This is a genomic window from Streptococcus anginosus (genome assembly GCF_900636475.1).
Classification (GTDB): domain Bacteria; phylum Bacillota; class Bacilli; order Lactobacillales; family Streptococcaceae; genus Streptococcus; species Streptococcus anginosus.
This window is the reverse complement of record NZ_LR134283.1, coordinates 1,499,045-1,556,715: the sequence shown is the minus strand read 5'-3', so window position 1 is coordinate 1,556,715 and position 57,671 is coordinate 1,499,045. Positions and strand designations below refer to the sequence as shown.

The following is a 57,671-nucleotide window of genomic DNA, read 5'->3' as shown; positions in this document are numbered from 1 at the left end:
GTATAGTTTCTATCACCTCGTCTATTGGAAATTTTTTCAAAAAACGCCGACAAGCCAATCGCTAAGGCATCACCCGTATCATGCACCGCATCTGCTAGCACAGCACTAGAATTAAAAAGAACACCAAAGGTAAATTCAATAATTGCAAAAGAAAAATTTAACAGAAATGCAATCCAGACATTTTTACTTGATTTCATTATTGCCTCCTTCTAATCGCACATTGAGATTTGATTTTATTTATTGTATAATGTATTCAAAACAAAACACTTTGTTCAATTATATTATCTACTATTTTAACGGAGGAAACAAGAAACAAATCTAATGCTTCGTTTGATAGTGTACATTTAAGGAGATTTGTTCGGAAACGATGGATAGACGAGTTAAAAAATCACGCGCAGCCATTTATCAGGCTTTTCTCACTCTTTTGAATCAAAAAAGCTATGAGTCCCTCACAGTTCAAGAAATCATTGACCTTGCAGATGTCGGTCGGTCGACTTTCTATGCTCATTTTGAGACAAAAGAAGCACTACTTGAAGAAATGTGCCAAGATTTGTTCCAACATACATTTGTTGAGCGCTACCAAGCAAGCGAACTTTTTGACGCAACAGCTCATATTTTTTACCATTTCAGGAAAAACCAAGATAAAATAGCTACTTTATTATTGTCTAAAAATATTTATTTTATCAATCGTTTAAAATTAGAGCTAGAACACTATCTCTTTCCTCTCATTCGCGAAAAGCTATTGACACAAAAATCTAATTTACCAGAACCATTTTTAAAAAACTATGTCACAACAACTTTTATCGAAACAGTTACTTGGTGGCTAGGACAACGAAATAAAATTGAAGAAGCCACTATTACATCCTACTATCTGGAGCTCATGCACTAATATAGAGATATAATTTCAGCTATTTCTATGGTATAATTTTCTAAGAACCCCTTAGGAGTATTTATGAAAAAACAACATTCTATCTTTTTATTACCAGGAATTATCATGGTGGGTGTCGCTTTGCGGACGCCTTTTACAACGCTTCCAACTGTTTTAACGAACATTGCTAGTGGGCTTCATGTTTCGGTGAGCTCACTTGGTCTTTTGACCAGTCTGCCCTTGATCATGTTCGCTCTCTGTTCTTCATTTTCAGCGCGTTTAGCGAGTAAAATTGGGCTAGAAAAACTGTTTGCTCTTGTCCTTGCTCTGCTTACCATTGGATCCTTCATTCGGATTTTTAATCTACCACTTCTTTACGTGGGGACGATTCTCATTGGAGTTTCCATTGCAGTACTTAATGTTTTACTTCCAAGTGTCATCCAAGCCAATCAACCCCATCGGATTGGGCTCTTGACAACCATGTATGTAACCTCTATGGGGTTATCAACCGCTATTGCTTCTTCTATTGCAGTGCCGATAACAAAAGCAACTTCATGGCAAGGTCTTGTCCTTTTTTTGACAATTGTTTGTCTTTTAGCATTTTTAATTTGGCTACCAAATACATCTTATAACCATTTCTTAGTGAACAAAAATAAAGAGCACCAAGGTAGCTCTATCTGGAAAAATAAAAAAGTTTGGGCTATTATTATTTTTGGTGGCTTGCAATCATTGCTTTTTTATACTTGCCTAACCTGGCTACCAACTATGGCAACGCAAGCTGGCATTTCAAATGCTTCTGCTGGAGTTCTAGCCTCTGTCTTTAACTTGATTAGCCTACCTTTTTCAATGACCATTCCTAGCTTGACAACACGGCTGTCTCCTCGTCATCGTATGATAATGTTAGCAATTATCTCTGCTGCGAGTGTCCTTGGCATTAGCATGCTCTTAATTCGAACGAATAATTTCTTTTATTGGCTTACTACCAATATCCTCATTGGGTCAGCTGTGAGTGCTCTTTTCCCATATCTTATGGTTACTTTTTCAACAAAAACGAGTAGCCCTGAACAAACTGCTCAACTATCTGGCTTAGCACAAACAGGTGGTTATTTACTAGCTGCTTTTGGACCAGCTCTATTTGGTTATAGTGCCGATTTCTTCCATTCTTGGCTACCTGCTGTATGTGTCTTGCTCATTCTTACAATCATTATGATTATTGCCCTCTTTTATGTAGAAAAATCTGATAAAATTTTATAAAAATCAAAAACAGAATGGAGAGTGAACCTTTTTCAGTTGTTGGGTTCTTTTCTCCACTCTGTTTTTTTAATTATCTATTTTCCATGTCTTAGCATCTGGCAATAAACCTACCTTCGAAATTTTAGAAACGTGCCGATTGCCCATAACATAAAAGCCTAGAGGCACAGCTCGCCATTCATCTGTGCAAGTCACGCCAATTCGAGAGCGCGAGCCAATTTGAAACGGGACAGCATTTTCTACCAATTGCAATCTTGAAGTGGTCAAACCTTGACCATCAAATTCCTTGGTAATCCCTGCAAATTTAGTTAATTTTCCTGGGCCGTTGGCAAGCAATGTACCGTCTGGTAATTCCAAGGCTCGAATCAAGACGGCTTCTGCGACATTCTCAGCCCTTGTGACTAAATTCAGCATTTGATGCCCGTAGATTTGATAGACATACCAGTGTCCAGCAGATAAATACATAGACTCGTTTTTCGGTGTTCGTTTACCATGTGCACTATGACAAGCACTATCTTTAGCTCCCAAATAGGCTTCTGTCTCAACAATTCGTCCCAACACTTGTCCGTCTAAGCACAATTGCATACCTAACAAGGACTTAGCCGTTGCGACTGTATCTGTCTGCATGATGTGTTTAAATTCTTTTGATAACATGATTTCATTATAACATGAATTCCATACAAAAAAGCAATCGAGAAAGACTGCTTTTTTGTTTAGGAGATTATGATGAAAAAAGTTTTTTAGGATTAGTTATAATATACCTTGTTTTGCTTAAATTTGTCTTAATAGAAAATAGCTAAACCGCTTTCAAAAATTCTTCTTTGTGTTAAAATAATAACAAAGAAGAAAAATGAACATTCTGATTATCACCCCACAATGATATCATGCTTATAAGGAAGAAATTTTATGAACAAACGACCTATCCGCCTTGTCATAAGCGATATTGACGGTACTATTTTAAATGACCAACACCAAGTTGATTATCAGCTAAAAACACAGCTTCCTCTTTTGCAGGAAAAAGGAATCCCTTTTGTGTTGGCATCTGCGCGTTCACCACTTGGCATGGAGCCAATCGCACAGCAACTTGGTCTCATTGACAATCCATTGGCTTGCTACAATGGCGCTCTTGTCATCAAAGGAAATTCCCAGAATTATGATGTTTTAATGGAACACGGTTTGGATAAAAAAGAAGTTCAGTATTTGCTAGAGCTCGTCCAAGAGAAGTTTCCAGCTGTAGCTATTAATCTCTATTCAGGAAAGGATTGGTTTGCTGAACAGATTGACAAATGGGTTCAGGAGGAAGCAGATATTACCGGTGAAAATCCTATCCTTCAATCTCTAGTCTCTGTTGTAGAAGATCGTGCTTCTATTCACAAACTTCTTCTGATAGGTGAAGCAGCCACCATTCAAAATCTTCACGACTATCTGCAAAACACAAATTTTCCTAAAACAGCCTTTTATCTTTCAAAAGAGAATTATCTAGAAGTTACAGCTAAACAGGTTTCTAAGGAAAATGCTCTTCAAGAGATTGCTCATTTTTATCACATTCCTCTCCAGCAAGTCATGGCAATTGGTGATAATTTCAACGACCTCCCCATGCTGAAATTAGCCGGATTAGGAGTGGCTATGGGAAATGCTCCTAAAGCAGTCAAAGAGCAAGCTGCAGCCGTTACCCACACCAATAATAATCATGGTGTCGCTCAAGCAATAGAGCAATATGTTTTAGATCAACAGCTATCTTTCCAAAATACAATAGAAAAGCTGACAGATTCATAGAATTCTCTAGTTCCCCATATAAAAAAACACGGACAAGCAAACTAGCAACCAACTAGTTAATTTGTGTTCGTGTTTTATTTTTCTTATTTAAAATTCTCAATTGCTCCGTCATAATTTGCCCATTCTTTGCTGAAGAATCGATCATTCATCTGGTAAGTCGGAGCAGCCTTGGGATTGGAAATAAAAGGATTGACAGCCTTATCAAACGCCAACCAGCCAAGCCAGCCCATGTGAATGGTATCTTGCATAAAGTAGGGCATCCCACCATCGTTTGAAAAGTCCGCGATATTGGTAAAACCTTGACTTTCCAACTGATAACGAATTTTCTTCACTGCTTGTTGGTATTTTTCTTGACTCAAACCAGTATAGGCCATCCACTTCGCATTGACAGGAGGAATAACAAAAATTGGATTCGTTTTTGACTTGGCAAATTGCTTCAAAACAAGTTGTAAATCGTTATACTCGGGAGATTTGGTATAAGAAAACTTTGCTTGCTTTCCTTTAAACTTTTTAATACGTTTCCGCAAGCGATGCTTATAAAATTTATTATCAATTCCTAAATCATTATTAGTCGTGTTTCTTTGAGCATCTTTTGTCGCAAATTCTTCCAAATCCTGATAAGAAAATTTATCTGGCAAACGCTTAATTTGAGGCTGTACCAATTTTTCATAATTCTCATTACGTTCGGCAAAAAGAGAATTGAAAAGGGCATCCTCACGTTTATTTAAACGGCTGATAAGACGGACGTACTGTTTGTCAAAGTTTGACAGTTTCTGATGATTAGCTATTTTTTTTACATTGTCTTTCATAGCCACCGTAGGATACAGTTGCAGGAGGCGCTTCGCCGCATATTGAGCATCAATGTCTCCTTCTTGCTGGCGCAAGAAACTAGTCAATTGATCACTATTGAAATATTGTTGAAATGCTGCTGGACTGTAGCCTTTTTTAGTAAACCATTGAGGAGAGACAACATAGACAGCTGGCTTATTTTTTAACTGCGGAAGCATTTGCTGCATGCCAAAATATTGCGTAAGAGATGCGGCTCCTCGTTGTCCTAAAAAATACGGACGATAATTACGCTTATATTTTTCTGACAAAACCGCAGGATGCATGCTGTCAAAGCGCAGCCATTCACTTGAACCAAAGTAAGGAACAAAGCGGTGCTTCTTATCTGTCAAAGCACGTACTTTTTGCGTTCTTCCCTTGAAACTTCCCGCCGTCAAAGTAACAGCCGAGCGCTTTTCAGCTTGGTAATCATGTTGTTGCTTGGTTGGGTAGAAAAATAGTAAAGCCACCACCATCAAAAGGGCGCAGAAAACTGGGCCTAAAATGAGCCACAATCGTTTAAGCATTACGAAGCTCCGTTACGCCTTCAATAATTTTATTAGCAGTATTCCAATCATCACGACCAAATTCTGAGACGGGAACATGAATATCAAAGCGATTTTCTAACTCAACAATCAATTCAACTGTTCCCATACTATCCAGAACGCCTGCATCAAACAAATCTTCGTCCATCATGTCTGATACATCTTCCATAAATAAATCATCAATAATTTCTAATACTTCTGCTTTTACGTCCATTAGAGAACTCCTTTTTTATTTTTTAAACCATAAGTCATTCAAAAATCCTGAGAAGATTAAGAATGAAAACATTACAACATTAAAAGTGATAAACATCCCCACTGCTTGTGTCCATTTGTTATCTGGTAATAGTGGCAAATTCTTCTTTTTCCGCTCTTTATTGATGGTCTTTTTCTTCCGCACCCAAGCGTCATTGATAACGAGTCCTAGACCATGAAAAAGTCCATAAGCAATATAATACCAAGTGACTCCGTGCCAAAAGCCCATGACTAGCATATTGATGATATAAGCGACACTTGAAGTGGTATTCCGATTTTTAAAAACTTTGTTTCGGATAAGTACTGTGACCAACCGCATAAATACAAAGTCACGGAACCAAAAAGACAGGCTCATATGCCAACGATTCCAAAACTCTTTCAAATCATGAGAGATAAATGGTTTGTTAAAGTTAATCGGACTTTTAATTCCCATTAGATTGGAAATGGCAAGGGCAAACATGGAATAACCCGCAAAGTCAAAAAATAAATCCAATCCAAATACATACATCACTCCTAGAGTTGGCAGGTTGAAGATACCACCCATTTGCACTGCATATTGCTTGAGAGGAGGCAAAATCATTGAGCCTAAAATATGTGCAAGAATAAACTTGTATAAGAAACCAAGCATTATGTATTGAACTGATTGCTCCAACATATCTAGCAGTTCATCACGCTCAGGGATATTTTCATAATCTTGATTGAACCGCTTAAAACGATCAATCGGCCCACTTGAAAAAGTTGGCATAAAGAGCATGAAACGTAGAAATTCCCATAAGCTAAAGTCTTTTAGAACACCATCCCGCAGCTCAATAATCATTCCTACTGAACGGAAAGTTAAGTAGGAAATTCCTAAAAAGCCCAAGAGTGATTGATGACCATAAATAGCTGGCGTTACCTTTACAAAGAAAAGCGGTAGGATAGACAAAGCAATGTGCAAATAGAAAATCCATTTGCTATCTCCCGTTTTTCGATAAATTTTATAAGTCCAAACCCAAAGCATTTGCCAAAGAACATAAAACAGTAGAGCATAGATTTGTGTTAATTTAGGTCCAATTAACATAAATATGATGAAAGCAAAGCTGACCAGAGCTTCGTAAATGGGAAATCTTTTTTTGAAGAATAAACCAACAAAGATTGGCAAAACGGCTAAAATGATATAAACAAAATACTGCGGATCCCCGTACGGTTCCAAGTGAGGAAGCTGTCTTATGAAATCCATCATCGGTTGTTGACCTCGCTAATCAAACCTTTAATGTCAATCTTACCATTTGGTGTCAATGGCAAGGAATCCCGATAAAGGAATTTGGAAGGCATCATATAAGACATCATAATATCTTGCAAATCTTCTTTGATAGCTTTGGTAATGTCAATCTCACGCTCAAATTGTTCCTTAACCCCGTCCTTCAGGATGACATAGGCTAGAAGGTTTTGTACTTTATGATCTTTATTGTAACGCGGTACAGCCACAGCTGAGTCCACATATTGAGACTTGTTCAGGTTTTGGGAAACATCTTCTAATTCAATACGAAAACCGTTGAACTTGATTTGGAAATCCATACGACCGCCATAAAGCAGTAAACCTTCATCTGTCATAGTACCAACATCGCCTGTATGATAGGCTGGTAACCCTTCAAACTCAAAAAATGCTTCGGCTGTTTTCTCTGGGTTGTTCATATAGCCTTTTGATACAGCTGGTCCAGATACAATGATTTCTCCTTGCTCACCATTTGGCAATTTGTTTCCGTCTTCATCAATCACAAAAGTTGGAGAATCCGCTTTGGTATAGCCAATCGGCAAGCGTTTCATATTTGTCAGCATATCATCCGTTATAGCAACAGCAGATAGAGCCACAGTTGCTTCTGTCGGACCGTAAGCATTGATAATACGTGCATTTGGAAAACGAGCACGCAATTTTTGAGCTGTTTTAACCGTCAATTCTTCTCCGTCAAAGTAGAAATGCGTAATGCCTGGCATTTTTTCAGCATTGAAATCCTCAGACAGCATCGCCATATCTGCAAAAGACGGTGTTGATGTCCAAATGGCAATCGGCAAATTCAAGATAGTTTCAAATAACTGCTTGAAATCTTGCGTAATGGCAGACGGAACCGCAAAAAGTGTGCCTCCAAGTGCTAAGGTTGGCGCCCAATACATAACCGATAAATCAAAAGAATAAGGTGGCTGCGCCAACATTTGCGGACGAATTGGAGTCGCAAATTCCTTATCTGTAATCATCCAGTTGGTAAAACTGAGCAAATTATCGTGCGAGATTTGTACTCCTTTCGGCTTTCCAGTCGTTCCTGAGGTGAAAATGATATAGTAATTATCATCGCCTTTAACAGGGTGTACAATTTCGTAAGGATGTTTGGCTGCAAAAGCAGTTTGAACTGCTGCCAAGTCAAGAATTGGTATGTTCACATCTTTCAGCGGAAAGTCATTGATTGCAATGATGAGACTAGGCTGTGCCACTTCCACAATTGCTGTCACACGTTCAAGAGCTGAATGACTATCAATCGGAATATAAGCATGCCCTGACTTCGTCAAAGCTACAAAGGTTGCCAGCATGTCGTATTCTTGCCCACCAAAAACTACTACTGGTGATTTCTCAGGAAGCGCAAGGCTGTCAATCTTTGCAGCGAGCGAATCCGAGTTCACTTTCAAATCATGATAAGTATGAACTTCTCCGAGAACATTGTAAACTGGAAAATCTGGTTGAGACTGAGCAAAATACTCAATCGTTTCAATCATGTCGTTAATTACTGAATTGGTCACAGTCTGCTCCTAAAATTCATTATAGATAAAACCACCTTGGCCTTGACCAAGATAATTAAAGAAATAAAGCAACGCTAGAAATATCACAAAATAAAGCAGCGTCTGTCCAAGAAATTTAAAAATTATTTTATGTTTTTTCATCATATTCATCACTTTTGTCTTACTTCTAGATAAGACTTAATATATTTTACCATTTTCTAACGCTATTTTTCAATACAAAACATTCTTTAATTGAGGAATTAAGCTAGAATTAAGGTTTATTTACAACAAACCTAGGGAAATCACAGATGTGCTGTCTCAAAAAACTAGAAAAGAAAATAGTTTTAGACTTACATTTTAAAAATATATAAAAATTTTATATATTTTCTTGACTTTGAAAGTGAAAAGCACTATACTATGTATAGAAAAATTATATATAAAAATATTATACATAGGAGGTGGCTCATGTATTTTCCAACATCTTCTACCCTAATTGAATTTCTCATTCTAGCGATTTTGGAAAGTGAAGATTCCTATGGCTATGAGATTAGCCAAACGATTAAATTGATTGCCAATATCAAGGAATCAACCTTATATCCTATTTTAAAAAAGTTAGAAAAGAATCGTTACTTAACAACTTACTCGCAAGAATATCAAGGTCGAAAACGGAAGTATTACTCCCTTACTCCAGAGGGACGAAAGCAGTTAAACACCCTTAAAAGAGAGTGGAAGTTATATACAGCGACAGTCAACGGTATCATAGAAGGGAGCATTCGCCATGACAAAAACTAACTATTTAGCCGCACTAGAGAAATACTTGAAAACATTGCCAGAAGCAGATTATAAAGAAGCAATGGATTATTTTACGGAATACTTTGAAGAAGCCGGACCTGAAAATGAAGCACAAGTCATTGAGGAGTTGGGAGATCCCAAAGACGCAGCAGAAGAGATTATTCGCTCACTTTCATCAAATCAAGCAGAAGAAACGTCAACTCGTCCTCAACACCAGTCATCTGCACACAATCAACAATCATATACCGACAATGCTTATATCTTTGAAGACTATGCAACAATCTCTGAATTGCATATTGATGTCACCACGCAAGATATTCTGATTGAGCCTTCACCTGATGATTTTTTCCACATCAAATACTATAATGGAAAAGGCAATAATCAAATCATTTCTACTGTTCAAAACGAGAAGTGGCACATTACAGAAAAAGGCAACACGCATTACAGCGGTTTGGACTGGATTATTAACGTCATGAAAAACGGTTTTGATAATCATCCCATTTGCATTCAAATCCCGAATGGCAAGATTCTTCAATCATTCTCACTTCAAGCAACTTCTGGCGATGTAGCTGTCTCTCATCTTCAAACACAAAAAGGAACGATTGAGCTTTCAAGTGGCGATCTGACTATGCGGCATTGCCATTTGCAACAAACCAATGTTCCCCTTATCAGTGGTGATATTCATCTAGCGCATGTCAAGTTGACAGATTGTAAGCTGTCTCTTGTGTCAGGGGATTTCGATACGCATTCTTTAGAAATTGCTGGTAAGACTTTCATTCAAACAACTAGCGGAGATATTTCACTTCATCTGCTGCACCATGATTTCAGCTATGATCTCGAAACGGTGCACGGAGACATTTCTATTTCTGACCAGCTCCAGCCGAGCCACCAAATCATTGGCAACACAATCCACCACCAAGCAACGGCTTCTACAGATTCTCTTACTATCCAAGCTGTCAGCGGAGACATCAATCTTTATTAGAGGTTTCACATGAAACAGATTCATTGGTTATTCTTTGATATTGGCTCAACTTTGGTAAACGAAGAAAAAGCCTACCAAGATCGGATTGAGCAGGCTATTGCGGATACTCACATTTCTTATGCAGCATTTTATCAAACTATGAACCACTATTTTAAGGAGAATAAAAAAGGCGATGTGGAGGCTCTGAACGATTATGGTCTGAAGCGTCCGTCTTGGAGGTCTGATTTAGAGGTGCTGTATCCTGACTGCAAGCAAGTGCTGAAAACTCTCCACCAGCATTACAATATTGCTATCATTGCTAATCAACTGCCGAATTTGCAGGCAAGATTGAGAAGATTTGGTATTGATTCTTGGATTGATCTGGTGATTTCCTCTGCCGATGTTGGCTTGGCAAAACCCGATCTCGCTATTTTTGAGCTGGCTCTTCAACAAGCGAACTGCTCGGCTGAACATGCTGTGATGATTGGCGACCGTTTGGACAATGATATCCTTCCGGCTAAACAACTTGGAATGCAAACCATTTGGATCCGACAGGGATTTAGCCACTTGAACCACATAACGAATCCAGCAGAAGCACCAGATTGGACTGTTGATAATTTGACAGAGATTCTAGAGATTTTCGGATGAGTATGCAAAAAAACTAGAGTTGTTTCGCTCTAGTTTTTTAACGTTATCAACTTTATTATATCATAAAGTTTCCTTCAAAAATAGACTTGTTTTTTCTTATTTTTGTGATATATTTAGGTTGAAAAAGGAAAAAGTGAGGTTACTAAACATGAAAAAAAGAATCATCACTATTCAAGTTATTTGGTTTGTTTGTTCCCCTTTCATTTCTTTATTTATTTGTAGAAATATGCCAATTATACGTGATTTATTATTTCATATATTTTTCTTAGTTTTAATCCTATCACAATGGTTAGCGATTAAAACACTATCACACCTTGACGACTAAGCAAAGGTCAAACGAAAGAGGTTGGGTTTCCCCAGCCTCTTTTGTCTATCATCACCGTCCGCCAGGGCCTCCGCCCATGCCGTTTCCATTTTGGGTGGTCAGGCTAGCTGTTGCGGTCGTGCTTTGTCCATTGACTGTAATGGTGTAGCTTCCGCCGTCTTTGATAGCAGCTGAGCTGGCAAGAACGGATTGGAAATTTTTAGCAGCGGTATAGCTGAGGATTTCTTTACCTGACGAATTGGTAATCGTCACTTTGTCTCCAGCACTACCAGATACATTCGCAAGGATGGAGGCTTGTTTGGAATTTGAGCCAAAGCCCATCGCCATGCCATTACTGCCGACCATTACAACGGTCCCGCCAGTAATCGTGCCATTGCCGTCATAGTCAAGAGCACCATTGCCACCATTTGTCGGTCCGTCCACATAGACTTCACCACCTGAAATGGTCAAATCTCCATTAGAATCCAAGCCGTCTCCTTGGGCATTAATCTTTATCTTACCACCTGTGATGGTCAGACTGACACCAGCGGTCGCTTGTCCTGGAGCGCTCTCGCTGCTGCTACCGTCTGCGGCATTGATACCATCGTCATTTGCTGTCAGGTCTAAATCTCCACCGTTAATGGTTACGGTCTTGCCTTCTAGTGCTTCTTCGCTCTTTTCAACCTTAATCGTACCGCCGTCAATAAGAGCCGTATTAGAAGCGTGAATACCGTCATCTCCAGCGTTAATGGTAATCTTTCCAGACTGGATATAGAAATTGCCTAGCGATGTGTCTTCATCATTGTCCGCGTGAATGGCGTCTTCCGTTGCGGTCAAATTCATTGTCACGTCTTTGATATTGATTGCGTCATTCGCTGAAAGGGCGTTTTTATAGCCTTTGATTGTGTAGGTTCCGCCTGTAATGCGCAAATCATCATTGGACTCAATAGCATTGCCATAATTGCCTTCGACCGTCAGACTACCAGAGCCGTTGAAAGTGAGGTCGTCCTTACTGTAAATCGCAGCGTCATAGTCTGTATTCTTGTGATTAGCAGAATCCGAAATCGTGTTCTTGCTGCCCTTTGCAAGCGTGATAAAAGTCTTATCTGCATTTTCTACGACAATAGCAGCATCTGTTCCAGTCATCGTGACCCCATTCAGCACGAGTTGAACCTTGTCTTTATTGCCAACTTTAACGACAATTTGGACATTTTCACTTGAACCAGACAAGACATAAGTCCCAGCCTTGGTAATCGTCACCGTAGAGCCGGACACTTCCGCACCAGAGCCAGAAGTCTTGGCAGATGAGCCACTCAGGCTAATCTTAGTTGCTTTTGATTCATCATAAGAAGCATCTTGGTCACGCTTAGTAAAATAATTGGACGTCTTGGTGGTTGTTTTTTTACTTGTGCTAGAGGAGCTGGCGTTGGTTGAGCTGGTATTTGTCGCACTGCACGCCCCTAAAGCAACTGTCAATAGGACGAGTGGAATCAGTCGTTTCCATTTTTTTCGTTTTGAGGCTGTTTTTTTCATGGCGGTCCTCCTTATAGTTCATTTTCTTTTGTGACATAGCGGCTAATGGCAATCTCTAAATTCCCATTTCGCGTCCGCAGAGCGTCCATTAACTCTTTCTCTGTCATTGTACCATTTAATTGGACAATATACTTAATCTTGAACAAACTTCCCATATCAGAGGTTTTGACATTTGCTAGTTCAACATAGTTGGTCGCCTTTTGAAAGATGTCATCAAAGACCATCTCATAATCCAAACTTTCTGGAATGACAACAGTCACTTGACGCATAGAATGCTTCATCTGCCCAAAATTCACCGTTTCCAGCAACAACATAACCACCGACATAATCATTGTAAAGACGCTAGCAAAAATAAGATAGCCCATGCCGACAGCAATCCCAATCGTCATCGCAAGGAAAATCGCCAGCAATTCCTTAGCACCACCTGGTGCTGAACGAAAGCGAATCAAGCTGAAAGCTCCCATTACCGCAACCCCTGCTCCCAGACTACCATTAACTAAGAAAATGACAATGGCAATCAAAGTCGGCAGCATAACCAAAGTCATCATAAAGGACTTGCTGTAAATGGTTTTGTACTGATAGACCTTGGCTAATATCAGCCCCAGCACTAAGGCAACACCAATCGCACCAAACATACTGGCTGGATTGATTGTTGTTCCTGTAAAAACGTCATTAAATAACTGATCGAACATGTCTGATTACTCCTTTATAGTCTGTTGTTTTCTTGTAGGCAACCCCGTATTTTGAGAAAGACTTTGGAAAAACGTGGTGGCGGTCCAGAATCTCTACCAACCAGAGCGGATACGCCCCAGGTACCTTAATTTCCATGATGACATGGTTGTCAGGAAGAAGGTTCTTGCCGTCTTTTCCTGCCAGTAAACTCAAATTTTTCGTCCGATAAGCCACATCATAGTCAATGGTAATCCGCACATTGGAGTTTTCTAAGCCTTTTAGAGAGTAGCGGTTGTAGTAGATATACATCATGGGCTGCACGCCACCGTAACGCTCACAAATCCATTCGATTTCCTGTTTAATCTGCGAATCCTCAAGCTGGCATTTCCCCGCGAGGTATTGCTCTGCTGTCAACAACTCAGTCGCAATCCGACGTTTATACACAACCTTGCGCACTTTTTTCTTGATTTCCAAAAAAACTTGACTATCCGCTTGTGGCGTGGCATCATAAGTGCGCACGCGCAATTTTTCCTTGAAATAAGGCTTCTCCAAAGACTCCCGAATCATCTGATAGGTCGGCGTGTCATAGTAAAGATTGCCAATCGTAGAATAGGCATGCTCATCTTCTACCATATACGCTTCAAACTCCTTTAGCAAATCTGCCAACGTTTCCTTTGAGATGACATACTTGGTTTCTATCCGTTGAAATTTATCTTTAAATGTTTTTTTAGCCATGAGATTGCTCTCCTTTGTCGTTCTTTATCTACGTAGTTTACGGGCAAATCCTTAAAAGAAAGCTAAAGAAAACTTAAAGAAAACAAAACACCCCCATTTTCTGGAGGTGTTTAATAGATGTCTGTAGAATGAAATAGAAAATAGAGGCTGCCGCATCTTATTCCTCGCTCTTCTCTGCTTTTTCTCTTTTGATTAGAAATGAAAGAAGAGCAATAAGTGCCCAAACTAGCAAAATCCAGTACCACACATCATGGCTATTTCTTGGACCAGAAGAGAAGAAGTGTAAAAAATACATTATCAAATACAAAGAAATATCATTATAAAATTCCCAGTTAAAATGATAACTGCCTACTGGATAGGAGCGCTTATGCGAGCGCTCTGGAACAAAGATTTGCAAAAGCAAAAATATTCCCAGCACAGTAAAATAAATCACATTGAACACATCCAATTTCACGTAAGGATCAACCAATCCAAAGAATATCAGCATGCTCAACAGATAAAACCGCCACCGAAACCAAAATTCGTTATTAAAATGAAATTTTATCATTACATCACGCTTTCTAATCTGCTGCTCGTTCCTCTTCTTCACCTTTATCTTACCACTCTGACAGACAAACTTCAAGCAAGATGAAGGAGAAATTTTAGTTGATTTCTGCTACTTTTCCTGCTTCCACTTTAGGCTCTTTCCCCTTGCGGCGAGCAAGGATATCCGCATAATATTTGCGGCTATTATTGAGCACGGAAAGTACGTTCTGGTAAAACTCATCTGATTTGACCTGACTTAAAATTTCGACATAGTCTGCCAATTGTTGGTAAGGCGTCGCTACTTCTTTGCGCAATTGCTTGACATCATAGCTCACTTTTTGCAACTTCTCTTGTGAGCGTGAAGCAAAGAGTTGCTCAAAGGCAGTGTGGCTTTCCGTCAGATTGTCAACAAATTTCCCAATCGCTAACGTATCCAACTGATCTTTGTAAGGGGCTGTTTTTAGCTTGTCCAGCAAGCTAACAATCAAGGCTGTTTCTTCCTCGTAATGCTTGCTATGTGCACCCTTGTACTGCTCAAACAGGCGTTTCAAACTTTCATAAGCGGCTTTTTCTTCCTCACGCTTGGCTGCCCGATAAGGCTTAATTGCATCGCGAAGAGCTTGCAAATCAGTGTCACGTAATTCATCAGCCGCACTAATCGAAGCTGACTTTTCACTCGCCCGAATCTGACCGAGAGAGGCTTGATAAGCCGGCAAGGCTGCCTTTATTTTTTTCATCAAAACGGTCAACACTTCTTCATTTTTGAAGTCTAACCCTTCTTTCTCCACATCATCTAAAAATCGAGTGATAAACTGCGTGAATTCCGCATGACGGAGGTGTCCAGTTCTTAATCCAATGAGCTTTTCTTGCTTCATACATTCCTTCTTTCCTTTTTTACTTGTCACTTAAAGCGACAGTCTCAATGATTTCTCTTTTTTCTATTAACTGGGTCGACAGCTTAAACTAGTTTTCGTTTATTCTTTCGACCCGGTCGACAGTCTAAACTACTTTTCATTCACTCTTTCGACCCGGTCGACAGTCTAAACTACTTTTCATTCATTCTTTCGACCCGGTCGACAGTCTAAACTACTTTTCATTCATTCTTTCGACCCAGTCGACGGTCTGAACTACAAGCAGTTTACCTTGTCAGCCGCGCGGACGAAGTGAAATTGTCTCGTTTCACCTCATCAATCAACGAAATCCAGAAAAATCATCTCATTTAGTATAACATGAATGGGAAATTATAGGAAATTTTCTGGAAAAGAGGAGTGTTTTTTGAAAAAGTTCAATATTTCATTATTATATTAAACCATTCTGGTAAAGTCGTCTGCTCTTCATTCAAGACTTCAAAACCATTGTCTTTTTTTAAATAAATCAGCGTAGGTACACCAGTCACATTATATTTTTCCATAGCTTTCTTTATTTGAGAATTCTTATGAGAATCTTCTGTATTTAAGTAATAAATTTTAAAAGGCGTATGATACAAGTCTGATGTTTCTTTCAAGACCGGAAGAAATTCTCTACAAAACGGGCACGTCTCACGACCAAAATAGAGCAAATTTCCCTTTGCTAATTTATTGTTTAAAACATTTTCTGCATTCGTCTCTTGAAAGCTCTTTACAATTTCTTTGTATAATTTTGTCAATTTTAAATCGTGTTCTACCTCATTTTCACTTGTTGAAACCTGAGAAACACTTGAAACTGTAGAGCTTTCAGAAGCTTGTGATGAAGAGGTGCATGCAGAGAGGAAAATAGCAGAGATAAAAATAACTAGTAAATTTAAACTTATATGCACTTTTTTCACAAATATCTCCTAACTTATTTTAATCTACCTTTGCAAACAAAAGAGGGAAACTATATATCACTTGACACTATTAACAATAGCACTTTGAAGTAGAGACATTATAAGTTTAATGGTTATACTTTCCTACTTGTGCAAACAATTATATAATTCCCCTAAGTTATTTTATACGTTTTGACATTGAGTTACGACTTCTCCAAATCGAGATGCCACATTGAACCAGCTAGTTCCAAGAGCCACTATAAAGCCAAAAATTTTTCGTATACAAGCTGCCTGTGCTTTTGTAACAGTAGAAGGAGTTCCTTGCTTCAAACAATATCTCTTATAAGTATAGCTATTTTTGTTCATATCTCCACATACACCCCGATCACGGAAAGGAATTACTTCTTCGTATTTCATACTATTCGCATAAACAACAGACGTCGAGGACGGAATAACTGTTGCACCAATCATAAAAGCTACTGTAATCGCAAGGAAAATCTTATATAATTTTTTCATAATATATACCTTCTTTCTTGATAAAGACAAATATTTTTTAAAAAACAATACTAATTACATTAACACTTATAGTACATTGGATTCACCTCTATTCGTCAGTTTAAATGCATTTAATTCTAATATTGTCCCAATCCAATTGGTATCCACGGCATTAAAGATACAGCAACAATAGCAATAAATATCAGATTCAAAAATAGTTTTTTCTTCATCGCTTTCTCTCCTTCTACTTATATGGTACAATATTATGGACAGACATTCACAAAACGTCTACTATTTTCACAAAAAATAAAGGAAGAACATTATGCGTTGGGATATTGGCACAGTTTATAAAAATATCAGAAAATCAAAAGGCATTACTCAGCAAGAAGTCTGTGGAGATTAGATTTCACGTTCCAATCTTTCCAAATTTGAAAGCAACCAATCCGTTCCCAGCTATGAAACCATGGAATTTCTGCTCCACCAGATTGACATGAGCTTTGGGGAATTTGAATATATTTGTAATTACTATAAACCGCGGACAAGACAAGTGATTATCAATCAAATGTCCAATCATTTATCTACTTCGGATAGTACAGAATTGATTAAAATTGCTCAGCTTTGTAAAGAACACTTAAAAAAAGTTGAACATGATCTTCCTATCCAGCATATACTAGAGACCTTAAATATTATCATAGAAATCCGAAAAAATAGTTTTAGTGACCACTCTAGAAAATTGGCTGAAGCCATGTGGTCTGATCTTAAAAGGCGTGATATTTGGTACAAAAATGACTTTAATATGCTAGGTGTGATTCTCTTTATTTTTCCTATTGAGACTCTTCAGGATATTACAGAAAAAATCTTAATTAACCTTGAAAAATACAAGGATTACAAAAGCATCAAAAATGCCCAAGTTTCCTTGCTGCTCAACCTTTCTACTATCTATCTCTGTAATCAATTATTAGATGACTGCGAACACATCTCTGCTATCGCCTTAGACTTAGCCAAACAACTCAAGCGCTATGATTTTCTCGGCTTTGCTCAAGTCCGTCTTGGAATCTGTCAAGCAAATGATGAACTAATACGGAAAGGGCTTAGTCTGTTGGAATTAACCGAAGAAACAAAATTGTTAGAAGATTTACAAGAAGAAGTCAAACAATATCGTACTTCCCATTTCTCTCATGTTTCACGTGGAACTTCAGCACCTTAAAGGAGACAGAGAAGCAAATGACTTACAACGGATTTGTATTTTTTGATATTGACGGTACCTTGGTTGATAGCCAAGGACAAGTCCCAACAGACAACAAAACAGCCATTGCTCAACTACGAGCCAATGGCTTTCTGCCTATTATCTGTACGGGACGCGGTCGCGGAGAAATGGGGACAGTTCTGGAAGACGCTGGGATTCATTCCGCTATCTTGCTAAATGGCATGGAAATCCTCCATGAAAAGCAATTCCTGTTTGAAGGACGAGTTGCACAAAACAGCATTCTCAAGCTCCTGCAACTGGCAAAAGAAAATGAGCATGACCTCGGTTTTTATTCGCAAGGAGAAATGCGTGTGACGGCGCTCAGTCTGACCGTTCAGCGAAATTTCCGCTATTTTCATCAAGACCTGCCCCAAGTCGGTCCGACCATTTATCAAAATCAGCCTTGTCAGATGTTGCTCATTTTTAGTGAGGAGCCCGAAAAAGACACCCAGTATCAGACAGAAATCCCTGAACTGCACTTTTTCCGTAACAGCCCCTACTCGATAGACATCACGCCGCACGGCTGTAACAAAGGCTCTGGGATTCAGCACCTGCTGACCTTGCTGGCAGACGAAGCACCGACTTACGCATTCGGAGACGGACTCAATGACCTGACCATGTTTGAAACAGTAGATTATCCCATTGCAATGGGCAATAGCCAAGCCACCGTCAAAGAAGCAGCCACTTTCATCACGCGCTCCAACGATGACAAGGGCATTCCACATGCCCTCACCCATTTCGGCTTGATTTAAAAAGGGTGGGACAAACATCAGCATTTCGCAAGAAATCGATGTTGTCATCCACCCTGTAAGGTTGAATTTTATTCTAGAAATAAACGAGTCTGGAACACTTTTTATACGTCATCTTCTCACATTTCATTTTCCTGTGGGTGATTGCGCTAGTGTTCCAGCCTCTTTTTGATTAAACTAATTCTTTTTTATTTGGATTGTAAACCAAGAAACCAAGACCAACAAAGAGCAGCAGAACGATTGTCATGAAGGCAACTTGTCCGCCGACTTGCCCCGTCATCGAAATCGTTTGACGCAAAGCCGAAACAGAATAGCTCATCGGCAACCAAGGATTGACATCTTGGAAAATCTTATCCGTCAACGGAAGTGGGTAAGTCCCTGCACTAGAGGCTAGTTGCAGCAATAGCAAAATCAAAGAAGTGAAAGCACCAAGCTTAGTGTCCCACGTTACCAGAGCCGTCACCACAGCCATGAAGCACATGCTGGTCAAAAGAATGATACCAAGCGTTGCCCATTCGTGGTTGGCAGTCAAGCCAATCATGTGCACTGCACCATACACCAATAAACCTGCCAAGAGAGAAATAACGCCATTGACCTGAATACGTGCTTTCAGCCATTCCATACGTGTCTGTGGCTTCTTACCAGAAGGTAGCGTGCTAAAGATGATATTGGTTGAAATCGCTGCTACAAAAAGTGCCACAGAAATCATATATGGAGCCATACCGATACCATTTTTACCAACATGGTCTTTATCTATTTTCTTCGTTGTCAATGGATTTGCAAGCGCCTTGGCGTTGGCTTTATTGGTTGTCACCGTGGATAATTGATCTTTGGCGTCTGTCAAACCGGCTGTTAAGCTGTCCGCACCCGACACAAGTGCTCCCAGATTAGACGTGATAGTTGAGCTGCCGTCTGCCAGCTTCGTAGAACCATTCGCAATTTGACCAGCACCATCAGATAGTTTGCCTGCCCCTGACACAAGAGCTGCAGAGTTGTTCACTAATTGACTAGCTCCGTCTGCCAATTTTGCTAAACCAGCGTCAATTTGACCATTATTAGCCGCCAATTGATTAGCTCCAGAATTGATTTTTGCCATACCAGATGTCAATTGACTATTCTTACCAGTCAAGGTCTTAGAACCTGAACTGATTTTCGCCATACCAGACGTCAACTGACTATTCTTACTAGCCAAGGTCTTAGAACCTGAACTGATTTTCGCCATACCAGATGTCAATTGGTCGCCATTGCCAGATAAGGTATTAGCCCCTGCCGTAATCTGCGCAACCCCATTGGTGTAGTCGGTTACACCTTTTGCTAATCGACCAGCACCCGTTGCTAAGCTCGTTTGCAATTGATCAATACCTGCTGCTACTTGATTAGCACCCGCAGTTGATTGTTGCAAAGCTACAAGGATTTTTGCTTGGGATTGTTGTGCGCTCGTTTGAAGCTCTGAAAGCGCACCTTTTGCTTGTTCGATAACAGCGATGTTTTGTTGATTAGAAGATTGCTCTGGCAAGTTCGCCACTTGCGTCTTGAGCGCTTGAATATTTGTCAATAGACTTGCCGCAGTCGTAGCAGTTTGACTTGGAGTTTGCGAAATCGCAGCATTGATTTCTGATTGCTCACTAGCACTTAACTTTTGATAAGCAGCTGTAGCAGCCACGTTAGTTGCAATCGTGGTCTTGTCTGTCGTCGCACTATTGGCAAGTGTGTTCGCAGCCGTTTCCATATCGCTTAAAGCAGTCGTCATGCTTGCTTTAGCGGCTGACAAGTCTGATCCAGTTGAAAGAGCGGTTTGCACAGCAGTTAAACCTGCTTGCAAATCCTGTAGCTTTTGAACTTGTTCAGCAGTCATGCCAGATTGTTGAACAGTTGTCATTAACGTATTCAGACCCGTAGCTAATTGATGCGCGCCGCTTGATAATTTTTGAATTTCTCCATTAGAAGCGGTCAATTGATTGACTCCAGCCAATAAATTTTGCGATTGAGCATTTAACTGATTCGCACCGCCTGCAAGATTTGCTACACCATTGGCATACGCATTTAAACCATCTGATAATTCTCCTGAACCGTCAGCCAATTGACCAACAGCACTTGTATACCCCATCAGACCTTTTGACAACGTATCTGAACCAGAAGCCAATTGACCGACAGCATTTGTATAGTCCGTCAGACCTTTTGAAAGCGTATCTGTCCCAGAAGCCAATTGACCGACACCTGACGTATAAGCTGAAAGGCGTGTCGATAGCGTACCAATTCCGTCTGACAGCTGATGCACCCCAAGCGTATAGGTTCCCAAACCTGTCGTTAATGTATTAGCACCATCCGCAAACGTCATACTAGAACTAGATAAAGTCTGTAAATTATCTGTCAAGGTTTGACTACCCTCTTTCAATTGTTGACCGCCAGAAGCGAGTTGCCTACTACCAGAAGCAGCTGTTATCATGCCTTTCTTCAAGCTATTCATACTCTTGAAGAGCGATGTCGTGTATGTATTGGTCACATTGTTTGCGACAGTTTGTTGAAGTCGCGTCATAGCCGAATCACTCATCTTACTAGCAATAAAGCTATGTCCACTAGACGTTTGATAATCAATCTGCATTTTTTGTGGCTTATTATCCAGAATACTAGCTGCCTTTTGGGATAAATCACTTGGAAGCGTGATAATCATATAATAATCACCCTTCTCCAAACCTTTCTTTGCCTTTGCTTCAGATACAAAATGAAAATCTAAAGCATCATTCTTTTTAAGACTTTTCACCATATCATCACCAGCAGATAAGGTGTTGTTGTTAAATGTCGCATGTTGGTCTTTATTCACAACCGCTACTGGCAATTCTGAAACTTTACCATAAGGATTCCACATGGAGCTCAAAAAGATCACATTATAAAGAGCAGGAATCAAGGAAACACCAATCATGACAATCACAAAAATTGGTTTTTTGAAAATTGCTTTCCATTCTTTGAACATTTTTTCTCCTCTATCTTAGACACTCTGTATAAAAATTTTAATTTTTGAAATATTTTTATACAGAGTGTCTAAATATTTGATATAATAGATTATACAGTTTCTGAAATTTTTCACAAGAAAAAAATTCGATTTTTAGACATGTTGTATAAAATTGTTCAAAAGAGGAAGGTAAAATGGTAGAAAGTAACAAACGTCAAAAAACAAAAATGATTATTGAAAACGCTATGGTAGAGCTACTGGAACACGAATCATTCGACCAGATTAGCACTGTCAAGTTGACCAAGACTGCCGGCATTAGTCGCAGTAGTTTTTATACACACTACAAAGATAAATATGATATGATTGAGCATTATCAACAGAAACTTTTCCATAAGTTAGAATACATTTTTGAGAAGTATGCTCAAGACAAGCGTAGCGCGATTATAGAAGTTTTTGATTTTCTCACACGCGAATCCCTCCTTTCTGTTTTGTTAACAGAAAACGGAACAAAAGAAATTCAAACATTTTTACGCCATAAATTCCAAATCATGCTGGCTGAAGACCTACAAGAGCGCTTTAGTAGTAAACTACTAAGTCAAGTGGAGAAAGAATACAGCTATGTTTATCTCACAAATGCCTTTTTCGGTGTCTGTCAAATGTGGATTTCCAGAGGAAAAAAAGAAAGCCCCGAACAAATGGCAGATTTCCTTTTAAAAATGCTATATTAGAATATTTCTTATACCTTGCCCTAGTAGCACCCACAAGCTCTCTAGGGCTTTTCTTCGTAATCTTTACAACAAAAAAGAAGCTGGGGAAATCCCAACTTCTGATAATCCATCGATTAAAGTTGTTTGTTATAGTATTCAACGACAAGCGCTTCGTTGATTTCTGGGTTGATTTCATCGCGTTCTGGAAGGCGAGTCAATGAACCTTCTAATTTTTCAGCATCAAATGATACAAATGCTGGACGTCCAAGAGTTGCTTCAACCGCTTCAAGAATTGCAGGTACTTTAAGTGATTTTTCACGAACTGAAATCACTTGACCAACAGATACACGGTAGCTAGGAATATCTACACGTTTTCCGTCAACAAGGATATGACCGTGGTTTACGAATTGACGAGCTTGACGACGAGTAGTTGCAAGTCCAAGACGATAAACAACGTTATCCAAACGACGTTCCAAAAGAAGCATGAAGTTAAAACCAAGGATTCCGCCTTTGATTTTAGTTGCTTGTACGAACAAGTTACGGAATTGTTTTTCACCTACACCGTAAGTAAAACGAAGTTTTTGTTTTTCAGCCAATTGCAAACCGTATTCTGACAATTTGCTACGGTTGTTTGGTCCATGTTGACCTGGTACGTAGTTACGACGTGCCAATTCTTTACCTGTACCTGTAAGTGAAAGACCCAAACGACGAGCTTGTTTCCAAGATGGTCCTGTATAACGTGACATAAACATGTCCTCCTGTAAAAATAATAATTTGAGGAAATAGTCACTTAGAAAGCCCTGATTCGTGCAGAACATTTTCGCCTAAACAGCCAAGGCTACTTTTATAGCTAATATTCTGTTGACGAGCTTCATGCTCTCCTGCTGCTATTTCACACAAAAGCCATTATATCAAAAAAAAACCTATCTGTAAAGACGGATTTTTACCAGATTATTTCTTTCTATGAAAATAACCTTTCTTCTTCAACAATTCCTCTATCGCAATTATATTTTGCTGTTCAGATGTTGCTAAAATAGTTTCAAATCCTAGACTTTTAGCAGCATCTAAATTTATCTGTAAATCATCTATAAATACACATTGATTAGCATGCAATGCATATTGAGTTAGTAACTTTTGATAGATGCTTTTATCTGGCTTTGCACACCCTACTTCGTAAGAAAGGATTTTCCCAGTCAAAACTTTCGTCATCGGTAATAAACCTGCATTTTCAACTGCATAAAATATCTCACTTGTAGTAGACAAAATATAAATGCCATATCCCATCTGAGCCCATTCAAAAATTTTCTCTTGTAGCTGATGATAAACATCCACTGTCTCATACCAATGAGTAAAAATGGCTTCAACAGTAGCAGAGTAAGAACTATCTAGCAATGTTTGAGCCGCCTGAATGGCTGATTTCAAAGTTAATTGTCCAGTATCTGTCTGAGCCCAAAGTCCCGAATCAAAAATAGCAGCCTCGACGCGCTTACGGTCTTCTTCTTTTACAAAAGCAGCTAAAATCTTAGCAGGGTTCCATTCAATTAAAACATTGCCAAAATCAAAAACTAGATTTTTAATCATTTTTCACTCCAGCCACATCAATCAAAGCAGTTTTTCGCCATTAAAACCTATTTATTCTTAATCCAAATAACGAATGAGATTTTTCTCTGTTAAAATATCTGAATAAGTATAAGATTCGACATAAGTGTTTTCAATCTCACCTGGTTGACCTCCATTACTTGTATATTCAACGATAAACAAAGAAGGATAAACTTCAATCAAGCGCCCTTGCTTATTTTTTTGACGTTTACGGCCATTTTCAAGAGTCATTTCTACCATTTTGCCCTCATGGGCTTTGATTTCTTCTTTAATTTTTCTCATTTTTGCAACATCTGTAAATGCATCACTCATTATCTATTCCTCTCTCTTAGAAATACTTGAAAACTTATTGTATTCTTTTTGAAAAATCAATTCTACCGTACCACGCGCACCGCTACGGTTCTTTTCGATAATCACTTCAACCTTGTTGTTTGGAAGCCCTTCAGGTTCTTCACCACCGCGTTCATAATAATCATCACGGTAAAGAAAAGCTACAATATCTGCATCCTGCTCAATTGAACCAGACTCACGAATATCTGATAAAACAGGCCGTTTGTCTTGGCGTTGCTCCACGCTCCGTGATAATTGGCTCAATGCAATAACTGGCACTTTCAGCTCTTTTGCTAAAATCTTTAATTGACGAGAAATTTCCGAAACCTCCTGCTGACGATTCTCTCGACCAGTCCCTGTAATCAACTGCAAGTAGTCAATCAAGATCAATCCAAGATTTCCTGTTTCTTGCGCTAATTTTCGAGCACGTGAACGAATCTCTGTAATCCGAATTCCTGGTGTATCGTCAATATAAATACTAGCTTCTGCTAGATTTCCTTGTGCAATTGCATACTTCCTCCATTCCTCCTCCGTCAATTGCCCTGTACGGATTGAATGCGATTCAATTAACCCCTCTGCTGCCAGCATTCGGTCTACTAGGCTTTCTGCCCCCATTTCTAAAGAAAAGATAGCGACTGTTTTATCTAGCTTTGTTCCAATATTTTGAGCAATATTGAGAGCAAAAGCTGTTTTACCAACCGCTGGACGAGCTGCCACGATGATTAACTCTTCTTCATGCAAACCCGTAGTCATGTGATCTAAGTCTTGATAACCTGTCGCAATCCCTGTAATATCAGAAGTTTGCTGAGACCGCGTTTCCAAGCTACCAAAGTTAAGATTCAAAATCTCTTTAATATTTTTAAAGCCGCTTCGACTAGCATTTTCACTAACATCGATCAGCGCTTTTTCAGCCCCAGCAATGATTTCATCTGCAGGACTGGCACCATCATAAGCTAGATTGATAGAGTCTGTCAGCCGCGCAATCAACCGGCGCAAAACAGCTTTTTCTGCTACAATCTTAGCATAATATTCAGCATTAGCAGAAGTCGGTACTGAGTTGACCACTTCAACCAAGTAAGACAAGCCACCAATATTTTGCAAATCACCCTGACTGTCTAAAATATTACGAACAGTTGTCGCATCAATGGCATCGCCTCGATCTGCCAAGTCAATCATCGCTTTAAAAATTAACCGATTGGCATATTTAAAGAAGTCAGTTGGCTCGATATATTCACGAACAAACACCAGCTTACTTTCATCAATAAAAATCGCACCTAAAACAGATTGCTCTGCTAAAATATCCTGCGGTTGTGCTCGCAATTCATCAATATCTGCCATAAGACCTCCTCTCTCAAAAAATATTCTTCAATTAACCTTCTTTTACATGTAAGTTAATCACACTCGTCACATCTTGATAAATTTTCACTGGCACATCAATCAAACCAACAGAGCGAATAGGACTCTTGACTTGAATCAATCGTTTATCAAGCTTAATTCCAAATTGCTTTTGTAATTCTTCAGCAATTTTTTTACTGGTAATAGAACCAAAAGTCCGTCCATCTGGTCCCACTTTTTCAGTAAATTCGACAATTGTACTTTCTGCTTCCAACTTTTCCTTAATGGCTTGCGCTTCAGCTAGCATTTCAGCGTGTGCTTTTTCTTCCGATTTTTGTTTTCCGCGAAGCTCGCCGATAGCTGCTGCAGTCGCCTCTTTTGCAAGATTTTTCTTAATCAGAAAATTCTGTGCATAGCCAGTAGGCACTTCTTTAATTTCACCTTTTTTTCCTTTACCTTTTACATCTGCTAAAAAGATTACTTTCATTCTTCTAACTCCTTATCTTTTAGTACTTCACGAACAATAATTTCATTCAGGCTATGAACCACCTGAGCAATTGTCTGGTCAGGAATTTGCGCTGCCGCCAAATTAAAATGACCGCCGCCGCCCAGTTCTTCCATGATACGTTGGACATTGATTTTACTACGACTACGAGCAGATATCGATATACTATTTTGTTTGTTTTTGCTGACAACAAAACTAGCTTCAATCCCTGACATAGCTAACATAGCATCTGCTGCTTTACTGATAACAACTGTATCATAGCATTTTTCTTCTGCTCCGGTAGCAACGAGTACATTTGGCAAGATTTTCTTACCATTTAAAATTAGCTCATTCACTTCACGGTACTCATCAAAATCCGTTGCTGAAATATCTTGAATAGCCACACTATCACTTCCGCGCGTGCGTAAATAGCTCGCCACATCAAACGTCCGACTGGTTACACGAGAAGAAAACTTCTTCGTATCCAGCATAATCCCAGCCATCAACACACTAGCCTGCATTTTACTCAAGCGTTTTGTCTTAGAATTTTGGAATTGAATCAACTCTGTTACCAATTCACAGGCACTGCTTGCTCCACTTTCGATATAAGTGATAACAGCATTTTCCGGAAAATCTTGATCTCTTCTGTGGTGATCAATGACAATAATTTGGTTAAACAAATCATAAAATTCTTTTGATAAAGTCAGAGCTGTTTTTGAATGATCCACCATAATCAACAGAGAACGATTGGTCACCATTGTCATCGCATCAGCGACCGAAAGAAGATTAGTCTCCCCTTCATCCTGCAGTCTGCGAACTGCTCGATCAATATCCGCAGCCATTTGATGTGGATCATAAACAGCATAAGTCTGATCAATAATATTACTAGCAAATACTTGCATTCCCACAGCAGAACCAAGCGCATCCATATCCAAATTTTTGTGCCCAACTACAAAAACTTGGTCCACACTTTTAATCTTATCCGAAATAGCAGTCATCATAGCTCGCGTGCGAGTACGTGTCCGTTTCACCGATGCAGCTGAGCCACCACCAAAGTAAACAGGATTCTTTGACTCATCATTTTCTTTGACAACAGCCTGATCACCACCACGAACTTCAGCAAGATTCAAGTTTAAGAGAGCCACTTTACCAATTTGCTCATGATTACTATCACCATAAGAGAAGCCCATACTCAATGTGAGAGGAATTTCCCGCTTTTTAGCTTCTTCTCTAAACTGATCAATAACTGCAAACTTATTTTGCATTAACCGATCTAACACCGTGTAGTCCGTAAAAATATAGAAACGATCCATTCCCACACGACGAGAAAACATAGCATATTTTTCTGCAAATTCAGAGACAAAATTTGCGATAAAACTATTAATGTGGCTAATGTCTGAATCTGAGACAACATCCTCTAAATCATCATAATTATCGACTGAAATAATACCAATAACTGGTCTCGTCGTTACTAATTCTGAAGTTGCCTCATACTCACTTGAAGCATCAAAAAAGTAAAATACACTTGAAGCATGATCTAAGTAGACCGAATATTTTGTATCCCCAATTGTTGCATACGACCCAGCACCCTCAGATGGTGTTTTGGTAATTTTTTGCAGTAAATCCACATCAAATTCACCGTCTTCATTGGTAAGAATCAACTCTGCGTAAGGATTAAACCATTCTACATTTCCAGATGTTTGATCAACTTTTACAACACCAACCGGCATTCTTTCAAGCAATGACGCCAAACTATTTTCTGCTTGGTCATTCACATACTGGATTTGTTCCACTTCATCAATTTCATAACTTTTTTGTTGGTAAATTAATAGAAAAATCAAAAGAGCAAGCACCAAAAAAAGTGCAGATAACATCAGAATGCTGCTACCAAAAACTCGTAATAAAATAGCTAAAATTCCAAAGGAAATAACGCCCATGATTACAAAATGAATTGGAGTAAAACGAAATTTTTTCATCACAAACCTCTTAACCGCCATTTTACCACAAAAGCTCTAAAAAAGCGAGTTTTCCCTTATTAAAACAAGCCAAATAATACTGTCAAACATTAGAAAAAATTAAATCTTCCTGCATCCCTTTGATTACTTTACAAAACAGAATACCTGATTTTCCCATTAAATTAGCTTTATTTCTCTGGTAGTTTACAGCTTTGTCAAGTATTATTGACGAAAAAACACTTGCTCAGAAATGTGAACAATCATCTTCATCATTTATTTTTTTGCTTTTTCTTGATTTTTTGAGATACTTCGTGATTTACCTTCCAAATAAACCATCAAAATCGAAATATCCGCTGGATTGACACCTGAAATCCGACTAGCTTGACCAATTGTTTCTGGGTTTATTTTCTTAAATTTCTGACGAGCTTCTGTCGCAATGGAATCAATATCATCCCAGTCAATGTTTGCTGGTATCCGTTTTTCTTCCATTCGTTTCATCTTCTCAACCTGATCCAACGCCTTAGAAATATAGCCTTCATATTTGACTTCAGTCTCAATCAATTCGATTATCTTTTCATCTAAATCTTCAGCTGCTGAACCGACAAACTTGACAACATCTTGATATGAAACTTCTGGTCGACGCAAAAATTCTTTCGCTGTAACTGCGTCTGTCAATGGTTTAAAGCCTAATTTTTCAACCATTTCATTCGTTTCTTTAATTGGCTTTAATTTAATAGTGCTCAAGCGCTTCATTTCAGTTTCATATTGATTCTTCTTAATTTCAAAACGCAGCCAGCGCTCATCATCAACCAATCCTACCCTGCGTCCAATTTCAGTCAATCGCATATCCGCATTATCGTGTCGTAAAATGAGACGATATTCAGCACGGCTTGTCAAAAGACGATACGGCTCCACCGTTCCCTTGGTGACCAAGTCATCAATCATGACCCCAATATAACCATCACTGCGTTTCAAAATCAGTTCTGGCTTTCCTTGAACTTTCAGAGCTGCATTGATTCCTGCGATAATGCCCTGTCCCGCTGCTTCTTCATAACCAGATGTCCCATTCGTTTGCCCAGCTGTAAACAAACCTGAGATTTTCTTAGTTTCTAGAGTAGCGCGAAGCTGATGTGGCATAATCATATCATATTCAATCGCATAGCCAGTTCGCATCAATTCAGCATTTTCAAGGCCCTTAATAGAATGCACTAAGTCTTTTTGAACATCTTCTGGCAAACTCGTTGACAACCCCTGAATATAAACTTCTTCCGTATCTCGACCTTCTGGCTCCAAGAAAAGTTGGTGGCGCTCTTTATCTGCAAAACGAACAATTTTGTCTTCAATTGACGGGCAGTAACGTGGTCCTACACCTTTCACCATTCCTGAAAACATTGGTGCACGGTAAAGGTTGTTTTGAATAATTTCATGACTTCTTCCATTAGTATAAGTCAACCAACAAGGAATCTGATCTTTAAGATAATCCTCATCGTGAGAAGTATAGGAAAAGTGGTTCGCTTTTTCGTCTCCAGGCTGAATATCCGTTTCTTCATAATTGATAGAAGAGGCTTTCACACGTGGTGGAGTCCCTGTTTTAAAACGCCCAATTTCAAACCCTAAATCACGTAAATTGTCTGCTAAGTTAATTGCAGCTAAACTATGATTAGGACCAGAAGAATACTTCAAATCTCCAATAATAATTTCTCCACGCAGAGCTGTACCGGTTGTTACGACAACTACCTGTGCAGCAAACTCTTGATGTGTAGCTGTTTTCACACCAACAACTTTCCCGTTCTCAACTAGAATCTCATCTATAATAGTTTGACGCAAAGTGAGATTTTCTTGATGTTGAACCGTCTTGCGCATTTCTTTAGAATAAAGTTCCTTATCTGCTTGGGCACGAAGAGCACGAACCGCTGGACCTTTCCCAGTATTGAGCATCTTCATTTGAATATAAGTTTTATCTATATTCTTAGCCATCTCTCCACCTAGAGCATCCACTTCGCGGACAACGATCCCCTTAGCAGATCCTCCAATAGACGGATTACAAGGCATAAAAGCTAGCATTTCAATATTGATTGTCGCAAGCAAAACTTTACAGCCCATCCGGCTTGCTGCTAACGAAGCCTCAACACCCGCATGCCCTGCACCAATTACGACAATATCATAACTTTCAGTAAAATTGTGTGTCATCTTTTCTTTCCTTATTTTTTCACCAAAAAAGTCAAACCTCTAGAAGTGCAGGACAAAAAGCCTGCAACATCCATGAGCTTTGACCATCATAGTTATTGCTATATCCATTTTAGCAGATTGCTAAAAAATGTCAATCTAAATATACTGTTGAAGTTTACCATCTTTATAGGCATTGTCAATCAAGCCACCACCAAGACACTCTTCTTCATCATAAAATACAACGGCTTGTCCAGGTGTAATAGCACGTTGAGGTTCTGCAAAGTTGACAATTGCCTTGTCACCCTTTACAGTTACTGTAACCTTAGAATCTGGCTGACGATAACGGAACTTAGCTGTACATTCCATAGTAAATTCAGCTGGCATTTTTCTTGTAAAATGTACTTGACTAGCGTCAAGGCTCGTTGACATCAAGTTGCCATGGTAAAAACCTTGACCAACATAAAGAATATTTTGACTAAGATCCTTACCCACTACAAACCAAGGTTCATTATCCCCGCCATGCTGACCACCAATGCCAAGGCCACCACGCTGACCAATTGTATAATACATCAAACCAGCATGCTCACCCATATCTCGACCATCAACTGTCATCATGCGACCAGGTTGAGCTGGTAAATAATTTCCCAGAAATTCTTTAAAGTTTTTCTCACCAATAAAGCAGATGCCGGTTGAATCTTTTTTCTTAGCAGTAGCCAATCCTGCTTTCTCTGCAATAGCTCGAACTTCAGACTTTTCTAAATGTCCCAACGGAAACATCGTTTTTTGCAGCTGCTCTTGTGATAACTGACTAAGGAAATAAGTCTGATCTTTGCCATTATCCACTCCTCGCAGCATATGAACAATTCCGTCTTCATCGCGCTTTACACGCGCATAGTGACCTGTTGCCACATAGTCCGCTCCCAATGTCATAGCATAGTCCAAAAAAGCTTTAAACTTAATTTCTTTGTTACACATGACATCTGGATTCGGGGTTCTACCAGCTCGATATTCAGCTAAGAAATATTCAAAAACGCGATCCCAATACTCTTTTTCAAAGTTGACAGAGTAGTAAGGAATTCCAATCTGATCGGCCACAGCTGCTACGTCTTTATAGTCCTCTGTAGCTGTACAGACCCCATTTTCGTCTGTGTCGTCCCAATTTTTCATGAAAATACCGATCACGTCATAGCCCTGCTCCTTTAACAAAAGAGCCGTAACTGACGAATCCACACCGCCACTCATTCCGACAACGACACGTGTTTTAGAATGATCACTCATCGTGTTCTCCCATCTTTTCGTTATTTCACGATTGAAGGTCGTGTTTTGCTTTCAACGATTGAAGGTCGCTTAGAGCAAGGTTTATTATAACACGAAATAACCTTAAGAACAAATTTCAATAACCAGATAGCAATAACTTTACACTGCTGTAAACTAAAAATTCAGTGGATGAACTATTAAATCAGTGAATGAAACAATAGAGATCCTATCAAAAGGCCGAATCTAGTGAGCGACTTTGTAGCTTCTATCTATAATCTGAAAATGGTACTTTTAGCCGTAAACTACTATATTAAAGCCTTACTCTCATCACAAAAGAGGCTGGGACATTTTGTCCCAACCTCAATCATTTTTTGTATTCATCAATACCAGCCATTTGCTAACCAGAAAGTCTTTGCAGCTGACCAAGAACCATAACGACCTGCTACATAAGCGTCTGCTACTTTTTCTTGATTTTCTGCTGATAAGTCACCATTTAAGTAAGATAAACTCAATTGGTAACGACCATAATATTGTCCATTTTGTGCTGTGTAACTACCACTTGATTCTTTTTGTGCAATCCATTCTTTTGCTGCTGCATCTTCAGCACTCAGACCAGATGTAGTAGTTGTAGAATTGCTTGATGCCGTAGTAGTTGTAGCGGTGTCACCTAACTCCAATACCTGCCCAACACTAATCAGATGAATATTGCTAATTTTATTCTTCTGAGCAATTTTATCAACTGTTGTATTATGTGATGCAGCAATAGCTGAAAGTGTATCTCCAGATTTCACTGTATAACTATCCGCGTTTGCAAGTATAGGAAGAAAGAACAGCGCTGTTGCTGCTAAGCTCATTAAACCTACTTTCATTTTTTTATTTGTATTCTTTAAATTCAAAATCATTTAAATTCTCCTTTTCTGTGATAGAACTATCATATACCTTAATTATTACTATTGTTTTTACCTTTCATTAAAAATATTACAGGCAAATTGAAGAGAGACTAAAATTCACCCTATATTTCTTTGCTTTAAGGTTACTATAAGAAAAGTGACCTTAAAGATGGTCTAGAATTTATATCACATCTATTTTATCAAACAAAAAATACTGAATTTTGATATAATGAAGCTAATGAACTTATAAGGAATTACAATGAACTCACTAAAATTTCAATCTGTTTTTGATATTATTGGTCCTGTTATGATTGGTCCATCTAGTAGTCATACAGCAGGTGCTGTTCGTATTGGAAAAATTGTTTCATCAATTTTTGATGACGAGCCAACAGAAGTTGAATTCCAACTATTTAATTCTTTTGCGAAAACTTATCGTGGACATGGTACGGACTTGGCTCTTGTAGCTGGGATTCTCGGAATGGATACAGATGATCCTGGTATTCCAAATAGTCTAGAAATTGCTCATAAAAGAGGGATTAAAATTGTCTGGACGATTCAAAAAGATAGCAATGCTCCACATCCAAACACAGCTAAAATTACCATTAAAAATGAGCAAAAAGCGATTAGTGTTACTGGTATTTCCATTGGTGGTGGAAATATTCAAGTGACTGAATTAAATGGTTTTTCTGTTTCGCTCAGCATGAATACCCCGACAATTATTATCGTCCATCAGGATGTTCCTGGAATGATTGCTCATGTTACTGAAGCACTTTCTCGTTATAACATCAATATCGCACAGATGAATGTCACAAGAGAAAAAGCAGGTGAAAAAGCTATTATGATCATTGAAATTGACAGTCGCAGCTGTGAAGGAGCTATTGAGGAAATCAGGAAAATTCCTAAACTTCATAATGTCAATTTCTTTAAATAGGAGAGTTTATGTTTTATTCAATCAAAGAATTAGTGGAGCAAGCAGATTTAGACTTTCAGGGTAGTGTTGCCGAACTGATGATTGCTACTGAATACGAACTGACAGGTCGTGAACGAGATGAAGTCTTACGCTTGATGACTAGAAATCTAGAAGTTATGAAAGCTTCTGTCGTTATGGGATTAGATGAAAGTAAATCTCGGAGTGGTTTAACAGGTGGCGATGCAGCCAAACTCCACAAATATATTCAATCAGGAAAAGCTCTTTCGGACTATACTGTCTTAACGGCAGCAAAAAATGCTATTGCTGTCAATGAATACAATGCTAAAATGGGGTTGGTCTGTGCAACACCAACAGCAGGAAGTGCTGGTTGTTTACCCGCTGTCCTTACATCTGCTATCGAAAAATTAAATCTTACTGAAAAACAACAACTAGACTTTTTATTAACAGCTGGAGCTTTCGGTCTAGTCATCGCTAATAATGCTTCTATTTCAGGAGCTGAAGGTGGTTGTCAAGCAGAAGTTGGATCAGCGTCAGCCATGAGTGCAGCAGCTCTTGTTTTAGCAGCAGGTGGTACCCCATTTCAAGCCAGCCAAGCAATTTGTTTTGTGATTAAGAATATGCTTGGATTAATCTGTGACCCCGTTGCAGGTCTAGTAGAAGTTCCCTGTGTCAAACGAAATGCCATGGGAGCTAGCTACGCTTTCATTGCCGCTGATATAGCTTTAGCAGGTATTGAATCAAAAATTCCCGTTGACGAAGTAGTTGACGCTATGTATCAAGTTGGAGCAAGTATGCCGACTGCCTTTCGTGAGACTGCTGAAGGTGGATTGGCAGCTACACCTACTGGTCGTAGATTATCCAAAGAAATTTTTGGAGAATAACTTTCTACGCAAAAGGAAAAAGTTTACAGCCCTGTAAACATGAATTTAGACTATGCAAAATTTTAAATATATTTTTTTCGACTTAGATGGAACACTTGTTGACAGTTCTGTAGGAATCAAGAATGCTTTCCAATACGCATTCACTTCACTAAATATCAAAGCCCCTGATAGCAAAGAGCTGGATACTTTCATTGGACCACCTTTAGAAGTTAGTTTCGCTTCTGTAGTGCCAGAGACCAATGTCAATCAAGCTATTGCTTTCTTTAGAGAATACTATAAAAATAACGGTGTTTTTGAAGCTCAACTTTACAAGGGTATAAAAGAACTGTTGTTAGAATTAGAACATTCGGATTACCATGTCTATATTACCACTAGTAAAAATGAACCAATGGCCCATAAAATAGCACAATACCTAGAAATTGATAAACATTTCAATGGTATCTTCGGCTCTCTTCCAAATTCTTATCATAAAGCAGATGTTATAACTCGTGCTTTAAATAATTCTCATGCTAATCTTGAACAATCTATCATTGTTGGGGATACAAAATTTGATATAATTGGTGGAAAATCAGTCGGAATTGCTACTTTAGGAGTTCTGTGGGGATTTGGAAACAAGAAAGAATTAACTGACAATGAGGCAGATTTTATCTCAGATTCGCCTCAGAAAATTTTAACAGCTTTGGTAAATAATACTTTACATGAATTGTAAACCATATTTACAATATACAATCAAAGATTCTAAAACAAACAACTATGTTTGCTAAGTCAATCACCCATAGCAAAAGACGAATCATTTTTTACTCAATGGTTCGTCTTTTTGTTTACTCATTTATCATAAAATTTTGCTTAATAGTTCCAAGCTGAAAGACCTTGAGCATTATAAGCACGGTAAGCAGCTTGAATCTGATCATCTACTGTTGCTGTTGAACCCCAACCTGGCATAGTTTGGAAAAGACCACTAGCCCCCGATGGGTTATAAGCATTTACTTGTCCGTTTGACTCGCGAGCAATAATATGCTCCCAAGTTGATGCTGGGACACCTGTCAATTCTGCCATACGAGCAGCCGCATAAGATCCCGTAGCACCAGCAGTATTTCCATTAGGAAGAACAACATTTGAAGAAGTGCTTGCTGTAGCTGGTTGCGAATAAGTAGTAGAAGCAGCAGGTGCGTTATATGTCACATCTTCATAAGTTACAGCTTCTTCTGTTGTAGTTTCTGTTGAAACTTCTGAATTTTTCTCTTCATCAAGTTCTAAAATTTGCCCAACTTTAATCAAGTCAGGATTTTCAATTCTATTGAGCTCAACAATTTTTTCAACTGATGTATTTTTTTCTTTAGCGATTTCTGATAAAGTATCACCTGATTTAACAGTATAAGATTCAGCACTTGCAATAGCTCCTGTTGCAAAAAAAGCAACTGCCGTAAAAAGTCCTGATAAAGTCCATTTCATTGATTTTGTATTCATGTATATATCAATTTCTCCTTTTTTCGTATAATACTATATTACACATAAAATATTACTATAATCTTATAATTGTATTACAAAGATTACAGAAATATTGATTTTATACGCAAAAAACGCCCTTCAAGACGTTTTTTAGCTAACAATAATATAAGTTTTTTAACTTTTTAAGAAAGATAACATCAAACCTAAGGCAAACATAATAAAAATAGAAAGGGTATCTGCTTTTTTCCATCTCAATTGACGATAACGACTTCTTCCTACACCACCTTGATAGCCTCTCGCTTCCATAGCAGTCGCCAAAGCATCTGCACGTTTAAAGCTAGAAGCAAATAACGGAATTAAAATAGGGATAATTGATTTTACTTTTTGAACAATATTTCCTTCACCAAAATCAACCCCACGCGCCCTTTGAGCATTCATAATCCGTGTCGTATCATCCATCAAAGTAGGAACGAAACGTAAACTCATTGATAACATCAACCCTATTTCATGAACGGGCACTTTTAATGCTGCTAAAGGCTGCAATAATGATTCAACTGCGTCTGCCAAACTAAGTGGCATTGTTGTTAAAGTTAATAGGGTAGAAAAAATAATAATCAAAAGAAAACGACTAAAAATGATACCCGCCTGAACCAGACCTACTTCAGTAATTCTAATAAAGCCAAATTGAAATAAAGTCGTGCCACCAGATGTAAAAAGTAGTTGAAACAAAGTAGTAAAAGCAATCAAAAAGACCATAGATCTTAATCCTTTAAGGAAAAAGCCTAAAGGAATTTTGGAAAGTCCAACTAATAACATTGTAAAAACGAATAATAGTCCATTGGTTACAATATTATTTGCCAAAAAAATAATTAAAATAAAGAAAAACATTGACAAAAGTTTGCTGCGAGGATCTAGTCGATGAATGATTGAATTTCCTGAAACATATCGCCCCAAAATCATACTATCCATGTAGTAACTCCTTAAATTCTTCTATGGTGATAGGTAAATATGGAAGAGTTAGCCCTCTATTTTTTAATTCTTGTGCAAATTTTGTAATTTTAGGAACTCCTAGTTGAATACTTTCCATAAATGCTACAGCTTGAAAAACTTGCCGAGGCTTTCCGCTTTTGACTAATCTTCCTTTTTCCATCACATAGACGGTGTCTGCAAAATTAGCGACATCATCCATCAAATGCGTTACCAAAACAATGGTCATTCCTGCTTCATGTAATCGCTTAAATAAACTCATCAACTCTTTTCGTCCAGCAGGATCTAAACCTGCCGTTGGCTCATCCAATACAAGAATATCTGGTTCCATGGCTAGAATACCAGCTATGGCTACTCGACGCATTTGTCCCCCAGACAGTTCAAATGGGCTATGTTCAAATAATTCTTCTGAAATTCCAACAAGAGTTAATTTTTCACGTGCTACACGTTCAGCGTCTTCCTTTGATACTCCAAAATTTTGTGGACCGAAAGCAACATCTTTTAAAACGGTCTCATCAAAAATCTGACTTTCAGCAAATTGAAAAACCAATCCTACCTTTTTACGTACTTGTTTAATATCTTTATTTACAGATGTGGAAGTAATTTTGACATCATCAATTACGACACTTCCTTCAGTTGGCACTAAAAGCCCATTCAGCAATTGTAAAATAGTTGATTTTCCACTACCTGTATGACCAACCAAAGCAGTATATGAGCCATCTTTTATTTCTAAATTGACTTCAAAAAGGGCAGGACTCTCAAAAGGAGTGCCTGCTTGATAAGTATAACTTACATTTTCTAAAGTGATTCCCATAAATAATCCTGCAATTCTTTTTCTGTTAAATAGCGATCTGGCAATTGAAAGCCTGAGTCCAGCAAAGTTGCTTTTACTTGATTTGTAAAAGGTTCATCTAAACCTAAATCTTCTAAATCCACTCGTGAGAAAAGCTCACTTGGTGTACTAGTTGACTCTACTTGTCCTTCTTTCATCACCAAAACTCGGTCACTAAGAGCCACCTCATCCAAATCATGCGTGATAGAAATAACAGTCATTCCATGTCGATCTTTAATCTTTTTAACTGTCTGGATCAACTCTAAACGCCCTTCCGGATCCAACATACTAGTTGCTTCATCTAAAATAATGATGTCAGGACGCAAAGCAACCACACCAGCAATAGCCACGCGCTGCTTTTGCCCACCTGAAAGTCTTGCAGGTTCACGCTCTTTAAAATCTTGCATTCCAACAATGTCTAATGCTTCTTGAACTCTGTCAAACATCGTTTGGTAATCCATCCCTTGATTTTCCAAACCAAAGGCAACATCATCCTCAACAGTCGCCCCTACAAATTGATTATCTGGATTTTGAAAAACCATCCCAATATGCTGGCGCTTTTCCCATACATTTTCAAGAGTTAATTTATCCCCATCAATGATAATCTCGCCACTTTCTGCTTCCAACAAGCCATCTATTAAACGAATCATCGTAGACTTACCACTGCCATTGTGACCTACAATAGACAGCCACTCTCCTTGTTTCACGTGAAACGTCACATCCTTGAGAATATAATCATCTACATGATTATCGTATTTATACTTTAAATGCTGAACTTCAATGATATTTTTCATATTATTTAAATGTATCTTTAAAGAGATAGGCACTTCCTTTGAAGTAGTCATAACCCGAATAAATCGTAAAAATCAATGCAATATATAACAAAATTTGTCCTAGCAATGTCCAGTGTAATAGTAGAAAAATAATAGAAAACATCTGCGTAAATGTTTTTATTTTCCCTGGCATAGCAGCAGCTAAGACTGTCCCTCCAGTTTCAACCAACAATAGCCGCAAACCTGTCACAGCTAACTCACGGCAGATGATAACTGCAACAACCCAAGCAGGTGCTATATTCATTTCAATCAACATAATAAAAGCTGACATGACCAATAACTTATCTGCCATTGGATCAGCAAATTTCCCAAAATTTGTTACAACTTTCCATTTACGAGCTAAATAGCCGTCCAAGTAATCTGTAATACTAGCTACTGCAAAAATAATCGCTGCAAAGACGTGCATTCCAACAGAGTGACCCAAGGATAGTATTAAAATAAAAATTGGAATTAAAGCAATCCGTAAAAGAGTTAAAGCATTGGGAATATTTTCTTTTTTCATTTTCTTTTCCTTAATCGTTTATTATAAGTGTAATTGTACCTGTCAAACTTGTCAAGCCTGACGTATCAATCTGTTGATTATCAATTGTAATGGTCACACCTTGAACCACACCAAGAGTAATTGTTGAAGCGGTCCCTGGAGAGATTGTAGTTGACACACTTTGATTCTCAGGACTTAATGTTGCACCACCTTCTAAGTCTGTACCTGTAACGCTTACCCAACTAGTTGCATCAGTAACTGATAGTTTTAAATTGACAGAGCTTGTTGCACCTGTCAAGGTTGCTGTCAAGTTGTTGCTATTTCCTGATACAGTCAAATTTGTATTTGGACTTCTAGAAGATTCACTAGAAGTTGCCTCACTAGTCGAATTAGAAGAAGTGGTTGTCTGTTTGTTTACAACACTATAACTTGATGAAGGAGTGGTTGTTAATGAGTTATGGTGAACGTATGTCCAAACATAATAACTAACAAAAGATAAAATAGCTAATGCAAGAATCGTCAGATAAAATAATGGTAAAAAAGAAGTTCGTTGTTTTTTTGTTCTTCGACTTCTAAAATTCTCTTCCTCATCAACATCCACTTCATCATAAGTAATCATGCTTCCTTCTTCATAAGCATCAAGAATAATTCGCTCATCTAAATCAACAGCCCAAGCATATTTTCTTAGAAAAGAACGAGCATAGAAGGGACTGGGAAGACGATCAAAATCATCAGCCTCCATAGCTTCCAGTAGCTCTAACTGAATATCTGTTTTCTTTTGTAAATCTTCCAAGCTCATTCCTTGATTAATACGAGCTAACCTCAGGACTTCACCGATTGTTTTCTTTCTCATGCACACTAGCCTTCTTTCTATTAAACACTATTTTACCAAATTTCACCAAAACATGAAATCATTTTGGAAAAATAGTGAAATCAATCATTTCACAAGAATCAATAAAATAATGTCCTATTTCAATCACATCAACTAAACTGATTGTCTGTAATATTTTTGGTAAATCAAATAGATTATCCCCTTCTGAAAAGGTTTCGTATTGAGTGGCAATATATTCTAATGAGTTCAGTCCATGTAAAAAATTGCCAAACATTTCACTTTTTATAATATCAAGATGCTCTTCTGTTACATCAGGGTCTTTTTCAAAACCACGAATCGCAGAACGAAATTGGTGAGACAGAGCAACTGGCTCACTAGTATCCATTGTTAACATCACAAAGTGAAAATCTTTTTCTACTTCAACTTCTAACGATAATGAGTTGTCTATTTTTCCAGCCTCATAAAGCGTTTGAAATCTTTTAGATGTCCAACCAAACATCATTGCAAATAGCAGTTTTAAAGCAGTCTTATAACGAAATAAATCAGCTCCCACTAGTGATTGACTCCCACGTAATCCGATTGCAAGTTTAGAACTTGCCACTTCCATTCGAACACTCCCAGTAGAAATAACAGGATTTAACGCAAGGGGAAAATGTCTAATCAAACTTTCTTCATCAATCCCCTTCAAAGATTCGTGTTGTTCCTGAATAACAGCAATGGTCTTTTCTAAGTCAAAATTACCAATCAGCAGTAAACTCATATTAGATGGATGGTAAAAGGTTTCAAAGTTTTCATCCAAATCCTCAACGGTTATTTCTGTAACTGATTCAATGCTTCCTGCAATATCTTCTGCCAATGGAGTGTCTGGATAAAGATTTGCTAAAGTGTGAAAAAACAGGCAATAATCTGGATTGTCTTTGTACATATCAATTTCTTGCTGGATAATTCCCTGTTCACGTTGAACGGATTCTTCTGTGAAATAAGCATTTTCTAGTAAACTTTGCAACAATCTCACATTTTCTAAAACATTGCCCGTCGCCGAAAAAAGATAACTGGTCTTAGTAAAACTTGTAAAGGCATTGCTCTCAGCACTTAATTCAACAAATTGTTGTAAAAGATCTTGACCATTTTCATCCTCAAATAATTTATGTTCCAAAAAATGTGCAACTCCTGCAGGATATTGAACAGCTTGATTAGAACCACGTGGAATAAAATAAGTATCAATTGAGCCAAACTTTGCTGTCATAATCCCATAAGTTTCATTGAAATCTCGTTTGGGTAAAAGAAATACTTTTAGACCATTTCGTAAAGTAGTCTGATAGACTGCTTCTCCAACTGCTGGATAATCCTTCCTCTCCATTTTTAAAGTTTGCATTATTTTCCTTCCATAAAATAAATTGCTTGTAGCCTGAGTTGTGTTGCAGCAACAATGATATCTTCTCGGCTGACTGCTTCTAAAGCATTTAGCCAAACAGCAATTGGCATAAATGTTTTCTGCAAAACAGATGCCATATAAGCTTGTTCTATCAACGTATTTTGCCTATCTAAAGAAAGGAGCATCGCATTTCGTAGCATTTTTTTGGTCTGATTTAACGCCTCATCAGTAAAATGTCCTTTTTTTAAATCTGCAATTTGTCGATAAATTAAACTCACTGTTTTTGTTCGATTTTTCCTATCAATTCCAGCATAAATACGCATCATACCCGAAAAAATATCAATACTACTTGAAATTGTATAAGCTAGACCCTCTTTTTCCCGAACATTAACAAATAATTTTGAATGAGCAAAGCCACCTAAAAGTCCGTTTAATACAATAAGAGGAATATGAGTCTTATCACCATATTGAGTAGAAAAATGATATCCTAATTCAACAATAGATTGATGAGCATCTTTTCGCTCCAATGATTCTTTTAAAATATTCGAAAATTCTTGATGATAATGCAATTGTAAACTAAGTTGACGAGGCTGTAAACCAAAGGTTTTCATATGTTCACAGACTTCAAGCTCATTAAAATCACCCATAAAAAAGATATCAATTTTATCATTTTGAAGCATTTTTTGAAAAATAGCAAAACTACTTTCTGGTGTTTCCTTGTCAACTAAGTCTGGCGTAGCTAAACGAGACGTTTGCATTTCCTTTTCTGTATAAAATAATTTATTCAGCTCTTGATGTGCGTGATAAAAATGATCTTCAATTTCAGTTTTTAAATCATTGAGTACATTCTTTTTTTCAATTTCAAAAACAGCCTGATTAAAAGCCCCTCCATTCGCTAAAGGTTTTAACAAGCTATCCTTTAAAAAATCAAGTATCTCTCCTGTCAGTGTATTTTTTCGACTTAAAAACGCATCGCTAACAAAAGAGATATTTAAATCCACGTAATGTATTAGTCCTCTGCGTGATAATCCCGTTGAAAAGTTGGTACCATAAAGAGTTGCTAATCGTTCACGAAAAATCTGCGAAGTTGGATATACTTCATTAGCTGTTTCAAGCATACTTGCAACCAGCACGCGCCCCGCTATCGTATCCGTAGACATCGGAGCTGAAAACCTCATTTTTATTCGATTCGTTTTAAATTTTTTTGATGTTATAAAATGGAGATCTACTCCAGAAACCAGCTCCATAGTGGCCCTCATGTTCTTTTAATATTGACTTCTATTATATCACGAAACGACTCCTAATTTCTCCTTCAAGCTTTATTCTTTCAACTTAAAACGTTTTCTTAATGGTGTGATTGTGATAATTCTAATATCATCTTTTCATCTAATTATGATATAATGACAAAGATCGAGGTGAATTATGAAATATAAATTATTTGATGACTACATCACCCTACAAGCTTTATTAAAAGAAGTCGGAATCATTCAAAGTGGTGGTGCTATTAAAAGTTTTCTTCAAGAAAATCAAGTTTATTTTAATGGAGAGCTCGAAACTCGCCGCGGAAAGAAAATTCGCATTGGCGATACTATTACTCTCCCAAATCAAAAATTAGAAATACTGCTGACTGCACCAAATGAAGAGGAAAGGGGGGAGCATGAAAAAGAGCTTTTAGAAAAAAGACGAGTTGCCACCCTTGTAAAAGAAATGAACAAAAATATCAAAAAAAGTAAATCGACAACAAGTCTGAGAACCAATAAATCGGATAAAAAGGCTCCTATCCGCTTCCCAGGTATTTAATATGTGGTTAAAAAAGTTACAAATTCAACATTTTCGTAATTATGAAGCAACTGAAATAGATTTTCATTCTGGTCTCAATATTTTTCTAGGCCAAAATGCTCAAGGAAAAACAAATATCTTGGAAGCCATCTATTTTCTTGCATTGACACGAAGTCATCGAACTCGTTCAGACAAAGATTTAATTTATTTCTCCAAAGATACCCTGAAAATATCTGGACAACTTGTCAAGCAAACTGGAAATATTTCTTTGGAAATCGACTTGACACCTAAAGGAAGAATTACAAAAGTTAATCATCTAAAACAAAGCAAACTATCTGATTATGTTGGAAATATGAATGTTGTTTTATTTGCTCCAGAAGATTTACAGTTGATTAAAGGAGCTCCAGCCCTTAGACGAAAATTTATTGATATAGAATTGGGGCAAATTAAACCAATCTATTTATCTGATTTATCACATTACCACCATGTCTTAAAACAAAGAAATACTTATTTAAAAACAGCAAAAACAATGGATGAGACTTTTTTAGCAGTTTTAGATGATCAACTAGTAGAGTTTGGTTGTCGTGTTATGCAGCATAGGATAGAATTTCTCAAAAAATTAGAGCACTTTGGTCAACAAAAGCATTTGGAACTCTCAAGTCATTTAGAAAACTTAACCATTAAGTACTGCTCTTCTGTTCCACTTTCAGATTCCAATAAGTTAAAAGAATCTTTCCAAATTGCATTAAAGCAAAGCCGTAGTAGAGATTTATTTAAAAAAAATACTGGAGTTGGTCCCCATCGAGATGATATTGCTTTTTATATCAATGACATGAATGCCAATTTTGGTAGTCAAGGACAACATCGAAGCGTGGTTTTATCTCTCAAACTGGCAGAAATTGAGCTCATGGAAACTATTACTAAAGAAAAACCAATTCTTCTACTTGACGATGTTATGAGTGAACTTGACAATAGTCGTCAACTTAATTTACTTGAAACTATTTCTCAAAATATCCAAACATTTATGACAACAACAACTCTAGAACATCTACAAAATATGCCTTCTAATATTAAAATTTTCTCAATTCATGAAGGACATCTAACTGAAGACAAGGTGTAAATTAGATATTAACACGCTTTACACGTTTGTAAAGTGTGTTAATTATAAAAGCTCTGCATTATCTGCTGCAGAGCTTTTATAATAGATCTTATTGTACAGAATAGTTTGGAGCTTCATTCGTAATTTGAACATCATGAGGGTGGCTTTCTTTCAAACCAGCTCCACTCATTTCAATAAATTGAGCTTTGTCATGTAGCTCTTGGAGATTGGCTGCTCCACAATATCCCATACCAGAACGAACTCCTCCAATCATTTGGAAAACAATATCTGCTGCTGCACCTTTATAAGCTACACGACCTTCAATTCCTTCCGGTACCAATTTATTTGCTTCATTAACAGAACCTTGGAAATAACGATCGCTTGACCCTTTCTTCATAGCTGCAATCGAACCCATTCCGCGATAAGTTTTAAACTTACGACCCTGGAAAATTTCCGTTTCACCTGGCGCCTCATCTGTACCAGCAAACATTGAACCGAGCATGACCGCATTTCCTCCCGCAGCCAGTGCCTTCACAATATCTCCTGAATACTGAATACCTCCGTCTGCAATAATTGTTTTCCCGTATTCACGCGCAACTTGTGCAGCATCATAAATTGCCGTCACTTGAGGTACACCAACTCCAGCAATGACACGAGTGGTACAAATTGAACCTGGACCGATTCCGACTTTCACAACATCAACTCCAGCATCGTATAACGCACGTGCACCTTCTGCAGTAGCAATATTTCCTGCAATCAACGTTCGTTCTGGAAAATGTTCACGAATCTCAGCAATCTTCCGAAGTACTCCCGCTGAATGTCCATGTGCTGTATCAATGACAATAGCATCTGCACCTGCTTCAAATAAAGCTTCTGCACGCTCAAATGTATCAGAAGTAACTCCTACTGCACCAGCAACCAAAAGACGACCATATTCATCTTTAGCTGCATTTGGAAATTCAATTACTTTTTCAATATCTTTAATTGTAATCAGACCAGATAAACGACCGTAGTCATCAACCAATGGTAATTTTTCAATGCGATGCTCATGAAGTATCCGCTCTGCCGTTTCAAGATCTGTCCCAACAGGAGCAGTTACTAGATTTTTACTCGTCATATGCGCTGAGATAGGTTGATTATAATCCGTAATAAATCGCATATCACGATTTGTAATAATCCCAACTAATTTGCGATTTTCAAGCGTTTCAACAACAGGAACACCACTGATACGATAACGTTCCATCAACTCTTCTGCATCTGATACCGTATGAGTTGGAGTCAAGAAGAATGGATCAATGATAACTCCATTTTCTGATCGTTTAACTTTCCGAATTTCATCCGCTTGTTGCTCAATAGACATATTTTTGTGAATAACACCAAGACCTCCAGCACGAGCAATAGCAATGGCCATTTTACTTTCTGTAACAGTATCCATTGCTGCGGTGATAATTGGAATATTGAGTGTCAAATTTTCAGCCAATTTTGTTTGTAAATTCGCATCATTTGGCAAAACATGACTCTCTGCAGGAATGAGTAATACATCATCAAAAGTAAAACCTTTTTTCAAAAATTTAGTGTCCCAGTTAGACATCCACAAATTCCTCTTTTCTTTATTGATTGAGCACAGCTCGTATTTATTGTTAATATGATACCATTCTATCTGTATTTGTCAATCACTATTATCTAAAAAACCATCACTTTTAGTGACAGCCTTTCTTAATTTATTTGAAATAATTAATTCCCATAGCAGATTTTACATCAGAAAGGGTCTGACTAGCTACTTGACGTGCTTTTTCGCTACCTTTTTGTAGCATAGTGTAGACTGCTCCCATATCTTTTGAAAATTCAACACGACGTTCACGAATAGGACCTAATTCGCGCTCTAAAATTTCTAATAAATAGCGTTTTGTTTTCACATCTCCCAGTCCACCTCGTTGATAGTGTTCCTTCATGGCTGTAATTTTTCGCGCATCTTCTGGACGACCAAACACATCTAAATAATGGAAAACCATATTGCCTTCTATTTTACCAGGATCTTCAATCTTGATATGGTCAGGATCAGTATACATGCTCATCACTTTCTTTTGTAAAGTATCCATATCATCAGATAAATAGATGCCATTATTTAAAGATTTAGACATTTTTGCATTCCCGTCAAGCCCCGGCAAACGTCCTGCTGCTTCATTTTGAGGATAAATGCCCTCAGGCTCTACCAAGACATCACAATTATAGGTATGGTTAAAAGAACGTACAATTTCACGAGTTTGTTCAATCATTGGTTTCTGATCATTTCCTACTGGAACATAATTCGCTTTAAAAGCAGTAATATCTGCTGCTTGTGCAATTGGATAAACTAAAAAACCAGTTGGAATACTTTCACCGAATCCTTTTTGGGCAATTTCTGACTTGACAGTTGGGTTACGTTCCAAACGCGCTAATGACACCAAATTCATATAATACATTGACAACTCCGACAACTCAGGAATTTGACTTTGAATAAAAATGGTTGTCTTTTCAGGATCTAATCCAGCAGCTAAATAGTCTAATGCCACATTCCCGATTGACTCCACAATTGTCTTAGGATCCTTAGCGTGATCCGTCAAAGCTTGTTGATCAGCTAAAAATACAAATAATTCATATTTCCCTTCATCTTGCAATAAAACACGATTTCGCAAACTTCCTACATAATGACCAATATGTAACTTCCCTGTTGGACGATCTCCTGTTAAAATAATAGGTTTTGACATCACATTCTCCTTGAATTTTCTTGATAATATTATACCATTTTCAAGAAAAAAGTGTAGAAACTATTTCTACACTTCTAAAAATTATTCGACAATGGAATTGCCAGCTTTCACACGCCAATTATAATCAGATAATATAATATCTTTCAAAGAATAATATGCTTGCCAATTTAAAAATTCTCTTACTTTAGCAGTATCTGCTAACACACTTGCTGGATCACCGACACGACGTGCGACAATTTCATGAGGAATTTTTTTCTGTAAAATTTGCTCTGCAGTATTGTATATCTCCTTGACAGTGTAACCATGTTCAGTTCCTAGATTGAAAATCTGTGACGTTGACGAATCTGTAAACAAATAGTCAAATCCCTTTACATGTGCCTGAGCTAAATCTAAAACATGAATATAATCACGGATGCATGAACCATCTCTCGTTTCATAATCATCGCCAAAAATTTTTAAAGCATCATTTTGTCCTAGAGCCGTTTTATTAATATTAGGGATGATATGTGTCGGATTTTTAACTCTCAAACCATTTGAAGCATCCATAGCAGCACCAGCAACATTAAAATAACGAAAAATAACATATTTCCAATTATAACGATTGGCCATCCAATAAATCATACGTTCTCCCATCAGTTTTGTCTCTGCATAAGGATTTACTGGATTTAATAGCGTATCCTCATTTGCTGGTTTATCCATACAATTATTTCCATAAACTGAAGCTGTAGAAGAAAATATAATTTTATCAATTCCTACTTCTGATAATACTTTTAACACCTGATTCATACCTGCTACATTTGCCGAAAAATATTTACTGGGATTTTCAATACTTTCACTAACGACTATTTCACCCGCACAATGTAGTACAGCATCAATTTTATAAGATTGTAAATAAGCTTTTAATGCAGACTCATCATAAACATCCAGTTCTTTAAAGCGTGCTCTTACATCCACCGCATCCCTGACACCTGATGCTAGATTATCCAAAACATGCACATCATAATCAGCATCTAAAAGTGCCTTTACAGTATGAGAGCCAATATATCCAGCTCCACCTGTTACTAAAATTGATTTCATTTTTTCTCCCTCTTATCTTTTTACATCAATACAAGAGTATCTTTTAGTAAGTATTGGTGTGTTTCAACCAAGCTTTCAATTCTATCTCCAATAAGAATCCCATCAAATCCAATAGTTAAAATCTGTTCAATATCTTCACGGTTTACACCACCACCAAAAATCAACTGATATGTAAACCCAAACTTTACACTTAAATTATCCAAATAATCTTTTAAATCTTGAAAACTTTCTTCAACATCTATAAAGGAATAATCTTTTTTTCCTTTTAATGTTGCACTCAATATTTCGTAAGCTACAATAATATGTTTATCCTGAAGATCTAGATCATCTAAATATGTTGCGCATTCAAAAATAGGATTTTCATGATTTCCTACACAAATAATAGGAATAATATCTTTCTGTAAAGCATTGTCAATCTTTGAGCGAATCATTCTTGTTGTTTCATTTAAATACTTTTGCCTTTCTAAATGACCTACAAAAGCATAATTTATATTGTAATGTTTTAAATGTTGAGGCGATAAATCACCTACATTTCTTCCTTTAATTGACAAATTTTGAACTGCAATGTCAAAATGATATACATTATAATCCGGTATGATAGGAGCAATAATCAATTGATGTTGTTTGCTCATTGGTTGATTGAACTTCTCTAACAATTCTAATTGTTGCTTGATTGACATCTGATTTTTAAAATTAAAAACAACTAACACTTTACGCCCCCTTTACACTATTTACAACTCTTTTAAAAAATAATCTTCTATTGTCTGTTTATAAAATTTAAATTGAGGATTTTTCACAACATTATGAAAAGATAGTGTTTTTCTTTTCTTTAAACCACAAAATTCCATGGTTTTATGGAATGAAATCAAAACATCATCTACATTTTTTCCATCAAAAAATGCAGCCGGATTATTAAAAACTTCTTCTGGGGCATTCCAAGTTGTGGATAAGATATATTCTTTATTTTTCATTAAACCACCTTGTCCATAAGTATCTGCAAATGAATAAAATTGACCATATTCAAAGACTTCATCCATATATAATTTCAACTTCCCAGGTACATTAAACCAATAAATAGGAAATTGAAAAATAATCAAATCTGCCCACAAAAACTTATTTCTCTCGTCTATTACATTATAGTCCTCAACTGACGATAATTGCACATCATGATTGTGACGTAATTTATCCAACATAATATTATACAAACTAAAATTTAATTCTCCTTTACAAAACTCATGTTTTTGATAACCATTTACCAACAAAATTTTCATTTTCTCCTCCTAAAAATATTCTAAATTCATTATAAATTTTTGAAATTTCTCTTACTTATCAATATTCTAAAATGTCATATTTTATCCCCGAATCATTTGAAAAAAGTCAAATTTTCTAGTAAAATGAAACTAATTACAGAATTAGGAGAAAAATATTGCTTACAGTATCAGATGTATCACTACGCTTTAGTGATCGAAAATTATTTGATGATGTGAATATCAAATTTACAAAAGGAAATACTTATGGTTTAATTGGTGCTAATGGTGCAGGAAAATCAACGTTTTTAAAAATCCTAGCTGGAGATATCGAACCAACTACTGGAAATATTTCACTCGGACCAGACGAACGTCTCTCAGTCCTTCGTCAAAATCACTTTGATTATGAAGAAGAACGAGTGATTGATGTAGTTATCATGGGAAATGAGCATCTTTATAACATTATGAAAGAAAAAGATGCCATTTACATGAAACCTGATTTTTCTGATGAAGACGGTGTCCGAGCAGCTGAGTTAGAAGGTGAATTTGCTGAGTTAGGTGGTTGGGAGGCTGAAAGTGAAGCCTCTCAACTCCTCCAGAACTTGAATATCCCAGAAAATCTTCACTATCAAAATATGAGTGAATTATCTAATGGAGATAAAGTAAAAGTTCTCCTTGCTAAAGCTCTATTTGGTCAACCAGATGTTCTGCTGCTAGACGAACCGACCAACGGTCTTGACATTCAATCCATCTCTTGGTTAGAAGATTTTTTGATTGATTTTGAAAATACCGTTATCGTTGTATCCCACGACCGTCACTTCCTCAACAAAGTGTGTACACACATGGCTGATTTAGACTTTGGCAAAATCAAACTCTATGTTGGTAACTATGATTTTTGGAAAGAATCTAGTGAATTAGCTGCTAAACTCTTAGCAGACCGTAATGCTAAAGCAGAAGAAAAAATCAAACAACTGCAAGAATTTGTTGCTCGCTTCTCTGCTAATGCTTCAAAATCTAAGCAAGCAACTTCTCGTAAAAAAATGCTTGACAAAATTGAACTGGAAGAAATTGTCCCATCAAGCCGTAAATATCCATTTATTAACTTCAAAGCCGAACGCGAAATCGGAAATGACCTCTTGACAGTCGAAAACCTTTCTGTCAAGATTGACGGCGAAGTCATCCTTGACAACATCAGCTTTATCTTGCGTCCGGGTGACAAGACAGCCTTGATTGGACAAAATGACATTCAAACAACTGCTTTGATTCGAGCTATTATGGGAGATATTGACTATGAAGGAACTGTCAAGTGGGGTATTACAACTAGTCAATCTTATTTACCAAAAGACAATAGCAAAGATTTTTCCAGCGGTGAATCTATTCTTGACTGGCTCCGTCAATTTGCAAGTAAAGAAGAAGATGACAACACCTTCCTTCGAGGATTTCTAGGTCGTATGCTTTTCTCTGGTGATGAGGTTAACAAGTCTGTCAACGTCTTGTCAGGTGGTGAAAAGGTTCGTGTCATGCTGTCAAAACTTATGCTTCTCAAATCAAACGTTTTAGTACTAGATGATCCAACCAACCACTTAGACTTAGAATCTATTTCTAGCCTAAATGACGGTCTGAAAAACTTTAAAGAATCTATTATTTTTGCTAGCCACGATCATGAATTTATCCAGACACTTGCTAATCATATTATTGTTCTTTCTAAAAATGGTGTCATTAATCGTATTGACGAAACCTATGATGAATTTTTAGAAAATCAAGAAGTACAAGAAAAAGTCAATAGTCTTTGGAAAGGTTAAACTTTTCAAAAAATAGGAGCTGATGAAAGATTCAGTTCCTTAAATTTTAGTATTTTACGATAGCTTATGAAAAAAATCAAAAAACTCTTCAAAAATTATTATTTGGTAGCCTTTTTTATTCCATTTTTGATTCTGTTTATAACTTACCTTATAAATGGAATCTATTGGAAAAGTGACACTTCTCCACTTTTGGGAGATGGTTTTCATCAGTATGTCATTTTCGATGTTACTTTAAGAAATATTTTGCATGGTACAGACAGTATTTTTTACACGTTTACAAGTGGACTTGGATTAAATTTTTATGCTTTATCTAGCTATTATCTTGGAAGTTTCTTATCACCTTTAGTTTACTTTTTCAATTTAAAAAATATGCCAGATGAAGTATACTTATTTACTTTGATAAAGTTTGGTTTGATGGGATTAACTTGTTTCATCAGTATTAAAGGTATCTTTAAAAAAATTTCTCCTTATCTTATATTAATACTGTCAACTTCCTACGCTCTAATGAGTTTTGCAGTTAGTCAACTTGAAATAAAAACTTGGCTAGATGTCTTCATTATTATTCCACTTATTTTACTTGGTTTACATCAGTTGATTACTCAAAAAAGACGTGTTCTTTACTTTACAGCTTTGTCAATTCTTTTCATTCAAAATTATTATTTTGGATACATGATGGTTCTCTTTCTTATTCTATGGTATATTGTTCAAATTTCATGGGATTTTAAAACTAGGATTAAATCTTTCCTGGACTTTACAATTGTATCAATTTTAGCTGGGATAATGAGTCTCATCATGATTCTACCAACCTTTCTAGATTTAAAAACTCATGGTGAGAAATTAACAAAAGTGACAACCTTACTGACTGAAAAAAGCTGGTATTTAGATATTTTTGCCAAAAACTTTGTTGGATCTTTTGACACAACTAAATATGGCTCTATTCCGATGATTTATGTTGGGCTTGTTCCATTATTACTAGCGATTCTCTTCTTCACTTTAAAGTCTATTAAGTTTCACGTGAAACTTTCCTATGTTATTTTAATTATATTCTTAGTAGCTAGTTTTTACTTACAGCCTTTGGATCTGCTCTGGCAAGGTATGCACGCGCCAAATATGTTCCTACATCGTTACTCTTGGACTTTTTCTACTGTCATTATTTTCTTAGCGGCTGAAAGTTTGGAGCGTCTAAAAGAAATTAAATTCACAAACATTCTAGCCAGTTTTTCTATCTTAGGACTTGGTTTTATTGCTACTTTTATTTTTAAGAAGCATTATAAATTTTTAGGTTCTGTTAATTTCATCTTAACATTAGAATTTTTAGTCGCTTATCTTTTAATTTCTTGGGCTTATGCAAAAAAATATATTTCTGTTAAAATATTTACTGTTTCTACTTTATTATTTGTTTGCTTCGAACTAAGTTTAAATAGTTTTTATCAAATGGAAGGAATTGCAAAAGAATGGGTCTTTGCAAGTAGAAATGCTTATGAACAAGATTTAACAGCTATTGATTCGCTCGTTAAATATAGTAAAAAGAAAAACTCAAATTTCTTTAGAACTGAAAAATTAGCTATTCAAACCGGAAATGACAGTATGAAATACAATTATAATGGTATCTCACAATTTTCTTCTGTCCGCAATACTGCAGCTAGTTCTATTCTTGATAAATTAGGTTTTAAGTCATCTGGAACTAATTTAAATTTACGTTACCAAAACAATAGTATCCTTATGGATAGCTTATTGGGTGTAAAATATAATATTTCAACAAACAATCCTCAAAAATATGGTTTTACTTCCATTAAAACGAAAGATAATTTAACACTTTATGAAAATAAAAATGCTAATTCACTAGCATTTTTAACAAATTCAATTTACAGAGATGTAAAGTTTAATCACTTAACATTAGATAATCAAACTCGTTTTCTCAATCAGCTTTCTGGATTAAATTTAAAATACTATCACAGATTATCTCCTACAAGTAATCATAATGTTAAGCAAGTTGGAAATAGAATAGCTGCAGAAGTAGATAAAGAAAGTTATGACTCTTTTGCCAGCATCACTTACACTTTAGAAGTTCCAGCAAATAGTCAAGTTTATTTAACTTTGCCAAACTTAACTTTCTCAAATGATAACCAAAAATCAGTTGACATAACTGTAAATAACAATCAAAAAATGCATTATGGTACCAACAATGTTTTTCCATTTTTTAATCTTGGTTATTTTAAGCAAAAACAAATCATAACCGTTAAAATATCTTTCCCAGATAATTCAAAAGTTTCATTTGATAGTCCTGAATTTTATAAGCTTGACACCAGTCATTTTCAACAAGCGATAAACAAGATTCAACGACAAAAAGTATCTGTGACAACAAAACATAATACAATAACAGCACATTATCAAGCTCAACGAGATAGTTCTTTATTCTTCACAATTCCTTATGATAAAGGTTGGACTGCCACACAAAACGGAAAATCAATTAAAATTTCAAGAGCACAAAATGGCTTTATGAAAATTGATGTCAAAAAAGGCGCAGGAAAAATAAAACTGACATTTATCCCAAATGGTCTTAAAGAAGGTAGTACAGCATTTTTATCTGGAATCGCGTTATTTATAATTTACAATAAGATACGTAAGAAAAAATCGTTATAATTGAAAAACCAAACTGCACAAGAAAACAGTTTGGTTTTTATTATATTTTTACAATGTAAAAAAAGCATTCCTAAAGAATGCTTAGTAGCTCCGGCAGTAGGACTCGAACCTACGACATCATGATTAACAGTCATGCGCTACTACCAACTGAGCTATGCCGGATGATATAGTCCGTACGGGATTCGAACCCGTGTTACCGCCGTGAAAAGGCGGTGTCTTAACCCCTTGACCAACGGACCATATATGTTCTTTCACAGAACATATACTATTATACCAGTTTGGAGAACTTTGTCAATAGTTTTTATTTAAAAATTTAACTATATTTGCTATTTCATTATCTATTCTATTTATCCTTTTAATTCCTCTAAAATAGCTTTTAATTTTCCAATTTTCATTCGAGTAATCGGACAACGATGATCTTCATAAAAAATTATTTCTCGCATTTTTTTGTCATAACCTTTGATGTTTCCAATATTGACTAGGTAGGATTTATGAGGTGAAAAGAAACGTCTTGTTTCTTTATCTTTTTCTTGAATATCTGCAATAGTGCCATAGAATTCTTTAAAAAAGTTTTTACCGACAATTCTTAATTTATGAGAAGAGCCTGTCGTTTCAATATATAAAATGTCATTAAAAGGCATTCTAACCTCTCCGCCACGAAAGCTATATTCAAAATAATCCACCATATCTTTATTTTCAATCAATGTTGCTTTTGTATACTCAATGCTGTCTTTTATACGTTTTTTAAAAGCAACATCACTCAAATTTTTATCAACAAAATCCAGTGCAGATACCTTATATTTGAAGGTCATCGTAGCAAATTCTGATTTTGTTGTAACAAAAACAATAATGGCATACGGATTGTGATGACGTATAAATTTTGCTATTTCTAAACCTTTTGTTTCCTCTCCTTTGATATCAATATCTAAAAAATATAATTGATTCACCTCATCATTTTCAATATATTCTTTAAATTCTCTTACTTTACCAGTTACTTTAACCTTTATTGTAATTCCCATTTCTTTCGCAATTTCTGCCAAAGTTGTTTCCATTCTTACTTGATGTGAAATTTCATCTTCTAATACTAATACTTTCATTATAACCCTTCTTTCCGCACTCTCATTACTTGTGTAAAATATTCATCCTCAATTTTAGTATCGAGGATAATTCCTTCATAGTTGTTAATAATTTCTTTGATATTGCTTAAGCCTAAACCGCGTCCTTCACCCTTTGTTGAAAAATCAGTTTGGTAAATCTCTTCTAAATCTAGCGGTCGTTTCTTACGTGAATTTTGAATAACTAAGATTGTTTCTGTATCCAGATCTACTAAAGAAACATTCATCGTTTTTTGATAACTTTCTGCCGCTCCCTCTATTGCATTATTTAAAAGGACACTTGTCATTCTAACCAAATCTAACAATTTAATCGGCAAGGGGTTGACAAAATCTTTTACTTCAAATGTTAATTCTATATTATAGTCACGCGTCTTAAATAAGGTTTGTGTCATAACACTTCTAAGTGCTGAATCTCCAACATTATTTAAATCAAAATACGTATATTTATCTGAACGAAGTTGTAAATTAGCATTTACTAGTACTTCCTGATAAATTCGCTCTACTTCTTTTATATCACCTGTATGAATGGCCGATTGGAAGCTTGCCAACATTCCTCCATAATCATGGCGAAAGCCTCGAATTTCATTATACAGACTCACAATTTCATCTGTATATTTTTGTAATTGTAATTGTTCTCGTTCTTTTTGTTTAATTTGTTCTTCTTTTTCATACTTTTCGCGAATAGATTGTAAGTAGAACAAAATTGACATAAACATTAAAAAGCAAATTGTAGCAATCATACTAGAAAAACTATTTAAATTTTTCATGTTACTAAGCCAATGCGATACATTTAATAAAAGATGAATAAATAATAGATAAAAATTTAATTGTACAATATTTTCTTTAAAATCTATCTTTTTAAAATATTTAAAATTAAACTTAAAATAATCAATTGCTTTTAAAATGAAAACTAAAGAAATAATATTAATAAAAATATAGAACAATCCCCAATATCTATCAACAAACTTATCACCTGTAACAGAAGAAATAATGACTGAAAAGAAGGTTTCAGAACTTGACACAGCTAAAGATAAAAATAATGCTAAAAATACAGAAAGGTGTTTTTTAACTTTTTTTACTTTAAAAAAATATAAATAAAAAAATAATGGTTGAATAAAAAACATCATATATCTAATGGAATAATGTATTAAAGTAGTGAAATCAGTTGAAAATACAATTCCTAAACACAACAAAGTAAAGTGAATATTCACTTTATTCACTCTACTTATTTTCTTATAGCAATATACAACAGAAACAGCTTCTATAATTGAGAAAATAATCCAATGTATAAATTCTATTTTCACAATATTATTCTCCTAAATAATTATTTACCAAAAAGTTTTGAAAAATCAAATCCCATTCTGATTCGACTATCCCCACCAATGATTTTATCTAACTGCTCATCATTCAGTTCTTTAAATTCTACAACTTCCTTTTTTACTACCTCTTTTTTAGCAAACAACTTTTTCATAATTTCTCCTTAATGTTTGTTTTTTGTAAGAAATCTTACAAGGTAATTATACAAAGTCTTCATAAATAAATTGAAAAAAACTCTAAACGACACATTTTTACATCTCAAAAGACTTCTTTATCCAGTTATAGAAAAAGGCACGCTTTCCCGTGCCCTTTTCTTATATGATCCCAGCAGGATTCGAACCTGCGACCGTTCGCTTAGAAGGCGAATGCTCTATCCAGCTGAGCTATGAGACCAATGCTCTATCATTTTAACAAAAAAAGCCTATGACGTCAAGATTACTTATGATAGGGACTTCCTTGTTGAATCATAAATGCTCGATAAATTTGTTCTACTAAAACTAATCGCATTAACTGATGAGGAAGTGTCAATTTTCCAAAACTCATCATCAAATTAGCTCTTTTTTTGACAGCAGTAGACAGACCAAGACTCCCACCAATCACAAAAGTAATATCCGAAAATCCACGAACAGTCACATTGCTTAATCTCTTACTGAATTCTTCTGACGGAAATTGTTGCCCTTCAATAGCTAAAACAATCACAAATTCTTTATCATTAATTTTCGATAAAATACGAGTCCCTTCTTTGTCAAGAATTTGTTGATTTTCTAAGTGACTTGCCTTATCAGGTGTTTTTTCATCTGGAAGTTCAATCATCTCAAATTTAGTAAAGCGTCCTAAACGTTTTATATATTCTGCTATTCCATCTTTAAGGTATTTTTCTTTTAATTTTCCAACAGTTACAAGTTTTATTTTCATATTTCTATTCTACCATATCCACAATTATTTCACACCTTATTCACAGTATAAAAAATTAAATTACCTTATAAATGACTTAGAAAATCACAGATTTTAAAAGTTATCCACAATTTGTGGAAAAGATAAAACATTTAAGCTATAATTAAGTTAAATTCTTTATACTTTCAGTAATTGAAATAACTAGGAGGAAGATATGAAAAACTCTTCAAATTTCACAAAAAAATTGTTATTGCTTTTCATGGTCTTAGCTATAGGTTTTATCGGTGGTTTACTTGGAAACTTAACTTCATCTAAATTATCAACAAATAGCTCTACAACGACTAAAGTTAATCAAGTTACTACTGCTTATAAAAATACAAATTCCACAACACAAGCTGTGAGTAAAGTGAAAGATGCTGTGGTATCCGTTATTACCTATGCTAATAATAATTCACAAAACAGCGTGTTTGGAAATGATGATTCAAATAATAACAATGATAATTCTCAACAAGTAGCTAGCGAAGGATCTGGGGTTATTTATAAAAAAGATGGAAAATACGCTTACTTAGTAACCAATACTCACGTTATCAGTGGTGCTAAAAAAGTTGACATTCGTTTAGCAGATGGTAATAAAGTTCCTGGAGAAATTGTAGGGTCAGATACTTATTCTGATATCTCCGTTGTTCGAATTAGTGCTGATAAAGTAAAATCAGTTGCTGAATTTGGAGATTCTAGTAAATTGACGGTTGGTGAGACAGCTATTGCGATTGGAAGTCCGCTCGGATCAAATTACGCTAACACTGTGACGCAAGGAATTATTTCTAGTTTAAATCGTAATGTTTCTTTAAAATCTGAAGACGGACAAACGATTTCAACACAAGCTATTCAAACAGACACAGCTATTAACCCAGGGAACTCTGGTGGACCACTTGTGAATATCCAAGGACAAGTAATTGGTATTACTTC

General features: G+C 36.7%; 57 protein-coding genes, 3 tRNA genes and 1 pseudogene (2 of these 61 running past the window's edge). 17 read left to right on the top strand and 44 right to left on the bottom strand.

Annotated features, from left to right (window positions below; genetic code table 11):
• Window positions 1–197 carry the 5' end (the start) of a cation diffusion facilitator family transporter gene (locus tag EL079_RS07695; protein WP_003030936.1) on the bottom strand. 667 nt of this gene lie to the left of the window's left edge, so the window shows 197 of its 864 coding nt (coding positions 1–197); its start codon is at window positions 195–197; its stop codon lies beyond the left edge, outside the window.
• A 170-nt stretch (window positions 198–367) separates the two neighbouring features.
• On the opposite strand from EL079_RS07695, the gene EL079_RS07690 reads away from it, so the two are divergent.
• Together EL079_RS07690 and EL079_RS07685 are read left to right on the top strand one after the other, a co-directional pair.
• Window positions 368–889 carry a TetR/AcrR family transcriptional regulator gene (locus EL079_RS07690; RefSeq protein ID WP_003030940.1) on the top strand — a complete coding sequence of 174 codons (522 nt, stop codon included), beginning with the start codon at window positions 368–370 and terminating at the stop codon, window positions 887–889.
• A 63-nt stretch (window positions 890–952) separates the two neighbouring features.
• Window positions 953–2,122 carry a CynX/NimT family MFS transporter gene (locus EL079_RS07685; protein ID WP_003030949.1) on the top strand — a complete coding sequence of 390 codons (1,170 nt, stop codon included), beginning with the start codon at window positions 953–955 and terminating at the stop codon, window positions 2,120–2,122.
• Window positions 2,123–2,188: 66 nt separating this feature from the next.
• Here the strand turns inward: EL079_RS07685 and EL079_RS07680 are convergent, their stop codons facing one another.
• On the bottom strand, window positions 2,189–2,773 hold the full coding sequence (locus EL079_RS07680) for a DNA-3-methyladenine glycosylase (protein WP_003030953.1): 585 nt from the start codon (window positions 2,771–2,773) through the stop codon (window positions 2,189–2,191).
• Window positions 2,774–3,025: 252 nt separating this feature from the next.
• On the opposite strand from EL079_RS07680, the gene EL079_RS07675 reads away from it, so the two are divergent.
• Window positions 3,026–3,895: a Cof-type HAD-IIB family hydrolase gene (locus tag EL079_RS07675; protein ID WP_003030945.1), complete on the top strand. Its 870-nt coding sequence runs from the start codon at window positions 3,026–3,028 to the stop codon at window positions 3,893–3,895.
• Between the two features lie 83 nt (window positions 3,896–3,978).
• Here EL079_RS07675 and dltD read toward each other — a convergent pair whose 3' ends face one another.
• Genes dltD through EL079_RS07650 form a run of 5 tightly spaced genes read right to left on the bottom strand, consistent with a single transcriptional unit; the run spans window position 3,979 to window position 8,427 of the window.
• Window positions 3,979–5,247 (bottom strand): D-alanyl-lipoteichoic acid biosynthesis protein DltD, encoded by a 1,269-nt coding sequence (dltD, locus tag EL079_RS07670; protein WP_003030937.1) that lies wholly within the window; start codon window positions 5,245–5,247, stop codon window positions 3,979–3,981.
• Window positions 5,240–5,479 (bottom strand): D-alanine--poly(phosphoribitol) ligase subunit DltC, encoded by a 240-nt coding sequence (dltC, locus tag EL079_RS07665; protein ID WP_003026725.1) that lies wholly within the window; start codon window positions 5,477–5,479, stop codon window positions 5,240–5,242. Before dltC ends, dltD begins: the two co-directional genes overlap by 8 nt.
• Before the next feature lie 15 nt (window positions 5,480–5,494).
• Window positions 5,495–6,739 carry a D-alanyl-lipoteichoic acid biosynthesis protein DltB gene (gene dltB, locus EL079_RS07660; protein ID WP_018543665.1) on the bottom strand — a complete coding sequence of 415 codons (1,245 nt, stop codon included), beginning with the start codon at window positions 6,737–6,739 and terminating at the stop codon, window positions 5,495–5,497.
• Window positions 6,736–8,262, bottom strand: coding sequence for a D-alanine--poly(phosphoribitol) ligase subunit DltA (gene dltA, locus EL079_RS07655; RefSeq protein ID WP_263285357.1), 1,527 nt, complete (start codon window positions 8,260–8,262; stop codon window positions 6,736–6,738). Before dltA ends, dltB begins: the two co-directional genes overlap by 4 nt.
• A 33-nt stretch (window positions 8,263–8,295) precedes the next feature.
• Window positions 8,296–8,427, bottom strand: coding sequence for a teichoic acid D-Ala incorporation-associated protein DltX (locus EL079_RS07650; RefSeq protein ID WP_021002226.1), 132 nt, complete (start codon window positions 8,425–8,427; stop codon window positions 8,296–8,298).
• 303 nt (window positions 8,428–8,730) lie between these two features.
• Here EL079_RS07650 and EL079_RS07645 point away from each other — a divergent pair, with 303 nt between their 5' ends.
• From EL079_RS07645 to EL079_RS07635, 3 genes are read left to right on the top strand one after another with little or no spacing between them, the layout of a single operon-like run.
• Window positions 8,731–9,057: a PadR family transcriptional regulator gene (locus EL079_RS07645; protein ID WP_003026733.1), complete on the top strand. Its 327-nt coding sequence runs from the start codon at window positions 8,731–8,733 to the stop codon at window positions 9,055–9,057.
• Window positions 9,044–10,039, top strand: coding sequence for a DUF4097 family beta strand repeat-containing protein (locus tag EL079_RS07640; protein ID WP_003031556.1), 996 nt, complete (start codon window positions 9,044–9,046; stop codon window positions 10,037–10,039). Before EL079_RS07645 ends, EL079_RS07640 begins: the two co-directional genes overlap by 14 nt.
• Before the next feature lie 9 nt (window positions 10,040–10,048).
• Window positions 10,049–10,666, top strand: coding sequence for an HAD family hydrolase (locus EL079_RS07635; RefSeq protein WP_003031559.1), 618 nt, complete (start codon window positions 10,049–10,051; stop codon window positions 10,664–10,666).
• A 376-nt stretch (window positions 10,667–11,042) separates the two neighbouring features.
• Here the strand turns inward: EL079_RS07635 and EL079_RS07630 are convergent, their stop codons facing one another.
• From EL079_RS07630 to EL079_RS07600, 7 genes are all read right to left on the bottom strand, one after another.
• Entirely contained in the window at window positions 11,043–12,503 is a 1,461-nt protein-coding gene (locus EL079_RS07630; RefSeq protein WP_003031563.1) for a carbohydrate-binding domain-containing protein, read from the bottom strand.
• An 11-nt stretch (window positions 12,504–12,514) separates the two neighbouring features.
• On the bottom strand, window positions 12,515–13,195 hold the full coding sequence (locus EL079_RS07625) for a DUF4956 domain-containing protein (protein WP_003031583.1): 681 nt from the start codon (window positions 13,193–13,195) through the stop codon (window positions 12,515–12,517).
• Window positions 13,176–13,910 carry a polyphosphate polymerase domain-containing protein gene (locus EL079_RS07620; protein ID WP_003031550.1) on the bottom strand — a complete coding sequence of 245 codons (735 nt, stop codon included), beginning with the start codon at window positions 13,908–13,910 and terminating at the stop codon, window positions 13,176–13,178. The genes EL079_RS07625 and EL079_RS07620 overlap by 20 nt, the downstream gene beginning before the upstream one ends.
• A 157-nt stretch (window positions 13,911–14,067) precedes the next feature.
• Entirely contained in the window at window positions 14,068–14,457 is a 390-nt protein-coding gene (locus EL079_RS07615; protein ID WP_051437572.1) for a hypothetical protein, read from the bottom strand.
• Between the two features lie 94 nt (window positions 14,458–14,551).
• Complete coding sequence (locus EL079_RS07610) at window positions 14,552–15,310, bottom strand: DUF6261 family protein (RefSeq protein ID WP_003031552.1); 759 nt, start codon at window positions 15,308–15,310, stop codon at window positions 14,552–14,554.
• A 410-nt stretch (window positions 15,311–15,720) separates the two neighbouring features.
• Entirely contained in the window at window positions 15,721–16,239 is a 519-nt protein-coding gene (locus EL079_RS07605; protein ID WP_003031565.1) for a thioredoxin family protein, read from the bottom strand.
• Window positions 16,240–16,401: 162 nt separating this feature from the next.
• Window positions 16,402–16,734, bottom strand: coding sequence for a hypothetical protein (locus EL079_RS07600; RefSeq protein WP_018543663.1), 333 nt, complete (start codon window positions 16,732–16,734; stop codon window positions 16,402–16,404).
• Between the two features lie 301 nt (window positions 16,735–17,035).
• On the opposite strand from EL079_RS07600, the pseudogene EL079_RS07595 reads away from it, so the two are divergent.
• Window positions 17,036–17,920, top strand: a pseudogene (locus tag EL079_RS07595) (helix-turn-helix domain-containing protein).
• Between the two features lie 17 nt (window positions 17,921–17,937).
• Window positions 17,938–18,711 (top strand): Cof-type HAD-IIB family hydrolase, encoded by a 774-nt coding sequence (locus EL079_RS07590; RefSeq protein WP_003031562.1) that lies wholly within the window; start codon window positions 17,938–17,940, stop codon window positions 18,709–18,711.
• 169 nt (window positions 18,712–18,880) lie between these two features.
• Here EL079_RS07590 and EL079_RS07585 read toward each other — a convergent pair whose 3' ends face one another.
• Entirely contained in the window at window positions 18,881–21,679 is a 2,799-nt protein-coding gene (locus EL079_RS07585) for a YhgE/Pip domain-containing protein (RefSeq protein WP_003031586.1), read from the bottom strand.
• Between the two features lie 173 nt (window positions 21,680–21,852).
• Between EL079_RS07585 and EL079_RS07580 the strand changes: the two genes are divergently transcribed.
• Window positions 21,853–22,386, top strand: a complete 534-nt coding sequence (locus tag EL079_RS07580) for a TetR/AcrR family transcriptional regulator (RefSeq protein ID WP_003031581.1) — start codon at window positions 21,853–21,855, stop codon at window positions 22,384–22,386.
• A gap of 113 nt (window positions 22,387–22,499) precedes the next feature.
• Here the strand turns inward: EL079_RS07580 and rpsD are convergent, their stop codons facing one another.
• The 9 genes from rpsD to apf form a co-directional block, all read right to left on the bottom strand.
• Window positions 22,500–23,111, bottom strand: a complete 612-nt coding sequence (gene rpsD / locus EL079_RS07575; protein WP_003026749.1) for a 30S ribosomal protein S4 — start codon at window positions 23,109–23,111, stop codon at window positions 22,500–22,502.
• Between the two features lie 205 nt (window positions 23,112–23,316).
• Window positions 23,317–23,946: an HAD family hydrolase gene (locus EL079_RS07570; RefSeq protein WP_003031545.1), complete on the bottom strand. Its 630-nt coding sequence runs from the start codon at window positions 23,944–23,946 to the stop codon at window positions 23,317–23,319.
• 57 nt (window positions 23,947–24,003) lie between these two features.
• Window positions 24,004–24,276: a Veg family protein gene (locus tag EL079_RS07565; protein WP_003026751.1), complete on the bottom strand. Its 273-nt coding sequence runs from the start codon at window positions 24,274–24,276 to the stop codon at window positions 24,004–24,006.
• A 3-nt stretch (window positions 24,277–24,279) separates the two neighbouring features.
• Complete coding sequence (dnaB, locus tag EL079_RS07560; RefSeq protein WP_003031564.1) at window positions 24,280–25,632, bottom strand: replicative DNA helicase; 1,353 nt, start codon at window positions 25,630–25,632, stop codon at window positions 24,280–24,282.
• A gap of 31 nt (window positions 25,633–25,663) precedes the next feature.
• Window positions 25,664–26,116, bottom strand: coding sequence for a 50S ribosomal protein L9 (gene rplI, locus EL079_RS07555; protein ID WP_018543661.1), 453 nt, complete (start codon window positions 26,114–26,116; stop codon window positions 25,664–25,666).
• Window positions 26,113–28,089 (bottom strand): DHH family phosphoesterase, encoded by a 1,977-nt coding sequence (locus EL079_RS07550; RefSeq protein ID WP_003031548.1) that lies wholly within the window; start codon window positions 28,087–28,089, stop codon window positions 26,113–26,115. The genes rplI and EL079_RS07550 overlap by 4 nt, the downstream gene beginning before the upstream one ends.
• Before the next feature lie 252 nt (window positions 28,090–28,341).
• Window positions 28,342–30,258 carry a tRNA uridine-5-carboxymethylaminomethyl(34) synthesis enzyme MnmG gene (gene mnmG / locus EL079_RS07545; protein ID WP_003031558.1) on the bottom strand — a complete coding sequence of 639 codons (1,917 nt, stop codon included), beginning with the start codon at window positions 30,256–30,258 and terminating at the stop codon, window positions 28,342–28,344.
• Window positions 30,259–30,393: 135 nt separating this feature from the next.
• Window positions 30,394–31,539: a tRNA 2-thiouridine(34) synthase MnmA gene (mnmA, locus tag EL079_RS07540; RefSeq protein WP_255261350.1), complete on the bottom strand. Its 1,146-nt coding sequence runs from the start codon at window positions 31,537–31,539 to the stop codon at window positions 30,394–30,396.
• A gap of 335 nt (window positions 31,540–31,874) precedes the next feature.
• On the bottom strand, window positions 31,875–32,396 hold the full coding sequence (gene apf, locus EL079_RS07535) for an aggregation-promoting factor (protein WP_018543660.1): 522 nt from the start codon (window positions 32,394–32,396) through the stop codon (window positions 31,875–31,877).
• Window positions 32,397–32,643: 247 nt separating this feature from the next.
• Between apf and sdaAB the strand changes: the two genes are divergently transcribed.
• The 3 genes from sdaAB to EL079_RS07520 are packed head-to-tail and all read left to right on the top strand — an operon-like array spanning window position 32,644 to window position 34,905.
• Window positions 32,644–33,315 (top strand): L-serine ammonia-lyase, iron-sulfur-dependent subunit beta, encoded by a 672-nt coding sequence (gene sdaAB / locus EL079_RS07530; protein WP_003031584.1) that lies wholly within the window; start codon window positions 32,644–32,646, stop codon window positions 33,313–33,315.
• 8 nt (window positions 33,316–33,323) lie between these two features.
• Window positions 33,324–34,196 carry an L-serine ammonia-lyase, iron-sulfur-dependent, subunit alpha gene (gene sdaAA / locus EL079_RS07525; RefSeq protein WP_003031553.1) on the top strand — a complete coding sequence of 291 codons (873 nt, stop codon included), beginning with the start codon at window positions 33,324–33,326 and terminating at the stop codon, window positions 34,194–34,196.
• Between the two features lie 52 nt (window positions 34,197–34,248).
• Window positions 34,249–34,905 carry an HAD hydrolase-like protein gene (locus EL079_RS07520; RefSeq protein ID WP_003031568.1) on the top strand — a complete coding sequence of 219 codons (657 nt, stop codon included), beginning with the start codon at window positions 34,249–34,251 and terminating at the stop codon, window positions 34,903–34,905.
• Window positions 34,906–35,042: 137 nt separating this feature from the next.
• Here the strand turns inward: EL079_RS07520 and EL079_RS07515 are convergent, their stop codons facing one another.
• The 8 genes from EL079_RS07515 to yfmF all read right to left on the bottom strand — a co-directional run bounded on the left by EL079_RS07515 (window position 35,043) and on the right by yfmF (window position 42,232).
• Complete coding sequence (locus EL079_RS07515; RefSeq protein ID WP_003031567.1) at window positions 35,043–35,663, bottom strand: LysM peptidoglycan-binding domain-containing protein; 621 nt, start codon at window positions 35,661–35,663, stop codon at window positions 35,043–35,045.
• A 156-nt stretch (window positions 35,664–35,819) separates the two neighbouring features.
• On the bottom strand, window positions 35,820–36,614 hold the full coding sequence (locus tag EL079_RS07510) for an energy-coupling factor transporter transmembrane component T family protein (RefSeq protein ID WP_003031555.1): 795 nt from the start codon (window positions 36,612–36,614) through the stop codon (window positions 35,820–35,822).
• Window positions 36,607–37,446, bottom strand: coding sequence for an energy-coupling factor transporter ATPase (locus tag EL079_RS07505; protein ID WP_003031551.1), 840 nt, complete (start codon window positions 37,444–37,446; stop codon window positions 36,607–36,609). Before EL079_RS07505 ends, EL079_RS07510 begins: the two co-directional genes overlap by 8 nt.
• A complete protein-coding gene (locus EL079_RS07500; protein ID WP_003031577.1) occupies window positions 37,431–38,258 on the bottom strand; it encodes an energy-coupling factor ABC transporter ATP-binding protein in 828 nt (275 codons plus the stop codon). The genes EL079_RS07505 and EL079_RS07500 overlap by 16 nt, the downstream gene beginning before the upstream one ends.
• Before the next feature lies 1 nt (window position 38,259).
• Complete coding sequence (gene pgsA, locus EL079_RS07495; protein WP_003031585.1) at window positions 38,260–38,799, bottom strand: CDP-diacylglycerol--glycerol-3-phosphate 3-phosphatidyltransferase; 540 nt, start codon at window positions 38,797–38,799, stop codon at window positions 38,260–38,262.
• Window positions 38,800–38,809: 10 nt separating this feature from the next.
• The gene (gene rodZ / locus EL079_RS07490) at window positions 38,810–39,631 is read right to left on the bottom strand and encodes a cytoskeleton protein RodZ (protein ID WP_003031547.1); all 822 of its coding nucleotides are present in this window, start codon (window positions 39,629–39,631) and stop codon (window positions 38,810–38,812) included.
• A gap of 58 nt (window positions 39,632–39,689) precedes the next feature.
• Window positions 39,690–40,985, bottom strand: a complete 1,296-nt coding sequence (gene yfmH, locus EL079_RS07485; protein ID WP_003031544.1) for an EF-P 5-aminopentanol modification-associated protein YfmH — start codon at window positions 40,983–40,985, stop codon at window positions 39,690–39,692.
• Entirely contained in the window at window positions 40,985–42,232 is a 1,248-nt protein-coding gene (gene yfmF / locus EL079_RS07480) for an EF-P 5-aminopentanol modification-associated protein YfmF (protein WP_018543659.1), read from the bottom strand. The genes yfmH and yfmF overlap by 1 nt, the downstream gene beginning before the upstream one ends.
• 175 nt (window positions 42,233–42,407) lie before the next feature.
• On the opposite strand from yfmF, the gene yaaA reads away from it, so the two are divergent.
• Together yaaA and recF are read left to right on the top strand one after the other, a co-directional pair.
• Window positions 42,408–42,785: a S4 domain-containing protein YaaA gene (yaaA, locus tag EL079_RS07475; RefSeq protein WP_003031580.1), complete on the top strand. Its 378-nt coding sequence runs from the start codon at window positions 42,408–42,410 to the stop codon at window positions 42,783–42,785.
• 1 nt (window position 42,786) lies between these two features.
• Window positions 42,787–43,884, top strand: coding sequence for a DNA replication/repair protein RecF (recF, locus tag EL079_RS07470; RefSeq protein WP_003031554.1), 1,098 nt, complete (start codon window positions 42,787–42,789; stop codon window positions 43,882–43,884).
• Between the two features lie 88 nt (window positions 43,885–43,972).
• Here recF and guaB read toward each other — a convergent pair whose 3' ends face one another.
• The 5 genes from guaB to EL079_RS07445 all read right to left on the bottom strand — a co-directional run bounded on the left by guaB (window position 43,973) and on the right by EL079_RS07445 (window position 48,958).
• Window positions 43,973–45,454, bottom strand: coding sequence for an IMP dehydrogenase (gene guaB / locus EL079_RS07465; RefSeq protein ID WP_003030719.1), 1,482 nt, complete (start codon window positions 45,452–45,454; stop codon window positions 43,973–43,975).
• Window positions 45,455–45,584: 130 nt separating this feature from the next.
• Window positions 45,585–46,610, bottom strand: coding sequence for a tryptophan--tRNA ligase (gene trpS / locus EL079_RS07460; RefSeq protein ID WP_003030728.1), 1,026 nt, complete (start codon window positions 46,608–46,610; stop codon window positions 45,585–45,587).
• Window positions 46,611–46,691: 81 nt separating this feature from the next.
• Entirely contained in the window at window positions 46,692–47,687 is a 996-nt protein-coding gene (galE, locus tag EL079_RS07455; RefSeq protein WP_003030726.1) for a UDP-glucose 4-epimerase GalE, read from the bottom strand.
• A 20-nt stretch (window positions 47,688–47,707) separates the two neighbouring features.
• On the bottom strand, window positions 47,708–48,397 hold the full coding sequence (locus tag EL079_RS07450; RefSeq protein WP_018543658.1) for a triose-phosphate isomerase: 690 nt from the start codon (window positions 48,395–48,397) through the stop codon (window positions 47,708–47,710).
• A 21-nt stretch (window positions 48,398–48,418) separates the two neighbouring features.
• A complete protein-coding gene (locus tag EL079_RS07445; RefSeq protein WP_003030730.1) occupies window positions 48,419–48,958 on the bottom strand; it encodes an NAD(P)H-dependent oxidoreductase in 540 nt (179 codons plus the stop codon).
• Between the two features lie 155 nt (window positions 48,959–49,113).
• On the opposite strand from EL079_RS07445, the gene EL079_RS07440 reads away from it, so the two are divergent.
• Window positions 49,114–50,736, top strand: a complete 1,623-nt coding sequence (locus EL079_RS07440) for an ATP-binding cassette domain-containing protein (protein WP_003030724.1) — start codon at window positions 49,114–49,116, stop codon at window positions 50,734–50,736.
• A gap of 66 nt (window positions 50,737–50,802) precedes the next feature.
• The gene (locus tag EL079_RS07435; RefSeq protein ID WP_018543657.1) at window positions 50,803–53,379 is read left to right on the top strand and encodes a YfhO family protein; all 2,577 of its coding nucleotides are present in this window, start codon (window positions 50,803–50,805) and stop codon (window positions 53,377–53,379) included.
• A gap of 88 nt (window positions 53,380–53,467) precedes the next feature.
• Here the strand turns inward: EL079_RS07435 and EL079_RS07430 are convergent.
• From EL079_RS07430 to rlmH, 7 genes are all read right to left on the bottom strand, one after another.
• A tRNA-Asn gene (locus EL079_RS07430) sits at window positions 53,468–53,541 on the bottom strand.
• A gap of 5 nt (window positions 53,542–53,546) precedes the next feature.
• Window positions 53,547–53,618 (bottom strand) — tRNA-Glu (locus EL079_RS07425).
• A gap of 108 nt (window positions 53,619–53,726) precedes the next feature.
• Window positions 53,727–54,476 carry a competence system response regulator transcription factor ComE gene (gene comE / locus EL079_RS07420; protein WP_018543656.1) on the bottom strand — a complete coding sequence of 250 codons (750 nt, stop codon included), beginning with the start codon at window positions 54,474–54,476 and terminating at the stop codon, window positions 53,727–53,729.
• On the bottom strand, window positions 54,476–55,798 hold the full coding sequence (locus tag EL079_RS07415) for a GHKL domain-containing protein (RefSeq protein WP_221739197.1): 1,323 nt from the start codon (window positions 55,796–55,798) through the stop codon (window positions 54,476–54,478). The genes comE and EL079_RS07415 overlap by 1 nt, the downstream gene beginning before the upstream one ends.
• Before the next feature lie 20 nt (window positions 55,799–55,818).
• Complete coding sequence (locus EL079_RS07410; protein ID WP_003029519.1) at window positions 55,819–55,965, bottom strand: bacteriocin; 147 nt, start codon at window positions 55,963–55,965, stop codon at window positions 55,819–55,821.
• 165 nt (window positions 55,966–56,130) lie between these two features.
• Window positions 56,131–56,204, bottom strand: a tRNA-Arg gene (locus EL079_RS07405).
• Between the two features lie 42 nt (window positions 56,205–56,246).
• Entirely contained in the window at window positions 56,247–56,726 is a 480-nt protein-coding gene (rlmH, locus tag EL079_RS07400) for a 23S rRNA (pseudouridine(1915)-N(3))-methyltransferase RlmH (RefSeq protein WP_003032032.1), read from the bottom strand.
• 193 nt (window positions 56,727–56,919) lie between these two features.
• Between rlmH and EL079_RS07395 the strand changes: the two genes are divergently transcribed.
• Window positions 56,920–57,671: the 5' portion of a S1C family serine protease gene (locus EL079_RS07395; protein WP_003032033.1), read on the top strand. 439 nt of this gene lie beyond the right edge of the window; the window shows 752 of its 1,191 coding nt (coding positions 1–752); it begins with the start codon at window positions 56,920–56,922; its stop codon lies beyond the right edge, outside the window.

Excerpts from the sequence above, each read along its gene's own strand:
- EL079_RS07690 (WP_003030940.1), top strand. The coding sequence starts at position 368 with ATGGATAGACGAGTTAAAAAATCACGCGCAGCCATTTATCAGGCTTTT.
- EL079_RS07685 (WP_003030949.1), top strand. The coding sequence starts at position 953 with ATGAAAAAACAACATTCTATCTTTTTATTACCAGGAATTATCATGGTG.
- EL079_RS07680 (WP_003030953.1), bottom strand. The coding sequence starts at position 2,773 with ATGTTATCAAAAGAATTTAAACACATCATGCAGACAGATACAGTCGCA.
- EL079_RS07675 (WP_003030945.1), top strand. The coding sequence starts at position 3,026 with ATGAACAAACGACCTATCCGCCTTGTCATAAGCGATATTGACGGTACT.
- dltD (WP_003030937.1), bottom strand. The coding sequence starts at position 5,247 with ATGCTTAAACGATTGTGGCTCATTTTAGGCCCAGTTTTCTGCGCCCTT.
- dltC (WP_003026725.1), bottom strand. The coding sequence starts at position 5,479 with ATGGACGTAAAAGCAGAAGTATTAGAAATTATTGATGATTTATTTATG.
- dltB (WP_018543665.1), bottom strand. The coding sequence starts at position 6,739 with ATGATGGATTTCATAAGACAGCTTCCTCACTTGGAACCGTACGGGGAT.
- dltA (WP_263285357.1), bottom strand. The coding sequence starts at position 8,262 with ATGATTGAAACGATTGAGTATTTTGCTCAGTCTCAACCAGATTTTCCA.
- EL079_RS07650 (WP_021002226.1), bottom strand. The coding sequence starts at position 8,427 with ATGAAAAAACATAAAATAATTTTTAAATTTCTTGGACAGACGCTGCTT.
- EL079_RS07645 (WP_003026733.1), top strand. The coding sequence starts at position 8,731 with ATGTATTTTCCAACATCTTCTACCCTAATTGAATTTCTCATTCTAGCG.
- EL079_RS07640 (WP_003031556.1), top strand. The coding sequence starts at position 9,044 with ATGACAAAAACTAACTATTTAGCCGCACTAGAGAAATACTTGAAAACA.
- EL079_RS07635 (WP_003031559.1), top strand. The coding sequence starts at position 10,049 with ATGAAACAGATTCATTGGTTATTCTTTGATATTGGCTCAACTTTGGTA.
- EL079_RS07630 (WP_003031563.1), bottom strand. The coding sequence starts at position 12,503 with ATGAAAAAAACAGCCTCAAAACGAAAAAAATGGAAACGACTGATTCCA.
- EL079_RS07625 (WP_003031583.1), bottom strand. The coding sequence starts at position 13,195 with ATGTTCGATCAGTTATTTAATGACGTTTTTACAGGAACAACAATCAAT.
- EL079_RS07620 (WP_003031550.1), bottom strand. The coding sequence starts at position 13,910 with ATGGCTAAAAAAACATTTAAAGATAAATTTCAACGGATAGAAACCAAG.
- EL079_RS07615 (WP_051437572.1), bottom strand. The coding sequence starts at position 14,457 with ATGATAAAATTTCATTTTAATAACGAATTTTGGTTTCGGTGGCGGTTT.
- EL079_RS07610 (WP_003031552.1), bottom strand. The coding sequence starts at position 15,310 with ATGAAGCAAGAAAAGCTCATTGGATTAAGAACTGGACACCTCCGTCAT.
- EL079_RS07600 (WP_018543663.1), bottom strand. The coding sequence starts at position 16,734 with ATGAAAAAATTATATAAGATTTTCCTTGCGATTACAGTAGCTTTTATG.
- EL079_RS07590 (WP_003031562.1), top strand. The coding sequence starts at position 17,938 with ATGACTTACAACGGATTTGTATTTTTTGATATTGACGGTACCTTGGTT.
- EL079_RS07585 (WP_003031586.1), bottom strand. The coding sequence starts at position 21,679 with ATGTTCAAAGAATGGAAAGCAATTTTCAAAAAACCAATTTTTGTGATT.
- EL079_RS07580 (WP_003031581.1), top strand. The coding sequence starts at position 21,853 with ATGGTAGAAAGTAACAAACGTCAAAAAACAAAAATGATTATTGAAAAC.
- rpsD (WP_003026749.1), bottom strand. The coding sequence starts at position 23,111 with ATGTCACGTTATACAGGACCATCTTGGAAACAAGCTCGTCGTTTGGGT.
- EL079_RS07570 (WP_003031545.1), bottom strand. The coding sequence starts at position 23,946 with ATGATTAAAAATCTAGTTTTTGATTTTGGCAATGTTTTAATTGAATGG.
- EL079_RS07565 (WP_003026751.1), bottom strand. The coding sequence starts at position 24,276 with ATGAGTGATGCATTTACAGATGTTGCAAAAATGAGAAAAATTAAAGAA.
- dnaB (WP_003031564.1), bottom strand. The coding sequence starts at position 25,632 with ATGGCAGATATTGATGAATTGCGAGCACAACCGCAGGATATTTTAGCA.
- rplI (WP_018543661.1), bottom strand. The coding sequence starts at position 26,116 with ATGAAAGTAATCTTTTTAGCAGATGTAAAAGGTAAAGGAAAAAAAGGT.
- EL079_RS07550 (WP_003031548.1), bottom strand. The coding sequence starts at position 28,089 with ATGAAAAAATTTCGTTTTACTCCAATTCATTTTGTAATCATGGGCGTT.
- mnmG (WP_003031558.1), bottom strand. The coding sequence starts at position 30,258 with ATGACACACAATTTTACTGAAAGTTATGATATTGTCGTAATTGGTGCA.
- apf (WP_018543660.1), bottom strand. The coding sequence starts at position 32,396 with ATGATTTTGAATTTAAAGAATACAAATAAAAAAATGAAAGTAGGTTTA.
- sdaAB (WP_003031584.1), top strand. The coding sequence starts at position 32,644 with ATGAACTCACTAAAATTTCAATCTGTTTTTGATATTATTGGTCCTGTT.
- sdaAA (WP_003031553.1), top strand. The coding sequence starts at position 33,324 with ATGTTTTATTCAATCAAAGAATTAGTGGAGCAAGCAGATTTAGACTTT.
- EL079_RS07520 (WP_003031568.1), top strand. The coding sequence starts at position 34,249 with ATGCAAAATTTTAAATATATTTTTTTCGACTTAGATGGAACACTTGTT.
- EL079_RS07515 (WP_003031567.1), bottom strand. The coding sequence starts at position 35,663 with ATGAATACAAAATCAATGAAATGGACTTTATCAGGACTTTTTACGGCA.
- EL079_RS07510 (WP_003031555.1), bottom strand. The coding sequence starts at position 36,614 with ATGGATAGTATGATTTTGGGGCGATATGTTTCAGGAAATTCAATCATT.
- EL079_RS07505 (WP_003031551.1), bottom strand. The coding sequence starts at position 37,446 with ATGGGAATCACTTTAGAAAATGTAAGTTATACTTATCAAGCAGGCACT.
- EL079_RS07500 (WP_003031577.1), bottom strand. The coding sequence starts at position 38,258 with ATGAAAAATATCATTGAAGTTCAGCATTTAAAGTATAAATACGATAAT.
- pgsA (WP_003031585.1), bottom strand. The coding sequence starts at position 38,799 with ATGAAAAAAGAAAATATTCCCAATGCTTTAACTCTTTTACGGATTGCT.
- rodZ (WP_003031547.1), bottom strand. The coding sequence starts at position 39,631 with ATGAGAAAGAAAACAATCGGTGAAGTCCTGAGGTTAGCTCGTATTAAT.
- yfmH (WP_003031544.1), bottom strand. The coding sequence starts at position 40,985 with ATGCAAACTTTAAAAATGGAGAGGAAGGATTATCCAGCAGTTGGAGAA.
- yfmF (WP_018543659.1), bottom strand. The coding sequence starts at position 42,232 with ATGGAGCTGGTTTCTGGAGTAGATCTCCATTTTATAACATCAAAAAAA.
- yaaA (WP_003031580.1), top strand. The coding sequence starts at position 42,408 with ATGAAATATAAATTATTTGATGACTACATCACCCTACAAGCTTTATTA.
- recF (WP_003031554.1), top strand. The coding sequence starts at position 42,787 with ATGTGGTTAAAAAAGTTACAAATTCAACATTTTCGTAATTATGAAGCA.
- guaB (WP_003030719.1), bottom strand. The coding sequence starts at position 45,454 with ATGTCTAACTGGGACACTAAATTTTTGAAAAAAGGTTTTACTTTTGAT.
- trpS (WP_003030728.1), bottom strand. The coding sequence starts at position 46,610 with ATGTCAAAACCTATTATTTTAACAGGAGATCGTCCAACAGGGAAGTTA.
- galE (WP_003030726.1), bottom strand. The coding sequence starts at position 47,687 with ATGAAATCAATTTTAGTAACAGGTGGAGCTGGATATATTGGCTCTCAT.
- EL079_RS07445 (WP_003030730.1), bottom strand. The coding sequence starts at position 48,958 with ATGAAAATTTTGTTGGTAAATGGTTATCAAAAACATGAGTTTTGTAAA.
- EL079_RS07435 (WP_018543657.1), top strand. The coding sequence starts at position 50,803 with ATGAAAAAAATCAAAAAACTCTTCAAAAATTATTATTTGGTAGCCTTT.
- comE (WP_018543656.1), bottom strand. The coding sequence starts at position 54,476 with ATGAAAGTATTAGTATTAGAAGATGAAATTTCACATCAAGTAAGAATG.
- EL079_RS07410 (WP_003029519.1), bottom strand. The coding sequence starts at position 55,965 with ATGAAAAAGTTGTTTGCTAAAAAAGAGGTAGTAAAAAAGGAAGTTGTA.
- rlmH (WP_003032032.1), bottom strand. The coding sequence starts at position 56,726 with ATGAAAATAAAACTTGTAACTGTTGGAAAATTAAAAGAAAAATACCTT.